Source organism: Oxobacter pfennigii, from assembly GCF_001317355.1.
In the GTDB taxonomy this organism is placed as follows: Bacteria; Bacillota; Clostridia; order Clostridiales; family Oxobacteraceae; genus Oxobacter; species Oxobacter pfennigii.
In genome coordinates this window covers 230,685-288,355 of the sequence record NZ_LKET01000021.1, presented here as the reverse complement: position 1 = coordinate 288,355, position 57,671 = coordinate 230,685, and the positions used below count along the sequence as shown (strand labels likewise).

The window sequence follows — 57,671 nt, the reverse complement described above, 5'->3', positions numbered from 1 at the left end:
GGCATCAAATTCCTCCTGTGCACTGGCATAAAGTTCTTCAGCGTATTTCAGGTCGTTTTGAAGCTTTTGGATATCGGGATTGTCTCCCCCCATTTTATTAACTTTATCCTGAAGGCTCTGAAGCTCCATCTGTGACACTTTAAGCTCCTGCTCAATTTGGATAACTTGAAAATTATAATCTGTAAAATCAAGTGTAATTAAAACATCTTCTTTTTTTACCCTTTGGCCCTCTTCTACATTCACCTTCTCTACCGATGATGGAAAGTCAATTATAATGTTTTTTATATTCTTTGACTTGACAGTACCCGATGCATCTACAAATGCATTTTCCTTTTTTATATCTTCAGCCGGCGCATTTGTCTGCTTGGTCTCTTCTGCGCAGGAGCTCATCAGAGCAGCAGTTATCGCTAATATTATCAGAATCATTTTTTTCATTTATCCCACACCTTCCCATCCTTCACATAAATAATCCTCTGTCCGTATTGGGCCGCTTCACTTGAATGAGTAACCTGTACTATAGTTTTGGACTTTTCTTCATTTATTCTTTTTAAAAGCTTCATAACTTCTGTACCGGTATTTGAGTCAAGATTTCCTATAGGCTCATCTGCAAGGATAATATCCGGTTCATTTATCAAAGCCCTTGCTATAGCAACCCTTTGCTGCTGTCCCCCCGACAGTTCCCTTGGCGTATGATGGCTTCTGTCTGAAAGCTCAACTATGTCAAGGATCTCCTTAAGTCTGCTTTTATAGTCTTTAATTTTTTTCCCGTCAAGCAGCAGGGGCAGCATTACATTATCTTCTACATTAAGATTGGGGATAAGATTATAAAACTGAAATACAAACCCTATTTCTCTTCTTCTCATTATACTTTCCTCGCTGTCCTGCATAGCCGAAAGCTCCCTTCCCTTTACCCTGATGCTCCCTGATGTCGGTTTATCAAGGCCTCCTACAAGATAGAGAAGCGTACTCTTTCCGGAACCTGAAGGGCCCATAATTGAGACAAATTCTCCTTTTTTTATGTTCATATTGATATTTTTTAAGACATCCACGTCCAAACTTCCAAACCTGTAGGTTTTACATACATTTACCGCTTCAATAACTGCTTCCACTTTTTCACTCCTATTCATACTTGATGGACTCTATTATGTTTAATTTTGAAGATTTTACAGCCGGTCCTATGGATGCTATAAGCGTGATCACCATACCCGATAATAAGGAATATATAAATATACTTAAAGAGTAATGCATTGGGATGGGTGCCGCTACTTCCTTAATAACATGGGAATTAGGTACGAATAAAATCAAAAGAATGCCTGATCCTATGCCCGCTATTCCTCCTATAAGCCCTCCTGTAAGGGATTCTACAAATATCATCTTTATTATCTGCCTTCTGCTCATGCCTATGGAGCGGAGCATGGCCAGCCATCGCTTTCTTTCCATGAAGCTTATCAGAAAGTTGTTGAGTACCCCGAATATTCCTACCACCATTGTCATAAAGGAAAACCCCTTTAATACTGAAAATAACTGCTGGTTGCTTTCCTGATTTCTTCTTTCAGATTCTTTCACCGTCTGAATCCATAAAGACATTCCTTTAAACCGCTCTTTTATGGATTGTGCTACTGCATCAGGATCCTTATCGGTCTTTACAACGATTTGATTTAAATATCTCTCCCCTGTGTCCAATTTAAAATATCTCTCGGATATCAAGGCATAGCTTCCATTCATCATAAGGGAATCAAAAAATCCTGTTACTCTGTAGGTCTTCGTTCCCCCTCCAAGCTTCAAGGCAATTGTATCCCCTTCCTTAAGGTTATATTTATCCTTAAAAATATTTGTTGTTATAATATTTCTTCCCTGGTCCAAAGCTTCCAGCATTCTTTTTTTATCGCCTTCAAAAGTGAATGAATAAAATTCCGGAAATTCTCTGGCATCGGCTCCCTGAAGATACACGATCTGTTCTGACGTTCCGGCGATATTTACATTGTATATTCCAGACTCCCCATAAACATCCTCCACTCCGTCGATTGTCTCAATAATCCTTTCCGTATCCCTGTCTGCATTCTGAGTCCACATCTGTATTTCATATTGCCAGCCTCCATAGGCATTTAGTACCTCTATGGAAACGCTAAAAGACAATATATTAATCATCAGCAGGGTTGAAATGCCTATGGAAAGCAATGATATATTATTTACCATATTTTTATTGTCTTTCAAATTTTTTACTGCCAGGACACCCTCATTGCCAAAGATATAACTGTATACTTTTTCAAAAGCTTTTATAAACAGGCCGGTAATATAGGGTATTAAAATAACGGCTCCTGCCATCATGGCGGTTATACCTATGGCGTCTATTGCTACCCCGAACTTTTTTGCAGGAATAAAAGGGACAGGTATGGATATCAGCAGCAGGCCTATACCAAGTATGGGTAACCACACTGCCGGTTTGGAATGCTTTTCAACTTTGTTTAAGACGATATCTTTTACAGGAATAGATGATGTCCTGATAATAGGTATCAAAGAGCTTATAAAGGACAATATGACAGCCATAAGAAATGCCGCTACAAGCTGTGAGAGCGTATAGACAAGGGTTATCTCTTGACCTTTAAGCCATATGGGCGAAGAAAGATATGTGACAAGATACAAAATTCCAATTCCCAGGCCGCATCCCAATAAACCGCCTATTATTCCGTAAAAAACTCCCTCCAAAATAAGCATTAAACCTGTCATACCTTTAGTTGCCCCAATACTCCTGAATGTCCCTATGACAGGCAGCCTTTCCATTGTTATTACTTTAAAGGAAGTATAAATGATGAACATGCTCATTAAAAGCAGCGTCACCACCATTATCATAAATGATGAAGTAAGTCCTCCCGAACTGCTTTTTATATCCTGTTGAGTTAAAGTCTCCCTTACGACATATTGCTTGTACAATTTTGAAAGTTCATCTATCAAATTCATTTCCATTGAAGGGTCCTTAGGTTTTATATATACTGTAGTAACCGCACCCTTTGAATCATAAATACTGCTTAGAGTCTCTCTTGGAATAACCGCATTGATGTTTTGCCCCTGCTCTACAAAGTATCCTATAGTTTCCGATATTCCTGATATTAAGAATTTATGCTTTGACTCCCGAATTTCGATATCAATTGTATCCCCTGTCTTAAGGTTATATTTTTTAGCTGTTTCAATCCCTATGATGATCATTTTGCCTGTAAAAGGCTCATTTTTTAACTCTTCTCTGAGTACAACCGGATTCATAATCTGTAAATCCTCAAAGTTGATTCCCTTTAAGCTTAACCTGACTTCTTCATCTCTGTTCGGCCTGTAAATACCGATTGATTCCACTGTGCCTACGGCATAGTCCATATAGCCTGTTAATGCTTCCAGCCTGTTCATATAGAAAAATGATGAAGGTGATTTATCTCCCGGCTGAATAATAATGTCTGCCGTACCATATACGTTTTTCATCTGTTCCACAAACATTTTTTCAACGGTACCGGCGACGGCGCTGGAAGCAAAAAAAAGAGCTGAAGATATAATTATAGAAAATAAAATAAGAAAAGTCCTGAATTTTCTCTCTGCGATATTCTTAAGCATAAACTTCACGATGATGCCCACGTTATCCCTCCATTGAGGCCATTATATAGATATAACAGCAACCCCTATTCTACCATATTTACTATATTTATGTAACAGCCTGGATTACGGACGTACTTTACAAAACTCATTATAATTGACGTAATTTAATATATTTATATTCACACTATTAAGTTTGAGTTAAATTAAAGCCTGGACTTCAATAGGGAAGCCCAGGTCAGTAATCATATTTTATATTCATTATTTACTATTTAAAAAGTCCACCGCATACTGTGCATAAAGAGCAGTTCCGATTTCCAAGGCATCTTCATCCATGTTGAAATTTTCATGATGATGAGCATAACAGGTTCCTTTTTCTTCGTTCCTTATACCAACAAAAGCTATAATCCCGGGAGCCTTTTCCAAAAACAGTGAAAAATCCTCTCCTCCCGTGGTCTTTTCTGTTTCTGCCACGGCATCCCTGCTTAATATTTTTTCTACGCATGATGCTGCCAATTTTGAGCATTCAACATTATTTATGGTAGGCGCCGTACCCTCTACATACCTTAATTCTGCTTCTGCCCTGTAGCCTGCCGCAGTATTCTTAACCATACGTTCTAAAACATCTGGAATCTCTTGCCTTATTTTAGGATTGAAGCATCTTGCGGTACCTTCCAATAGCGCTTCGTTTGCAATTATATTATTCCTTGTTCCCGAATGAAAAGATCCTACACTGATGACAACAGACTCTAATGGGTTCATTTCCCTGCTGACAAGGGATTGCAGATTCATAACGCAGGCCGCTCCTGCAACTACAGCATCTATAGCCTGATGAGGCATGGATCCATGACCGCTTTTGCCTTTTATTATTATTTTAAAAAAGTCTGCAGCCGCCATTCTTGGCCCTGCTTCAACAGAGACCTTTCCCACATCAAGCCCGCTCCAGAGATGAATGGCAAATACACCGTCCACGCCGTTCAATGCCCCTTCATCAATCATCATTTTGGCACCTCTTGCTATTTCCTCTGCCGGCTGAAAAAAAAGCTTGACTGTACCTTTTATTTTATCCCTGCATTCATTCAATATTTTAGCAGTGCCCAAAAGCATTGCTATATGTCCGTCATGACCGCATGCATGCATGATGCCATCATTTTGGGATTTATATTCAACTTCATTTGCCTCGGTAATTTCAAGAGCATCCATATCCGCTCTCAACCCTATGGTTTTTCCCTCATGCATTCCCTCTATGGTTGCAATAATTCCCGTACCTGCACAGGAAACCCAGGGAATCCCCATAACATCAAGCTCACCTTTTATTCTTCCTGAAGTCCAGAATTCTTTTAAACTGGCTTCGGGATTTTTATGAAATTCTCTTCTCATATTTATTACATATTGTTTATATAGTCTTGCAAGTTCTTTAATTTCCATTTTGTTCACCCTCATCTGAAAAAATAATATTACATTAATTTTAACACAGTGTTGCCAATATTTTCTCTTATTTTAATGAAAAACCTCCCAGAAAAGGAGGCTTAACTTTACATCTGTGCCCTGAATCCACCATGGCTGCCAAAAAAATATTTCACATATAATCTATTAATGGCAAAAATTCATCAACATACCACACCTGAATATGCTAAAACTATCTAGTGAAAATCGGTTTAATTGATTTTCTTTATTGTCACATTGGTCTTAATGCCTTGAAATATTATACACCGTTTTACCGGCATTTACCCTGGATTAAGTCAATTGTTTAATAAAAACGATAGGCTGAATGGGGGATTAAAATGAAAAATAAAACGGCAGATGTTTCAGGAAATTGCGATCCGCCTTTAGGTCTTGAAAGAATAAAAATATCCGCAGCGATAATAATCCTTTTACTCCAATTACTGCTTAATTTACCCGGAACTGCATATGCAAAAAATATAGGCACAATAATCAAAGCACCTGTTTTAAACCAATTTCCTGAGCTTCCGACAGGATGTGAAGCGACATCATTGACGATGCTATTAAATTGGGCGGGGGTAAATGTAAGCAAGGAGGAAGTAGCCGGGTCACTTCCAATAGGGTGCATACCAACAGCAAAGGAAAACAGACTGTATGGAGATAACCCTCACAAAGCCTTTGTGGGCAATCCATTTACCGTAAACGGATATGGAGTATACCACGAACCCATCGCGGATATATTAAACAAGTACCTTCCGGACAGTGCTTTGGATTTGACAGGTGCATCCTTTGAGGAAATTTTAAAAGCAATAGATTCCGGAAAGCCGGTTATCGTATGGTGTACAATCGGCAATGTCTATCCTAAAATCTCGAAAACCTGGCAGGATGAACAGGGTAATATAATTATATGGAAAGTCCCGGAACATGCAGTATTGCTTGTAGGCTACGACGAATCTCATGTAATAGTTAACGACCCTTATATGGGTCAAAGGTGCAGATATCCATTATGTTCCTTTGAAGAGCACTGGGAGATGATGGGAAAACAGGCAGTGACAATAAATTAGCAATGGATGGGGCTGTTGCTTTTAAACACTGCATTGCTATGTTCGAGTTCTGCAAGTTCTAAGGCCCCCTGCCTTGAAAATACAAAAATGTTGATAACTCGCTACGCTCAAACAATCTAAAATTCTAAGTATTTTCTGCGGTAGTGTCACCAAGAACTTGTACAGAACTCTCACAATGCTTGTTACGTTGTTTAAAAGCAACAGCCCCATCTTAAATTCCTCGATACAGCGATATGAAAAATTGTCATTAAATTACAAGAATTAATATATTATCTGTTATATATTAGATTATAAGTTGCATATTATGCTGCGATTAAAACGTTAATTTAAATCCTGATTTTTATATGTAAGGAGTATTTTATGAAGATAGGAATAGGAATAGACACCGGTGGTACATATACAGACAGCGTCGTATATGATTTTGAAGAAAAGAACGTTTTATTTTCTTCAAAGGCCCTTACTACAAAAGAAGATCTATCTTTAGGCATAGGAAATGCTTTGGACGGTCTTCCCTCCGACATGCTTAAAAAAGCAGAGCTTGTATCATTGTCCACCACTTTAGCTACCAATGCCTGCGTTGAAGAAAAAGGAGGCAGGGGAAAGCTTATATTCATAGGCGGATATAAGGATGTGGTATTTCAAACAGGACAAGCATATGGCTTGCCTGATCCTAAGGAAATACTTTTTATCGATGGAGAGATAAATTTAAGCGGAAGTTTGGTAAAGGAACCCGATTGGGACGCATTTGTAAATGATTGCAGTGAATGGATTAAGGATGCCGATGCCGTCGCTATAGTCCAGCATCTTGGGGTCAGAAATTCCGAGAGCGAAAGAAAAGCTAAGAAAATTTTGACAGAGCTTTATGATATCAATACTATATGCGGCCATGAGCTCTTTTCCGATTATAACTATATTAAAAGGGGCGCCAGCGCCCTTTTAAATGCACGGCTTATTCCAGTCATTGAAGACTTTCTTAAAGCTATAAAATCCTCTCTTGAAAAAAGAAGCATAAAAGCACCTGTTGTTATTGTGCGAAGTGACGGAAGCTTAATGTCTGAAAAATTCACAACGGTTAGGCCGGTAGAAACCCTTTTATGCGGACCTGCCGCCAGCGTAATGGGAGGTATCGAGCTTACCGGAGAAAAGGATTGCCTGATAATAGACATGGGCGGTACCACAACGGATATTGCAATTGTCAAAAACGGTGTTCCTGTAAAAGCCACAGAGGGTGTAAACGTAGGAAAGTGGAGAACCTTTGTAAAGGCTGTATACATAGATACCTTTGGATTAGGAGGAGATAGCCTCATAGAATACGGAAGGAACCGCTTTATGGATTTAAAACCGGCACGTGCTGTGCCTTTATGCATAGCAGCAGACAGGTGGCCTCAGGTAACAGATAAGCTTAACGAGCTTATAAATTCAGGAAAAGTATCTGCATTTCCCTTTAATGAATTTTTCTTTTTGGTAAAGGACCTGCCCGATGAAAGTTTTTATTCTGAAACTGAAATTACCCTTTGCAATGTGCTGAAAAATGGCCCTCTTATTTTTTCCGAAGCAGCAGAAGCTGCAGGCAAAAAGCCCCACAGCCTGGATACCGAACGCCTTGAAAAAGAAGGAATCATCATGCGCTGCGGTTTGACTCCTACGGATATAATGCATATAAAAGGAGACTTTTTAAGATTTGACCGGGAAGCATCCCTTTTAGGCGCCAAATATGCAGCAGCCGTAATGGAAGTTAAGGTAGAAACCCTTTGCGATATGGTATATACAAGAGTTAAGGAAAAGCTATTTTTTAATATTGCAAGGATGCTTCTCGAGGATAACTATCCTAAGTTCAAGGAAACGGGACTTTCAGAGGATGTTAAAAACATAGTCCTTGACAGCTTCAAGGAAGCCCGGTCAGGCAAATCCACAAGCTTCTTAAATATAGGCTTCAACATCCCGGCGACCTTAATAGGCGTAGGTGCACCCATACACATATTTTTGCCCGATGTAGCCAAAGCTTTTGGCACAAAGTATATAATACCTGAAAATGCAGGCGTGGCAAATGCATTAGGAGCAATTGTAGGAAATATATCCGTCACTGCAGAAATTGAGGTAAAGCCCGAATACTCTTCAAGCGGTATTAAAGGATACATGATATTCGGAAAACACAAAAACACCTTTGTGGTAACTATAGAAGAAGCAGCACGAATAGCAGAAGAAGAGGCCAAAAAAGCCGCTTATGATGAAGCAACACTTCGCGGCGCCTCCGGAGATATCGCCGTTTCTGCCGATTTGCAAAATATAATATCCCCTGAAGACGGGCAGCCAAAGCTCATTTTAGGCACAAAAATATCCGCCACTGCTATTGGAAGGGTAATATTATAAGAAGATATGCCCGATAAAAATATGCTCCCCCTTATGGTTAGCAGCTTTATTATTTAAACTGTATGATATAAGGGGGAGCATGTTAAAATTGTTATACTTTAAATTACAAGTAATAATTATTCCTTCTGAACTTTTAATTGAAAGAATTAAATTATATTGCTCTGATAATTCATTATTGTTTAAATCATCCTCAATATCAGTTATAAGCACGATAGGGTTATTGAAGTCTTTTTCATTTTGCGGCTCATTTATATCCTTCATTACATTTGCTTTAAAATTTGTTCTTTCTGATGCAGCTTCACTTATAGTAAATTTACTTTTATTTACCACCCGAGCTTGTATTTTATCGGTTGGTTTAGCCATATTATTGTACCTTAATGCAAATGAAATTGCTAAAATACCGATGGCTAACATAGATAATACTATTTTTGTACTTTTCATAAATGTATCTACCTTCAAACTTAATTTAATGGTTATTCTGTTAAAATAATAATTTAATACTTCTATATTTATAAAGACCAGCTTATCCCAAAAAAAGTTTCACATTTTTTTAAAAATTTTTTATAAAAATATAATCTTTAGCGGGCTTTAAAATATCTTGCTCCCATCCTGTGTATTGCCTTAGTGGCAGTCATTCTTGCCATTATTCAGCTCTTTGTTTCTAACAGCCAATTTGGTATAATATGGTGGAACTGTTTGTAACAGCAAAACTAATTTCAAAAAACCATCGGATACAATTTACGGTATTTTCTGAAAGGAAATATTTATTATGATTTACAAAAAAACTGCCATATACTTATTGTTTTTAATTATGCTGTGCTTTTTATGTGGCTGCCTGCCACAGAATGGCAAAAATTTTTCATCTGCTCCGCTAAATGCTCAAAGCGGACAGGAATCACCTACACCTACACCTACACCTACACCTACACCTACACCTACACCTACACCTACAGAAAATTATATCGAAGAAGAGGCTGATGCATCAACTTTACCCCAAGAAAATAATATTATAGACCCATCCCAACTCAAACTTGATAACAGTACATTTGAAACTATCGATAATTATTTAAACAATGAAAAATTTCAGTATAGCTGGTCTGGCAATAAGTACTTTGCCATATTTACCTTTGAAGGCCCGCCCGGAACTGTCATATATTTATGGGAGGCAGGCAAAAATACGCCTGTTCCGGTAAAGGGAGCTGTTGCCTGGCCGCCGTTCTTCTGCCGTTTTTTTTGGTCTCCGGATGACAGTTATGTTATATATGACACTGGTACATCTCCTAACAGATCAGGTGATATATGCTTTATAAAAACTCCGGAAAAAATAACCTCTATATCATATGTAGGAAAACCTGTGTGGTTCTTGAATTCTAAATGGCTCGCCTTTGGAAACTGGCATTCCATGCAAACTGTTGTTGATACTTCCCTTGAAGGCACAACAGATATCGTAATCTATAATGTTGAAACAAAGGAAAGAAAGACAATTGTAAAAGGCAGCCCTGAGTTTTACTTGCTCCCTGTGAAGTGGGAAGAGGACGGCACTTTTACGTATAGCAAAAACTATTTCGGAACAAACAAAGATGAAACCCTTACCATTAAAATAATTCTTGAAAACTCTTCTATCACCTTGAATGATCAGCAGGAATGTAAACAGGTAATACACTCATATTTTAAGGCTCTGGAAAATAAGGATTATACTTCCGCTTCAAAGTTATTGACCTATGATCAGGAAGCGTATTTTAAAAGTCATCTTAAACCTGAATATTACTGGACCTTTGAATCTGCAAAATTATTGTCACTGGAAAGCTACCTTCCCCCAAATCTATCAACTGAAAACAGTAAAGATAATACTATCCCCACTGTTTACTTCAGAGCCAAAGTTGAAATAACTCCAAAAACAGGCTTGTATTCCGGTTGGGAAGAAGGTATATATTACTTTGATGTAAATATGGTAAAGGATAATGGACTATGGAAAGTAGAATGTATTTCTGACCTTCCTCAGAATAAACTTAAGGATCAGAAGATTTACTTAAAAAATGGCCTGGAATTCAAAGATTCATATGATAAAAACACATTTGCTGCCGGTGACAAGAATACCCTCAAATTTATTGATAAGGGCGGGCAGGTCCTGAAGGAGTATACCACCGATGACTTGTGTATTGTTTATAATGATGACCTCTTTATCGATATGTTCCAGTGGTCAATGGACAATAAAAACTTCTTCGGCCAAATGTTCAGCCCCTCTATGGGAGCATATTCTCTATTTAAAATCAATACAGATACATGGGACGTAGTAAAATATGATGTATCAAATCTCCCCGGCGGTTTTAACGACAGGGCTTTAAATATAGATCGTCAGCTTTATACTTACAGCAATTATCCAATGATGAACGATGCAGATTTGCTGAAGGAATTTGAAAATAAAAATATACCTGTTACATTATTTATTTACGATCTGGCTTCGAATCAGAGCAGGGAAATTGCATCATCTGTCTCAAAAGCCTTCAACCCGGTATGGATTGATGATTACACTCTTGAATATAATGATCCCGTTAGTATGGGAAGAGTATGGAATACAATAAAATAAATTTAACAGGAGGTAATGACCATTCATCACCTCCTGTTTATTAACATGGAATTCTTTAAAATGACTTCCCTTATATTGCTTTTAATAGTTCCGTAGTTCTGGCATATTTATGCCTGTCCCCCCAAATAATTTACGGCACATGCTTTATCCCAAATATGCTTCTTTTACCATTTCGTTTTGTAAAAGTTCCGCTCCAGTTCCTGTAAGGACTATGCTGCCTGTTTGCAGCACATAGCCTCTGTGGGCTATCTTTAAAGCTTTGTGGGCATTTTGCTCAACTAAAAGTATGGTTATTCCTTCGCTGTTAAGCCTTTTTATGGATTCGAATATAAGCTCAACCAAAAGAGGCGCCAGGCCCATGGAGGGTTCATCCAGCAAAAGCAAGGTAGGCTCGCTCATAAGGGCACGGCCCATAGCCAGCATCTGCTGTTCGCCTCCTGATAAGGTACCGCCTTTTTGTTTTTTCCTCTCCAGAAGTCTTGGAAACAATTCAAAAACATAATCCATGTTTTTCTTTATCTTGTTATTATCATTAAAACGGAATGCACCCATCTCAAGATTTTCTTCCACCGTCATTTTAGGAAATATCTTTCTTCCTTCTGGCACGTGGGCAATTCCGCCCTTTGCAACTATGTGGGGAGCAATACGGCTTATGGTCTGTCCGTTAAACACTATTTCTCCCTTTGCAGGCTTCAATATGGAGGAAATGGTATTAAGAGTGGTAGTTTTACCTGCTCCGTTGCTGCCTATAAGGGTGACAATTTCAGCCTCATTTACTTCAAAAGAAACATCCTTAAGAGCGTGTATTTTACCGTAAAAGGTATCCACGTTTTTTATTCCCAGTATCGGTTTACCCAAATTATTCTTCCTCCCTTCTTATGCTACTTCATCGGAATCGGCATCAGAGCCTAAATATGCCTTTATAACTTCCGGATTGTTCTTTATCTCCTCCGGAGTTCCGTCTGCAATTTTGACTCCGTAATTGATAACGGTAATTTTATCCGACAGTCCCATAACAAGCTTCATATCATGCTCGATTAATAGAATGGCATGGCCTAACTCATCTCTTAACCTTATGATGAATTGCTTCATTTCCTCTGTCTCTTTAGGATTAAGTCCGGCAGCCGGCTCATCAAGCAGCAAAAGCTTAGGCCTAACCGCAAGAGCTCGGGCAATTTCAAGGCGCCTTTGCTCACCGTAGGATAGGTTTTTGGCAAGCTCATTGTCCTTTCCTTCCAAGCCTACGTATTTTAAAAGCTCCATGGCCTTGTCATAGGCTTCCTTTTCTTCTCTTCTCATACGTTTTGTTTTAAAGGCTATATCAAAAAGATTTGACTTCATATGAAGATGCATGCCTACCAGTATATTTTCCACCGTCAGCATATCCTGAAAAAGCCTTATATTCTGGAAGGTTCGGGCAATCCCATAGGATGCCACCTTTTCAGGTGTCAAATCCTTAAGACTCTGATTATCAAAGGTGATGGTACCGCCATGGTCGTGATAATATCCGCTTATTACATTAAAAAATGTAGTCTTGCCGGCACCATTAGGGCCGATTACACTTACTATCTGTTTGTTTTCCATGGAAAAGTCTACATTATTGACAGCAGTCAGCCCGCCGAAAGTTTTAGTCAATCCCTTTACATCCAAAAATGTCATTACACATCCCCCCTATTCTACGGATAAATCCTTCTTATCGGTTTTATCTAAATTTTTAGCATACTTTTTTATGAATTCCATAGTCCTTTTAGCCGGCAGGAAGCCCTGAGGCCTGAATATACACATAACAATCAAAATCAAACCAAAGACCATTCTCTCGTATTTTGCAGGGTCTAACTGTGAAGGTACATTTAAAATACCTGCCACCGTCAAATCCCTTAAGAAGCTTGAAAGCTCCTTGAGTACGTGAAGCTGCAGCACAACTACAGCGAGAGCGCCTATAATGACACCTGAAATATTTCCCATACCTCCCATGATGACCATGGCAAGAATTCCTATGGATTCCATAAAGCCGAAACTTGAAGGGTCAATGAAGGTTTGCCTGGCAGCGAACAAAACTCCCATCATGCCTGCAAAGGCAGCTCCTATGGAAAAAGCCAGAAGCTTCATTTTAACTATAGGTATGCCCATTGTCCTTGCGGCCAGTTCATCTTCCCTTATAGCCGTCCATGCCCTTCCGATACGGGAATTATTAAGCCTATTAACAACTATAACTGTGAGTATAAACAATATTAATATAATGAAGTAAAAATGTATCGGCTTGCTCAGTGTTATATTGAATATGGCCGGAGGCTTTATGGGCGTTAAACCTTTAGGGCCGTTGGTGATATTAATGGGCTTATCCAGGTTATTAAAAATAATCCTTATTATTTCCGCAAACCCTAATGTAACTATGGCAAGATAGTCGCCTCTTAACCTTAAAACCGGCAAACCAATTAAAAATCCCACAATTCCCGATACAATCATGCCGATTATCAAAAACAGCCAGAACCAGTTTCCCGATACGGGAAATTTGAAAACAGATTCCGGAATGAAATTATTTGCCTGAGCTGTGGCAAAAATTGCATATGCATAAGCCCCTACAGCGTAAAATCCAACGTAACCAAGGTTTAACAAGCCTGCAAAGCCGACAACTATATTAAGTCCTATGGCCAATACGGCATAAATCCCAATCTGAGTCACTACGTCCAGATAATAGCTGTTGGTAACACCCACTAAAGGCATTATTACAATTAAATCCACTGCGACTATGATCATCTTAATCTTAATATTCAGCTTCTTAGACTGATGGAGTAAAAACAAGGATGCTAAGAATAATATGAAGATAATACCATTGCTGTTGAATAAATATAACAGCACCGGAGATAAGAAGATGACGGCTAGCTGCAGCAATTCTTTTTTCAAGAGTTCCTGAATTGTATTTATGATTTTTGCCATTTCCTACACCTTCTCTCCCACTGTTTTTCCCAGCAAACCGCTGGGTTTAAAAATCAATATTATAATAAGTATTGCAAATGCGAAAACATCTTTATATTCGGCTCCGATAGCCCCGTTGGTAAGTATCCCTAAGAAACCTGCACCGAAAACTTCCAAAAGCCCTAATAAAATACCACCCAGCATAGCACCTGGCAAACTTCCTATGCCTCCGAAAACCGCTGCCGTAAAGGCCTTCATTCCCAAAACAAAGCCAACATAGGGGTGTACCAGTGCATACTGCACTGAAAATAGCGTACCTGCTGCTCCCCCTAAACCTGCTCCAATCAGGAATGTAAGTGAAATTATCATATCAGTATTAATTGACATCAAAGAAGCTGTGTTCCTGTCCTGGGCAACTGCCCTCATGGCTTTTCCCAGCTTGTGTTTATTTACAAAGAGTGTAAGCCCCACCATCATAAATACGGCAATGACCATTATATATATAACCTTCTCAGGTATTTCTAGCGTTCCCGTTATTTTTATGCTTCCGCTGAAAAGCTTTGGAGTTGACAGATAAAAGGCATTTTTCCATAAGCCTTCAATAAGCCTGACAGCGTCCTGAAGGAAAAAGGAAACACCTATTGCTGATATGAATGCCACCAGCTTAGGTGCACTGCGGACAGGCTTGTAAGCAATCCTTTCTATAAAAACTCCTAAGGTTCCACTCAATATCATTGCAACCAAAAGTGCAATCATAAGTGCCAAAGGCGCCGGTATATTGGTCAGATAACCTGCGCTTTGAAGGTATAAAAGCACTTCGGTGCCTACAAATGCACCTACCATGAATATTTCACTGTGAGCAAAATTGATAAACTCCAGAATTCCGTATACCATCGTATAACCCAATGCAACTATGGCATATACGAAACCCAGGGTCAGTCCGTCTATAAACAACTGTGGTATCATCCCAGTCATTTGTTCCATAAGCAAACAACCTTTCCGTATTTGAAATTAAAATGAGCCAAGTTTAAAATCAAAATCCTTTAATTTATCACTTGGCAGATAACTCATTGAAAATCTTTCTATTAAAAGAATTGGTTTAGTTTCATATTTAAATATTTATCAGCACGTCTATTTATTTTGTGGAGAGAAGAAATATTGAATTTCTTCTCTCCGTTTTTTTATATTAATCTTTCAGGAAACCTGCTGCAGGTATCTGTTTTGCAACGGTAGGAGGATATTTAGCTTCTACAAAGTTATATACATAAATGCTGGCCTCTGTATTATCGCCCCTCTTGTTGAAAGTAACGTTAGTAGCTACACCTTTGAAACCGCTTGTTGCACGTGCAGCCGCTACAACCTGTTCCCTGGTTGGCTTCTGGCCGCCGTTTCCTTTTGCAGCTTCCACAATAGCATTCAATGTAACATTCATAGCGTCATATCCATAAGATGAATAGGCTTCAGGAGCTTTGCTGAATTTTTGTGTGTATTTTTCGATGAACGCTTTACCTTCAGTTGTGCCTGAAATATCTGCTGCCAATGAAGTATAAACACTTCCTATTGCCGAATCACCTGCAATTTTTATTACTTCTGATGAGTCCATTCCGTCAGGTCCTATGAACTTAACCTTGATTCCCTTTTCATCTAACTGTTTTATTAATAATGAGCCTTCAGGATATATTCCTCCGAAGTAAACTGCTTCAGCTTTAGTAGCTCTTACCTGTTCAAGAACGGCACTGAAATCTGATTCTCCGGCTGTAATACCTTCATAACCCAATACAGTTCCGCCTACTGCTTCAAACTGCTTTCTGAATTCATCCGCAACACCCTGGCCGTATGTGGTCTTGTCCTGGATGATGAAGATTGATTTGATGCCTAATTCAGTAAATGCGTAGTCTGCACCTGCAGGACCCTGGGCATCGTCTCTTGCGCAAATACGGTTAACGTTTGGGAGTTCCCTGTCTGTTACATCATTTGCAGTATTGGCAGGTGATACCATTGCTAAATTGCCGTTAGCATAAACTTCTGATGATGGTATGGCCACGCCCGAATTCCAGTGTCCTACAACCGCTAATAGGTCATTGTCAACTATAAGCTTCTGAGCTACTGAAACACCAACCTTGGGGTCTGCCTGGTCATCCTGGGGTGAAAATTGAAGATCAAAGCCTAAGCTTTTGAATTCTTCCACCCTCTCTTCAAGAGCCATCTGTGCACCGTTTTTAATCGATTCTCCTACGGCAGCCTGTGAGCCTGACAAAGGAGTAACGGATGCAACCTTGATTACTGCGCCGGCTGGTGCAGCGCCTGTCGGCGAATTTTCAGCAGGTTTTGAACCGCCTCCGCAGCCTGCTGCTGACAAAGTCAGCAGCAGCACTAAAAATAACACTCCTAATTTCTTCATTTTTTACACTCTCCCATCTTTTCTTTAAATTTATTTATATCAATTTAAATAAATCTCTTTATAAAAAAACAAAGGAGTCTTCTCACTACAAATTAATTTGTAATGAGAAGACTCCTTTGCCTTCTCATAAAACTTAGCATTAAAAATATATTATGGGCATCCGCATTTTTACACTCTTTAGCTTTGATTTCTACTTCATTTTTCCCATAATATAATATTTATTTTTATGTGTCAAGATATTTATTTTTTTCTTAATCTTTAAAATTATACGCATATTGACACAACTTAAGCTTTGACTGTATAATTTAGAAAAGTTATATTTCATGGCAATGAGGTCGTAAAATATCTTATGGATATTCTGCGGCCTTTTTTTATTTTACTATGTTAATAATTTTTCATAATAATTAATACTATAAATTAAAATCAAGGAGGGTAACCATTATGGAAACTATTAAGAATTACATTAACGGCAAATGGGTGGATGCTGAGTGTACAAGCTATAAAGAAAACTTCAACCCATCTACCGGAGTGATTTTAAGCAAAGTTCCTATTTCTACAAAGGATGAAACAAACAGGGCAATTGAAGCTGCATCAACTGCATACGAGAGGTGGAAAAACCTATCAGTTGCAACAAGATGCGAGTATCTGTTCAAGCTTCAGCATTTGATGTCAGAGAACTTCGAGGATCTGTCCCGGACTGTTTCTCTGGAACAAGGAAAAAATCTTGTAGATGCAAGAGCAGAGCTTAAAAGAACCATTCAAAATCTTGAAGTAGCCTGCGGTATGCCTATGCTCATGCAGGGTGAAAAATTAGAAGGCATTGCTTCTGAAATTGACGGAGAGGTAATAAGACAGCCTATGGGTGTATTTGGAGTAATCGTACCATTTAATTTCCCCGCAATGGTTCCATTTTGGTTCTTGCCCTATGCCATAGCAGCAGGAAACACCATAGTTTTAAAGCCATCAGAACAAGTTCCCTTAACAATGCAAAAGATTTTTAAAATAATTGATCAGATAGGCCTTCCTGATGGAGTAGTAAACATAGTAAACGGCAGCATAGATGTGGTCGATGCTATGATTGAAAGCCCCAAAATCAAAGGTATTTCCTTTGTCGGCTCATCTAAAATAGCAAGAAAAATAGCCGAGGAATGTTCAAAGAGAGGCAAAAGATATCAGGCATTAGGCTCTGCTAAAAATTACATTGTGGTCATGAAGGACGCTCAATTAGACAAAGTGGTTGATTCCCTTTTAACCTCCTGCTATGGCTGTGCCGGGGAGAGATGCATGGCGGCCAGTGTTGTAGCTGCAGTTCCCGAAGTTTATGACGAACTAAAAGCTCAATTTGTTGAGGCCGCTAAAAAGCTCATAGTAGGAGATGCCTTGAATCCGGATACAGAAATGGGTCCTGTAATATCCCAGGCGGCAAAGGACAGAATTCTAGGTGTTATTGAAACAGGAATAAAAGAAGGGGCCGAGCTCACACTTGACGGAAGAGATATAGTAGTTTCCGATGAATTAAAGAAGGGATACTTTATCGGGCCTACCATATTTTCAAATGTCACTCCCGATATGACGATAGCAAAGGAAGAAATATTCGGGCCGGTAGTATCCATGGTTAAAATAGACTCTTTAGATGATGCATTGGAACAGATAAAAAACCATAAATACGGCAATGGCGCTTCTATATTTACCCAGAACGGCTATTACGCCAGAAAATTTGAAATGGAGGCCAGTGCCGGCATGATAGGCATTAATATAGGAATACCGGCACCTGTTGCATATTTCCCTTTCGGCGGAATAAAGGAGTCTTTCTTCGGCGATACAAAAGCTCAGGGTAAAGATGTTATTAATTTCTTTACCGAAAGAAAGATTGTTACTGCAAGGTTCTTTAAAGAAGATTAATTATTTAATTAGAAGATAAAGGGGTGTTAATATGAGAGCTTATACATTGTCCGAGGAAGAGGTAAAATCCTACGGCAAAGATTATAATTTATATTCCTGGTCTGTCCAGGGCAAGGTAGATCCCATGGTGGTATCAAAGGCTGAAGGAATCTATATATATGATGCTAAGGGTGCTAAATATTATGATATGTCCTCCCAGCTTGTTAATGCCAATATAGGCCACGGAAACAAAAAAGTTATAGAAGCCATAAAGACCCAGGCTGAAAGGCTTGCCTATATTGCTCCAAGCTATGCTATAGATGTAAGGTCGGAGCTGGCAAGAAGGGTTGTTGAAATAGCGCCGGATAATATGGGAAGCGTATTCTTTACTTTAGGCGGTACCGATGCAAATGAAGGCGCCATAAGAATCGCCAAGCTTTATACAAAACGCAGCAAGATTTTTTCAAGATACCGCTCTTATCATGGTTCCACCTTCGGTTCAGGGAACTTAACAGGAGAACCAAGAAGGTATCCTTCAGAGCCCGGCATACCCGGATTTATAAAGTTCTTTGATCCTTATATATACAGAGCAGGAATTGATTTTAAAAGTGAAGAAGAAGCCTCAAAATATTATGTCGATAAATTCAGAGAACAGGTAATATATGAGGGAAGGGAAAGCGTTGCTGCCGTTTTTTTAGAAACGGTTACCGGAAGCAACGGAATAATTATCCCTCCTAAAGGTTATTTGCAGGGTATAAGAAATGTATGCGATGAATTTGGAATTTTGATGGTCTGCGATGAGGTTATGGCCGGCTTTGGCAGGACAGGAGAATATTTCGCTTGCAACAACTGGAATGTCAAACCCGATATCATAACCTTTGCAAAAGGAATAACCTGCGGCTATGTTCCTTTAGGCGGAATATTAATAGATAAGAAAATCACAGCATATTTTAAGGACAATGTATTGAATACCGGCTTGACCTACAGTGCTCACCCCATATCCTGTGCAGCAGGCTGCGCAACTCTGGATGTATATAAAGAAGAAAATCTCCTTGAAAACTCAAAAAATATGGGGAAAATTTTAGGTGAAATCCTGGAAAGCTTGAAGGATAAGCACAAGAGTGTGGGTGATGTTCGCTACATTGGCCTTTTCTCGGCAATAGAGCTTGTTAAGGATAAAGAAACAAGGGAGGCCTTGGTTCCCTACGGCATGGATCCTGAAAAAATCATGCCCCGTATATTAGGAATGTTAAGGCAAAAAGGGTTTTTAACCTACTCCCATGAAAATATGCTTATAGTTGCTCCCCCTCTCATTATAAAAGAGGATGAATTAAGGGCTGCAATGAAAATAATGGATGAAGTATTGGATGAAGTAGATAAAATGATCGAATAAATTCAAGAATAAAATTAATAAGAATGCAATATTACTTTCAAATATCCGTTTCATTTATACAACATATCCTACGATTAAAAGGCCCGGCATTCACACTGCCAAGCTTTTTTATACTTAAACCCTGTTAGTAAAAGGTCTTTCATTAAAGCAATTAAATACCGTTCAAAGAAATGGAGAAACTTGGTGGGCTTGGTGGGTGGCAAAAGATGTGTACGATGTATTTGAAGAAACCAATAGAAATCGGTGCAGTCTCTTGATGAAGACGAAAAGGGGTATACGCAAAATGACTACCCCCGGTGGGGTCCAAACTTCTAATACCTTGCCGCCGGGGCTGCATATCTTGCTTTTGCCGAACAAATGAAGCTCCCCCTCAATACCCACTCTGTTTACTCCTATTGTAAATACCGTATTTCTAGGGCTCTCTGGGGCAGGCTTAAATCCCACATATATTCATCCTCTACCCTCCAGGCTGCCGGTATAAAAACCAGCTCCGCCCCCTTAAGGCACAGGCTTCTGCATGCCTCAGGAAATCCTATGTCAACCGCCTTTGGTAAAAAATTTTGCCAAAGGCGGTTAATTTAAAATAAAACTCGGGCTTTATATCCAGCCCATTAAGGTCTTGAACATAAAATCTTCATATTGCTGTACCTGGTCATATACTATAGAATTTAAATCCTCTCTTGAATAAGAATGAGTCTTCATATAATCTTCCTTATGCACATAATACTTGGATTCAAATTTAGGGATATCCTTTAACACAGGTTTAATTGTGGACTCTTTAGGTACGTCGGTAACCTTTTGCCCTGCATTTTGATATGCACCGTTTTCATACACATATTCCAAAACCGCATAGAAATTTTCAAGGTTTATGCTGTCCAAGGTCAATGCGCTCTTATCAAAATTGAAATAATAATTTCCGCCCGGCGCCAGTATATCTATAAGCTCTTTTGCCTTGTCTATGCACTGCTGTTTTGTGGCTGTCTTTAAATATGTAAGTGGGTAAAATCCTGATATGATGTGTTTCTTGCCTAACTTGTCCTTAACAAGCTGGGGGTCGCCATATTCAAACAGCAATCTTGTGCCCTGGGGCAATTCATATAAATAATCCAGATACCTCATCCAGTTATCCTCACAGAAAACATAAAATGCCTGTCCTTTTTCAGCTAAAGCGTGGATAAGTTTTGAGAAGGATGGATAAAACAATTTTTCAAACTCGCTGGTTCTTAAGAATGTAGGCATATGGCCCGGCATAAAGGCAGAGCCTAAGTGGGATTTTACAGCAGGAGTCGCGTAATGAACTGCCATGGGAAGTATTGCTTCACAGGCTGCCGCTACTTTGTCAGGTATACGCTTTATATCCTGCATAATTCCTTTGAATCCCCTGGGGTAGTCGGCAATCAAATCAAGAGGGGCTGTTGACCTTGAACCGTATTGCGCCGGCACGCTGTAAAAACCATATTTTTCGCCTAATTTCGCCGATACTGCACCATGCCTTGCCCTTGCATCTGTTGCCGCCTTTACTGCCATGGATAATACTATTGCCCTTCTTATGGGGTTTGTATCCAGGTTGGGATAAAGCCTTGGAATTATTTTCTCCTGTATGCAGTCATAAGGGGTCTTAATAAAGTCATCATAATCCTCGGGTGTCATGGTAGTTACCTCTGGATGCTGGATAAAACCGCTGGCACTCATTCTTGTGGATACCGCCCCTAAAATTTCAAGATACAGGGGAAACCTTGCAGCATCGCCGGGATATAGGTCGGTCTTCATATACTTAATTACATCCTCAACGGCTTCTAAAAATCCTTCATGGGTCCACTGGGTTCTTCCTAAGTCAAGGCCGGCTTTTTGCAGGCATAGCTCTGTGGGCATGCCCACAGCTATAGGAATTCTCTTTGGTATAATTCCGCTGTATAAATCATCAAACAGCTTGGCCCTCTCTTGTTTAAGCTCCTGAACATTTTCCATAAAAAATCTCCCTTCTTTTTAAATAAATATACAGTACTGATTTCTTATGCCTGCCTTAATTGCTTTATGATGCTAACCTTTGTTTATGCCGTTATTTTGGAATATTACTTCTCAAATGAGTTACAAGGCTAATAACTTCATAGACTCATTCCAAGCAACATCAGAACCTGCTATCGCTCAAACATTGATGTCCTTCTCCTCAATTTCGCCGTGAAGTTCTAAACCCTTTCACTAATTTTTGCTCCGTAATATTCCAAAATGTTTATTATCCTGAGCTTATTCCTGTAATATACTATACTGCAAAAGTTATTTTTATATTACCATATACTCCCATTATATAATTACAGAAATAAAATATCTACGATACCTCCATATGAAGTTTCGTAGGCTCATTGCAAAAGGTCATTCATACCAAGTTACTCTGTTGTCCTTAATATGGGTATGAATGACCTTTTTAAAAATTTATTTTTTGCCGATGACCTTGTAATTTCCGTCCTTCACAAATTGCTTTTCCCAGGTATCTACATAGCTTCCCATTGCCCATTCAGCCATTACTACAGTTTCACTGTTCTTTAAATTGATCTTTCTAAGGGGCTTCCCGGATAGCCTTTTATCTTCTATAGGATATACAAGAATACTGCTGTTTGTTATTACAACAGCAATGTTTTTATTAGGAGAGGTACATACGTCTATTGCGTCCGGAACACTAAGTTTTACGCTGTTCCAGGAAATATACAGCTCATCGTGGCGTACAAGCTTAAATGGAGGAACAACATTAATATTAAAATCCAGAAATCTCATTTTTTCCTGGTCATATAGCCTGCCCTTCATCATCCATCTTCCATTTCTCCTTATTAAAGCAAAACTTTCCTCCTGAGGACTTAAATATTGAATATACTTATTTGGATCTAAAGATGCCAGTGCTTTATCAGCGCCTTGATGAAGGGCCTTTGCACCTGCCTCTCCTGCAATATCCGATATGGTAACAGGCAGGGCATTTTCTATATTATCTACCGGCAGCACCTGAAGTTGTTTTTTAATTTGACCTTCCCCGTCCGGTATGCCAAACTCCGTTGATATGTAGTCGTTTCCTGCGTAAAGTATTGTAACAGCCCTTGAAGGCAGAGGATAGGAGTTTGGTTCTTCCGTGCCAATAACTTCCTTTCCAGCCTGGTAAGCAAAGATTTCATCATTAAAATCCTTACCTTTGCCCGTTCTTTTTACCCCCACTTTCCAGAATCCGTTCTTCCTCGGCACAAACAAATCAGCAGTCTCGTAGACATTCCCTACCTCATTTTCTCTGAATGGAATCCATATGGTCCTGTAGCTTTCATTATCATCTTCCGACCGCAAGCCTAAAAGCAGTCCCGCCAACAGCTGGCCTCCCTTTTCTGTCTCTCCTGGCGCCTTATCCCCTGCTTCTTTTCTTAAATAATTTTCCTTTAAAGCTTGATTTATGCTGTAAGATATTCTTTTAAAATATAAAAAAGCCCCGCCGATGTTTGTTATTATCTCATCGTCCCCCATCCTTATAAACTCCGCAAAAAACTTGTTGTCGGATGTGACTGTCACAACCTGCAAACTTAAATTATCTGTACCAATATACTTAGGGTCCACCTTAAATTGATACAGTAAATATTCGTCTGCATTTACATTTCTCACCTTAAACATTGGATCTGTTGTAAAGTCCTCACCCAAAACAGCAATTTGCCCGTCAAAAGCGGCCGTCTTCCCTAACCACCTGGTCGCCTCTTCTTCCGGAATTTCTTCATCAGGCGCCGGCAGTATTTTATGAATTTCCCACATTCCCTTGATAATTATGTCTTTATTTTCCGGAGCAGATATCATCTCGGGCTTTCCCGCCGGACTGCAGGATGTACTGCATAAAGAAATAAATACTATAAGGATTATCCCCATAACTCTTCTAATCATTTGAATACCCCCCTGCCGGAAGTATTACCACAACCTCGGTGCCCATACCCTGCTCGCTTTTTATTTCCAGACTCCCTCCGTGAAGCTTTACAATCTCATCGCAAATAGACAGTCCCAGGCCATTTTTAGACTTGCTGCTCTTTCCCTTATGAAATCTCTCCTTTACATATGGCAGGTCCTCCTTTGATATGCCGGAGCCATTGTCTTTTATGCGTATAACAACATTCTCTCCTTCCTCCTTCGCAGTTAAGGCAACCATTCCTTTTGGGGAGGTGAACTTAAAGGCATTGTCGAGTATATTTATAAAAACCTGCCTTAGCCTGTTTTCATCCCCATAGACATAAGATGCGCCATCCGGACACCATACCGTAAAATCAATATTTTCCGCATTTGCCCTGGGAGAAAGCTGCTTATCTATGTTTTTTATTATCTTATATATATCAACATCTTCTTTGTTTAATGAAATCTTACCCGATACAAACCTTGAAAAATCCAGCAGCTCCTCTACCATATGAGTGAGCCTGTCGCTTTCCTGTTCAATAATGTTAAGCCCATCCTCCAGCAATTCCTTTTCACCCTCTTTGCTTGACTTTAAAGTAATTGCCCACCCTTTGATTGATGTAAGAGGAGTTCTAAGCTCATGAGATACTGAGGATATAAATTCATTTTTAAGCTGTTCCTTTTTTACAATTTCCTCTGCCATAAAGTTAAGGGTATCTGAAAGCTTTCCAATCTCATCGTTGTATTTTTTAATACTTCTTATCTTAAGATTCCCTGACGCCATCTTTTCAGCAACCAAAGTCACCTCTTTAACATGCCTGGTTATGGTGTTGGAAAGAAATATGCTTACCAGGCCGGAGATAAATACAACAGCTATGCCGGTCCATATAAAAATCATGGCTATGCTTCTTATTGCTTTATCTGTTTCTTTAAGGGAAGTTATAAACCTTAGCACCCCTATTATGTTTCCATCAGATTTTAACGGGTAGGATACAGCCATTACATTATAGGAATCATATTCTACATTTCCTACCCATCTTCCTTTTTCACCTTGAAGAGCTTTTTTCACATCGGATGTATCCAGGCTTTCTTTATGGTCTACACCTATGGAATCCATAAGTACATTTCCCGAAAGGTCAATTATCTGCACCTGAGCAGCTGTCTGCTGCCAGAATACATCGATATTATCAAGTATGTTATCTCCAAGGGAGGAGGATGGAAAATATCTTGAATAAAATTCTGATGAAAATACTATCTGATTTGACAGTATTTCTTCAACATTATTATAATAGTTGGTTTTTACTGCGCTTATCAGGAAAACCTCCAATATGGATACGGTTATGATTATTACCAGCATGAAATACCCTGCCAGCCTTGTCCTTATACTTTTCATGCTTTCCACCTATACCCAATTCCCCAAACCGTCTCGATAAATTGAGGCTTTGCCGGCCTGTCCTCAATCTTTGACCTCAATCGCCTGATATTTACATCTACTATTTTACCATCTCCTATAAACTCATAGCCCCATATCCTGTTTAGTATTTCATCCCTTTTAAATGCCTTTCCCGGGTTTTCAATAAATATTTTTATTATAGAAAACTCTGTAGGTGTAAGTTCTATCTCTACATCATATTTAAAAAGCTTCTGGGAATAAAGGTCTATACTGAAAGGTTCCCTTACCAGAGTATCCTCTTTTCCCCCAGAGATTTTCATCCTTCTTAACAGCGACTTAATTCTCAAAAGCAGCTCCAGGGGGTTGAAGGGTTTAATCATATAATCGTCGGTGCCGTATTCAAGCCCCATTATCTTATCAACATCCTGACTTTTGGCGGTAAGCATTATTATGCCTATTCCCGGGAACTCCTTCCTGAGTACCTGACAGACTTCAAGGCCGTCGATGCCCGGAAGCATTATATCCAGTATCACAACATCGATGCCGGTTGCTCTTGCTTTTTTCAAGGCTTCTTCACCGGAAGAAGCTTCAAAAACAATAAAATTATCCCGCTCCAGATTTATTTTTATAAGCTTTCTTATAGGATCTTCATCCTCAACTACCAGTATATTCCATCGGCTCCTGTTATCCATCAATATCTCCCCCGCATCAATGCTCTTCAACTAAAACAATTATATCACCCTGTCTGAAATAACTTAAGCCCAATAAACTGCTCTCTTTATTCTATTGTTTTAAACTCATACCCCTGGCTCTTTAAGTATTCTATAATTTGAGGAAGGGCCTGTACAGTTGTTTTCTTGCTTCCGGCATCATGCATAAGCACAACTATATCTTCCTTATTCTTACTTTCTTTGATTACTCTCTTTACCAGAATATCAGCGGGTATATTGTTTCCTTCGGCATCTCCGCTCAACGAGTTCCAGTCTATATATTTATAGCCCTCCTTCTCAAGGGCGTTCATGAACTTCTCCCTTTTATAAGATCCTCCGGGAAACCTGAATATTCTGGATTTATAGCTTTCTCCAAGGACTTTTCTCAATGCCTCATCACATCTTTTTACGTTCTGCAAAAAGTTTTCCACACTTTTATAGATATCCTTAAAGTTGTGATCATAACTATGATTTCCTATAGCATGTCCCTCTTCTTCCGCCCTTTTCAAAATTGCGCTGTTTTCTTCAGCAAGATAACCTATTATAAAGAATGTGGCTTTTATATCATATTTTTTTAATATATCCAGCACCTTAGGAGTTATATTTTTTGAGGGCCCGTCGTCAAATGTAAGATATGCTGTTTTTTTACCGTCCTTTACATACAGCTTTTGTATAAGGGAATCATGGAGAGTATTTTCTGCCTCAGCAGAAGCAGGCTCTTCACTGTTTGATATATTAGATTTTTCTGCTTTATGCAGTACTAGATTCTCATATTCTATTACTTGTTGTGCGGAAGCCCCGGGCACTTTATCATCTCGAGCTTCACTTATAATATGATCTTCCACTTCAAGAAGCCTTTCCTTTTCTTTATTAGAATTATTTACAGCCTCGGCCCCTATCCCCATACATGTAAAAATAACAATCAGTCCAAAAAACAGCATTCTTTTCATACATAACCACCCCAAAATTTACTTCATATACTATGTTTATGTATAGAATACTAAGAACCGACCTTTATATGGTTACAAAGGGATAAAAAAATGATTACAAAAAAGTTACAAATGCATTGGCTTCTCTAAAATAGCAGCAGAAAATAAATAAGACCGGGGAAGACTGATTTTCTTATTGTAAAGCATAAGAAAATCAGTCTTCCCCGGTTTAACTACCGGGTCAATGGAACCAATATATGGTATATTATTCTGCTGAAATATCATCAAATATTACAGGTATTTTTCCTTTAAATTCATTAAGTATTAAAAATGCCACCTCTCTCATTTGGGGATGGGAGGCTTTTGAAGCTCTCAACCTTAAAAAGTGTCTCCATTCTCTTAAATTCATAGTCATGACCAGTTCGGTCTTCAAGGAATTAGGAAGTATGGAACGGGCCTCCTGAGGTGTGGCACCCAAGTCAACAAGCTTCATATAATTTTTTTCAATAACAGAAAGAGTTTCTTCCCACAGCTTCATTTTCTCTTTATCGCCTTCATTTTCACTGCACCAAAAATTTGGTTTTATGTAGGTTATCTGATTATCAAATTTATCCCTTGAATAGTTGCAGTATCTGGTGCTTTCCTGGCTGTAGCTGGCTATCCTGTGCCTGACTATTTCATGGGTGACTCCCCTGTCACAAATAATCCTGACAGATATGGAATAATGTTCTATTACGGATTCGTGGCCTGATTTGATAATGTTTTTTACAAACCTGGCAGCAGAATCGGCTGTGATACTGTCTTCGCTTTTATAGCATACCCTTCCTATCTTTTCTATGTGTTTAAGTATTTCAATACCATTTATTTCATTTTCAACAAATATTTCGGGTTTTATAATATTCACAAAAACGCCTCCTTCCATTCAAATAATAGCATATTTTGACTTAAACCAAAACAGTTAATAATCTATATATGTTTTGGAAATACTCTACATTGACAAGAAAAATTTTTATAAATATAATTAACATGTAATCAATGAAAGGAAGGTAACCGCAGGTAAGATGAGGAAATAATTGAACTTTGGCTAAATTAAAAAAATATTTTTTTGCATAGCTGGAGCGGGTGTTTCCTCTGAATTAAATACCTTCTGTTTTTTATTGAAAAAAACCATAATTATTTAATATGATCACAGATAAGGCTTATTTTTTAGCTTAAGCTTTATTCTTTTATTTTTAATTATTTTGAAGGTTAATTTAAGAATTTTATCCTCTCCAGCCGTATGGAGGGGATTTTTATGCTTATAGCCCAGATAAAGGGAATAAAAAAATACTTTGGAGACAGGCTTATATTAAATATTGACAGCTTTAAAATATATGAAAATGACAGAATTGGTGTGGTAGGCATCAACGGCTCGGGTAAAACAACCTTTTTAAATATATTATCAGGAAAGATAATGCCTGATGAAGGATTTAAAGAGATAAAAGGCTCTTATTCCTACATCACCCAGCTTGATGAAGATAAAATTGATATAGGTGCTAACTTTGCCTGGAAGTTTAACGTACCTGATTTACCTTATGAAACGCTAAGCGGAGGTGAAGCCACCCGCCTCAAGATTGCAAACTCCTTAAACAAAAACAATGTGCTGATAATTGCCGATGAACCTACCAGCAATCTTGACGGCGACGGCATAATAAAGCTTCAAAAAGAATTTGAAGCTTTTAACGGGGCGTTGCTTATAGTATCTCACGACAGGGAGTTTCTTGATAATGTATGCACTTCCATACTGGAAATTGAAAATGGGAAAATTACACAATACGGCGGAAACTATTCAAAGTACAGGGAGCTGAAAGCAAAAGAAAGAGAAAGAGCGTCCTTTGAATATGAACAGTATACCGCCGAAAAGAAACGGCTCACTGCAGCAATGCATGAGGTAAAAAGCAAGGGAAGTTCTTTAAAGAAAACCCCTAAAAGAATGGGCAATTCAGAAGCCAGGCTTCATAAGATGGGACCTCAGAAAGCAAAGGCCTCCTTGGACAGGGCAGCCAAAAACCTTCAATCCAGAATTGAAAGCCTTGAGGTCAAAGAAAAGCCCCAAAAGGAACCTGAGCTCCTCATGGATATGGATAGAATTATTAAGCTTCACAGCAAGGTGATTATAAGCTCTGAAAATCTTAGCAAAAGCTTCGGAGATAGGGTGATTTTCAATAACGCCGGCTTTAAAATCCATAACGGCAGTAAAACTGCCCTTATAGGTCCTAACGGCTGCGGAAAAACTACGCTGATAAAAATGATTGTTGATAAAGATGATGCAATAAATTATGCCAAGGGAGTTAAAATAGGCTATTTCAGCCAGGATTTAAGCCTTATTGATGATGATAAAACACTGCTTGATAATGTTATGGATGAGAGCATATTAACAGAGACCTTTGTACGTACGCTGCTCTCCAGGCTTTTTTTCAAAAGAGAAGACCTTTTAAAGAAGGGAATGTTTTTAAGCGGAGGTGAAAAGGTCAAAGCATCACTGGCAAAAATAGTTGTGAGCGACTTCAATTTACTTATACTGGATGAACCGACAAATTATCTTGACCTTTACTCCATGGAAGCTATGGAAGAAGCTCTTTTAGAGTATGAAGGCACTCTGTTGTTTGTGTCCCACGACAGAAGATTTGTAAGGAATATCGCTGACTGCATATTATCCATAGAGGATATGCAAATTATAAGCTTTGACGGAACATTTGATGAGTTCCTTTCAAGAAAAGCCTCTTCGCCGCCTAAGGATACCGAAGCTTTGAGGATTATACTTGAAAACCGTTTGGCAGAGGTTTTAGGAAAACTCAGCCTGCCTTCAAAGACTGATGACATTGAAGTCCTTGACAGGGAATACAAAGAATTAATAAAAAAGCTTCGTCAAGTATAAATCTTATAAAATCAAGGCTTCTTAACAGTTGAATTATTAAAATAAATTATGCTATTAGGAACAGAGACAGTAATAAAGGATGGTGCGAAATTGCCGTACCATCCTTTATTAATTTAAAAAATTATGCTGTATAATCACCCTGATTGTCCAAAACCGAAGTACAGTTAGGGCATCTTACAGCCTCAATATGTATTTCACTTTGGCAATATTGACATGTTTTTGTTTTTTTAGGCGCCGGCTGTTCTTTCTTTTTTGTAAACCGGTTTATTTGTTTTATTATTATGAATATAGAAAAAGCGATAATTAAAAAATCTATGACATTGTTTAAAAACAATCCGTAGTTTAAGGTTGCAACGCCGGCCTGCTTAGCTGCTTCAATGGTCTTAAACTCCCCGCTTCCCAGAGTGATGAAAAGATTGGCAAAGTCTACCTGCCCAAGAAACAAGCCTATTACAGGCATGATAATATCGCTTACAAGAGAGGACACTATTTTACCAAATGCTCCGCCGATAATTACACCTACCGCTAAATCAATGACGTTTCCCTTCATGGAAAACTCCTTAAATTCTTTCCACATAAAAATCTCCTCATTATATAATAAACATATAAGAATAATTATAGCAAAACCCTTTAATATTACAAAGGATTAGTATAGCTTTTGTACAAAAAAGTTGCCAGGCAAATGCTGGTATTATAAAATAACATTAATATAATTTAATATGAAATACCATTCACATTAGATTATATAAAAGGAACAAAGGAGCTCTATTTATGAACAATCCAATTTAAAAATCCAAAATTTTTGCCTGAAATCCCGGTTTTTTTAGCATGCAAAAAAATGTTTGGAGGATTTAAATTGGATATCAGAAAAAAGAACATACACTTACTCTATGCCATTGCCTTCTTGCAGGGCATGGTTTTTTACGGTCCTATAGCTACGCTATACCGGCGCGCTCAAGGACTTTCGGTGTTTGATATTACATTGATTGAAAGCATATCTTTATTTTTCATTATTGCCTTTGAAGTGCCCTGGGGCTATATTGCAGATAAAATAGGCTACAAAAAAACCATTGTTATATGCAATACACTTTATTTCATATCAAAAATTGTATTCTGGAAGGCAGACAGCTTTTTGTCATTTCTTTCGGAAAGACTTATTTTATCCCTGGTCATATCTGGTCTTTCGGGCTGTGATTCGGCATTTTTATATCTATGTGCCGGTGAAAAGGAAAGCCAGAGGACCTTTGGCATATATGAAGCCATGACAACTGCAGGGCTTATTTTTGCTTCAACGATTTTTTCAGCAGTTATAAAAAGTGATTATAAAATGTCCGCCCTTCTTACTGTAATTTCCTATGCTACAGCCATGATATTTTCCCTTTTTCTCGCCGATGTCAAGCCGCAGACATCCGGAACTGTGCAGCTAAATATAAATATAAAATTTATTATATCTTCTTTCATACAAAACAAAAGCTTTATTATGTTACTGCTTGCTGCTTCACTGCTTGCAGAAAGCAACCAGACCATCACCGTATTTCTAAGCCAGCTCCAGTATGTCCGCTCGGGAATTTCTCCGTCATTTATGGGATATATCCATATACTTGTTACCCTGTCCGGACTGGTATCGGCTTTTTCCTTCAGGCTTACAGGCTTAATTGGAGAAGTATTGACATCGAAAATTCTGTTTTGCACGTCAGGAATTGCCTGTATACTTATGGCATTGTTTCCATCTCCAGTTATCTCGGTATTCTCTGTAATAGTGCTAAGACTCACCTCCTCTATGTTTGTTCCTATCCGCATGGATATTCAAAACCGCCAGATTAATATATCCGGCCGCGCCACCATGCTGTCAGTATATTCTATCATCATGAATATGACGGCAGTAGTTACCAATCTCATTTTTGGTAAAATTACCGATATTGGAGTGGAGTATGCCATGGCAGCCGGCGGGGTATTTTGCCTGGCCGGCCTGGGCATTTACAGTACCTGGCAGTCACACCAGAGTATCAAGCATTATAGCTCCTTATAACAAGGGCTATAATGCTTTGTTTTCTTTTAAACTTTGATAAACTATGCTACAATCATATATATTTGTTCTGACAATTGTTTTATTTATTTTTGCAAATAAAGCACTAAAAATTTTAAGGGAGGGAATAGTAAAAAGTGTCTGTTTTGGAATGATGCTTTCACCACATAATAAGTAGCAATCCTTAAATTCCATGTAACATTTAAAACTTTATTGCAAATCTTGAGCAGCTAAAATTGTCATTACTACAAGTGCAGCACGGCTGCTGAAGAAAATTTTATAAATTATGCTGCATAAAAACTATACTGGAGGATTTTATGTTACGACAAAGTGAAAAATTAGGGACCGAGAAGATAAGTACGCTTTTATATCAGCTGTCCCTTCCGGGTATTATCGCAATGCTGGTAAACAGCCTTTATAATATTGTTGATACAGTGTTCGTCGGCCATGGAGTTGGTCCAATGGCAATAGGAGGTTTGGCAATAGCCTTTCCCATACAAATGCTCTCTATGGGATTTTCCCAGCTTATCGGAATGGGAGCCGCATCCTCAGTATCCAGGTACTTAGGTGCAAAAAACACTGAAAAGGCCGATATTGTAGCCGGAAACGCCTATACGGCAATAGTTATTATAAGTGCCCTTTTTGCTGCAGTAGGTCTTTTATTTACCGACCCGATGCTCAGGCTCTTTGGTGCCACTGAAAGCCTTATACCTTATGCCAGAGGTTATACAAAGATAATTTTTTATGGCAGCATATTCTTCAGCTTCACTATGACCGCAAATGGCATGATACAATCTGAAGGAAATGCCAAAGTACCCATGTTTTCCACAATAATCGGCGGAGTATTGAATATGGCTCTGGACCCTATATTTATATTTGTATTTGATATGGGTATAGACGGTGCTGCATGGGCTACAATTATTTCTCAGTTTATATCTTTCCTTTTTGTATTTCACTATTTATTGAGCGGTAAAAGCTCACTTAAAGTAAAGCTTCACCACTTAAAATTAAGGTGGGATATACTCCGTGAAATATTGACCATAGGTTCTTCAGCATTTACCAGAACAATAACAGGCACAATATTTTCAATTGTTATCAACAACTCACTTAAATTTTATGGCGGAGATGCGGCAATCACCGTCTTTGGAATCATTAACAGAATAATAGGTGTGCTCTTCCTCCCTGTAATAGGAATTGTGCAGGGAATGCAGCCTATTGCCGGCTACAATTACGGTGCCGGTAACATTGACAGGGTAAAGGAGACAGTGAGGATAGCAACCATAGTATCCACCATTATGTCTGTAATAGGATGGATTATAGGAGAAACCATCCCCCACATTATAATAAGAGCCTTTACATCAGACGAATATATTGTAACCACTGCTTCCAATGTGCTGCGTATAATGATTTCATTGATTCCCGTTATGGGTATCCAGTTTGTTGGAGCCACTCTTTTTCAGTCTCTTGGAAAGGCGGGCCCTGCAATTATATTGTCCTTGTTGAGGCAGTTTATAATACTGACACCCCTTATATTGATTCTCCCAAGAATTTTTAATCTGGAGCTTATGGGTGTATGGCTGTCATTCCCTCTTTCGGACTTGATTGCCGTAGGAATAACCGTAGCTCTTATAAAGAGCGAGCTTAGAAAGCTTACAATGGAGCTTGGCCTGTCTCAAGCTTAATAAGAACCCTGCCTGCTATAGCAGTCAAAGATTGCTAGCGGAACCGGGAACCTATGTTTTTGCAATAATAAGAAAAACCCGTATTTCAACGAGTTTTATACTCATCGGAATATGGGTTTCTTTATTTCATTAAAACTTTATGGCCTTTGGCGGCTTGTTACCATTGCATAAATGGTTGCTTGAGCAACCTCAACACTTCTTCTAATTTATTGATTACCCATATTATATTATGCTACTATAAATTTACAAATACATTATAATATAATAGTAAGTATCAATTACATACTAAAGGAGAGTATTTATGGATGACAACCTTTCCCTGTTTGGAAAATGCCCTGTGACTACGGCACAAAAAGTTATAAGCGGCAAGTGGGCTATAGTAATTTTTTATAATTTGTACTCCGGAACAAAAAGATTTGGCGAGCTTCAAAAGCTCATCCCCGGCATAACCCAGGCCATGCTCACCAGCCAATTAAGAAGCCTTGAAGGATACGGTCTCATAAATCGTGTAGTATATCCCGAGGTACCGCCCAAAGTAGAATATTCCTTAACGGAAATAGGCAATAAATTCATTCCGGTTTTAAAGTCATTGGAAAATTGGGGCAGCGAATATATAAGCTACATTAAATCAGAAAAAAAATAAATTTTTTTCCTTTTCCATCACTGAAAATCTGTTAAAACCACAGAAATACGTAACACTCCATTTGTCAGCTTCTATTATTAAGCTACATTGACACAATATATAGTATATGTTAATATATAAATATCAACATGTGGGAATTATTTCTTTGCTTGCATTTATAATGCAGTTTAAAAGGAAGCAAAGACTATTCTGCTTATTTTAAGCGGATAAATCTTTACAACCTCTTGGCATTAAGCCTTGGGGTTTTAATTATCTAAAAAGGAGTGGCCCTTATTATGATTACAAAAATTAAAAAACGCGATGGAAGAGAAGTTCCATTTAATATTGAGAAAATAGCTAATGCCATATTTAAGGCTGCCAGCGTCACAGGTGGAAGAGATTATGACACCTCAATGGCACTGGCCGTGAAAGTCGTTGAATACCTGGAATTTAAACTTGATAAGAAGGTTCCCAGCGTGGAGGAAATCCAGGACGCTGTTGAAAAAGTTCTTATTGAAACAGGCCATGCTAGAACTGCCAAAGAATTTATACTATATAGGTCAGAGCGAACCCGTATCCGCGAAATGAATACCCGCTTAATGAAAATATTTGAGGACTTAACCTTTAAAGAGGCAAAAGATAATGATTTGAAACGTGAAAACGCTAATATAGATGGTGATACCGCTATGGGCACCATGTTAAAATATGGTTCCGAGGGTGCCAAGCAGTTTTATGAGATGTTCGTGTTAAATCCGGCTCACAGCGAGGCTCACAAAGCAGGAGATATTCATATTCATGACCTTGACTTTCTTACTTTGACTACCACCTGCTGCCAGATTGATATAGTAAAGCTTTTTAAAGATGGCTTCAGCACCGGTCATGGCTTTTTAAGGGAGCCTAATGATATACAGAGTTATTCCGCCTTGGCTTGTATTGCCATACAGTCCAACCAGAATGACCAGCACGGCGGCCAGAGTATACCTAATTTTGATTATGGTATGGCTTTGGGTGTGGCTAAAACCTATACAAAATTATACAGGCAAAACCTTATAAAAGCCTTATCCCTCCTTTCAAGCATCGAGGACTGGGAAGAAAAAGTAAGATCCATCATTGATACCATAAAAGAAAAGCATAATATTACACCTTCAATGAAGAATTTAAAAAGGTATCAGAGCTATGAAGCCCCTTTGCTTCTGGCAATTGAAAAGGATGAGGCCATAGTAAAAAAAGCTCAAGTATTTGCAGCTGAAAGAGCCGAAGCTGAAACTGACAGGACCACTTATCAGGCAATGGAGGCTTTTGTTCATAACTTAAACACAATGCACAGCAGGGCGGGAGCGCAGATACCCTTCAGTTCAATAAATTACGGAATGGATACCTCACCTGAAGGCAGGCTGGTAATGAAAAATTTGCTGCTTGCAACGGAAGCAGGCCTTGGAAACGGTGAGACAGCTATATTCCCAATACACATTTTCAGGGTTAAGGAAGGTGTTAATTACAACCCCGGCGATCCAAACTATGATTTATTTAAATTGGCTTGCAGGGTAAGCGCCAAAAGGCTTTTCCCAAACTTCTCCTTCCAGGATGCGCCTTTTAATTTAAGATATTATAAGCCCGGCAATCCTGAAACTGAAATATCCTATATGGGCTGCCGTACACGCGTAATCGGAAATGTCCATGATCCGGAACGGGAAATCACTTACGGAAGAGGCAATTTAAGCTTTACTACTGTCAACCTTCCTAAAATTGCATTGAGAAGCAATAAAAACATCGCTATATTTTTTGATGAACTGGACAGAAAAATAGAGCTTGTTACAAATCAGCTTATAGAAAGATTTGAAATTCAGGCGAGGAAGAAGGTCAAGAACTTCCCCTTCCTTATGGGACAGGGTGTGTGGCTGGATTCCGATAAGCTTAATTGGGATGAGGAGGTAAGGGAAGTCCTTAAGCACGGTACATTGACAATGGGCTTTATAGGCCTTGCCGAATGCCTTAAGGCATTGACAGGAAAGCATCACGGCGAATCCCAGGAGGCTCAGAATCTGGGACTTGAAATAATAGGCTTTATGAGAAGAAGGATGGATGAGGCATCTGAAAAATATAAATTGAATTTTACCCTCATTGCCACTCCTGCCGAAGGTACTGCCGGACGTTTTGTTGCAATGGACAGAAAGACCTTCGGAAATATAGAAGGCGTTACAGACAGGGAGTATTACACCAATAGCTTCCATATACCTGTTTATTACGAAATAAGCGCCTTTGACAAAATACGTTTGGAGGCCCCATACCATAACTTTACAAATGCCGGCCACATAACCTACGTGGAGCTTGACGGAGATCCTACAAACAATCTTGAAGCTTTCGAAAAGGTTATTCGTGCAATGAAGGAAGCTGGTGTAGGATACGGTTCAGTCAATCATCCCGTTGACAGAGATCCGGTTTGCGGTTATACGGGGATAATCGGTGATACCTGCCCTTCCTGCAAAAGAGAAGAAGGCGATATTAAATTTGAAAGAATACGCAGGATAACAGGCTACCTGGTAGGAACACTGGAGCGCTTTAATAACGCCAAACAGGCTGAAGTAAGAGACAGGGTGAAGCATCTTTAAGCTTTTAAATACGGCAGCATAAAGGAGGGTGTAAATGGGTGAACAATTAAGAATAGCAGGCATAGTGAAAGAATCCATCGTTGATGGCCCAGGCATCAGACTGGTTGTCTTTGCCCAGGGGTGCGAGCATAATTGCAAAGGATGTCACAATCCCCATACCCATTCCTTTGATGGCGGCACCTTGATTGATATAGATGATATAATAGAGCAGGTTAAAAAAAATCCCCTCCTTGACGGGGTGACCCTAAGCGGGGGCGAACCCTTTGAACAGGCACAGGCTCTTAGTGAATTAGCCGAAAAAGTGAAAAAACTGAATTTAAATGTAATTACCTATACCGGATATACAATGGAATATATACTTGAAAATAAAGAAGAACATCCGGGATGGGAAGAATTACTGAACTTAACGGACCTGCTTGTAGACGGGAAATTTGAGCTTGATAAAAAAAACATTCTTTTAAAGTTCAGAGGCTCGGAAAATCAAAGGATAATAGATGTTAAGGAGTCCTTAAAAACAGGCAATATAACAGAGGCCGTTCTTTAAATCAAAGAGTCTGCGGCGGCAGACTCTAATTTATATGCTTTCTTCCTTGCAGGATATATTCTTTTTAAGCTCTGCCAATTCTTTAGGTGTAAGCTGGCGCCACTTCCCTTTTTCCAGGCCGTTTAAATGTATGTTCATAATCCTTATACGCACAAGCTTTAAAACCTCATAGCCTAAGGCAAGGCACATCCTTCTTATTTGGCGGTTCAAGCCCTGGGTTAAAATTATTTTAAAGGTTCTGTCACTTACGGACCATACTTTGCAGGGCTTTGTTTTTGTCCCTAAAATCCTCACACCCTGTGACATGCTTTGTATAAAAAAATCGGTGATGGGCTTATTAACGGTTACAACATATTCTTTTTCATGATTATATTCGGCACGTAAAATTTTATTTACGATATCTCCATCATTGGTGAGAAGAATCAATCCTTCGGAATCCTTATCCAGGCGTCCTATGGGGAATATCCTTTCAGGATAATTCACAAAGCCTACAATATTTCCCTTTATATGCCTTTCAGTTGTTGATGTAATGCCTGCAGGTTTATTTAAGGCAATGTATACAGGCTTTGTTTTGCTTGCTATTATTTTTCCGTCCACCTTTACGATACTGCCCGGTACAACCGTGCTTCCCAGCTCTGCAGTAATGTCGTCAATAGTCACACGCTTAGCTTCAATATATTTGTCAGCTTCCCGCCTTGAACACAAGCCCGTTTCGCTGATAAACTTATTTATCCTCATTTGTAAAATCTCCTAAGTCCTCTAAAAAGAAGTCATATACAATATATTATTATCAAATTTATAAAAGGTAAATCTTTATTTTTTAGATTGTGTCCATGCTGGCGCACAAAAAGAGGCTGAAGCCTTTTTATAGCTACAGCCCCAGCCAACCTTTAAAGCTTTATTCTTATGCTAAAAGCTTTTTGCAGATATTTATTCCCGATACGGCTTCGTTTGCCCAATAATCCGCTCCTGTAAATTCCCTTACGGCCTCGTTGCATATGGTTCCGCCTATTATTATCTTTACCTGCTCCCTTAAGCCGGCCTGTGCAATAGCATCCACTACGTTCTTCATCTCAGGGTATGTGGAATTTAATAATGCGCTTAAGCCTAATACCTTAGTTCCCGTTTCGCGAACGGCTTCAACGAATTTTTCTGCCGGAACGTCAACACCAAGGTCAACTACCTTTATTCCATGGCTCTTTAAAAGGCCTACTACTATATTCTTTCCTATATCGTGAATATCTCCCTTTACAGTTCCGATAACCACCGTAGGAATTTGTGCATCAGCAGCCGAAGACTGTTCGGTAACCATTAAAGGCTCCAACTTTTCCATAACTCCCTGCATGATTTCTGCCGAAAACATTAATTCGGTAAGATAATATTCATTGGCTGCAAAAAGGTCTCCTACTGCCACTAATCCTTCATTGCATTCATTTACTATCTGAACGGGAGATACTCCCTCGCTTAACATACTGTCAACCAGCTCATAAACCGCTGTTTCGTTTAAATCTTTCAACGCTTCTGATAACTTTGTCATATTCTTTCTCCTCCTTCTTATGACCGGGTCATAACCCAGCTATATGCCATTCTATCAAGCCTTTCCCACCAATGCTTGATGAGCTCTTCATCACCGGGGATTATCCAATCGTTTTCAGCCTTTATGACATCCCATGGCGTAACTATTCCGGGTGCCGGGAATTCAACGCCGTTTGTTCCTGGAGTTCCCACCTTAGGCTCGGGTGCAGGGCCATCTGAATATTTTCCGTATTCAATGACTGCATCAATTAATGCCCTGAAGTTTTCGGGTTTTGTATCCTGAGGTATATGTCCGCCGCCCTGAGGTATCCAACCGCCGTCCTTGCCTACTGTCTCACAGAGAAGCTTAACCCTTGCCTTTATTTCTTCAGGAGTTCCTAAAATCAGCATATGGGTTGGAATTCCTCCGGTTATGCACTGCTTGTGACCGAAAGTTTCCTTAGCTTTGAATATATCAGCTTCATTGTCTACATCGCAAAGCACTGTGCCTTTGGGGAACTCGGCCATATGATGCCAATGAGGCTCCCAGTTGCCTTCGAGGAATATTCTGAACTTCCATCCTGCTTCTATTAAGGTCATTACGCCTTTGTAGAAGGTTGGCCAGTAGAATTTATCAAACTGTTTTGGAGACATAAAGCATGGCTTATGGGTTGCTATGAATATGGGCAGCTGCTTTTTAGGGTCAGCCGATGATACGGCTCTTGCAAGCTGGTCCTTTAAAATAGCTTCGCAGGCTTCAAGTACATCGTCAGGCTGCCTGAACATATCCCTCATTATTCCGTTAAGCCCGCGGAAATTATCCGAAAGAACGTCAAAGGGTGCGGTAAAGCCTCCTCTTACTGGCACCGGCATACCAACCTCATTTTGAAGCCTTCCTTCTCTTTCGCGAGTCAATCCAGCTGCAATTCCCTGGAGGAATCCTGATTTAAGGAAAGCCATGTAAGAGCGGGTGGAGCCCCTGTCCTTATACTCTCCTAAAACTCTGGGGAAATAACGATCCATTCTAAAGCCAATGGGGTCATCAATAAACATTCTGTATTCATCAGCCTTCATATACTCGCCTTCAACAAACTGCTGCAGTGAATTGGGATCTATATCACGTCCCGGCACCTTGTATAGCTTTGTGTTTACTACGTCATAGTTAGGTGAAAACTGAATGTTTGTCCTTACTGTATCCAGCTCAGGATGTTTTTTTGCAAAATCCACTTCAAGCTGTGCCCATATCTGCGGGTCATACATAATCTGCTGGTATGTATAGCCTGAATCCTTTTCCGCAAAATAATTGCTGTTAAATGCAAGGGGTACTCTGTCTGTAGGTTCCAAGGCTATAGCCGCAGTATAACGGCCTAATCTTTCATTGTATAATTTCTTAACATCTTCAGACATTTATAATCCTCCTATATTTTAATCTTTTAAGCTGTAACCGATTTAGGTTGAGCAACTTCTGCCTTTTTCTCCGTCATGAAGGAAATGAGAATACCGCATAAGAGATAAGTTGCAGCAATTGTCATCCAGACGATAAAGTAATTATTGCCGGTCAAATCCAGTACAATTCCCAAACCCAAGGGGAATATTACCGAACCTAGCTGTGCAACCCCGTTATAGAAGCCCATGGCAGTTCCCGCATGAGGTCCGGCTGCTGATTCTGCCTGCAGGGTGTTCAGGTTGTTACCCATAAAAGAACCTATAAGTCCCCTAAAAAGCATGACTCCCCAAAGTATACCTGTATCACTGAAAACAGCCAGTGATATCATAACAGCAGCTATTCCCACCGAACCTATATAGCAAACAGGTTTACGGCGCTTTAAGAAGTCGGAAACAATTCCCGATAAAGTAGGGCCTGCCATCTGAACCACCTGAGATGCTGCAACTATGCTTCCTGCAGCCACCAGGTCGAATCCGCGTCCTTGGCTTAAATAAACTAAAATCCACGTTGTAAATCCCTGTCCGGCACCTATTGATAAAAAGCATGCGATGGTACCTATAAGGAAGGAACGATTTAATATAACGTCTTTTGCAGCAGAGAGACCTTGTTTTTTAGGTGCGGGAGCATCGCTGGTAGATGCTGCCGGTTTTTTAGTTACAAGAGCTGCTCCTCTTTCCTTTGCAAATAAGAAGGTAAGAACAGCAACAACGAGACATATAATACCACCGTAGGTAAAAGCTGTCTGCCAGCCTGCAGTACGGATTACCGGTGCTAATATGCCGCTGGCAAAAGCACCGCCTACGCTAGGTCCTGTCATAACAAGTCCCATGGCTGTGGCTCTTGCCTTTTTAGGAAACCATGCAAGCTGGAATTTTACACCGCCTGCAAATAAAGGCCCGCTCCCTATTCCTGCCCCTATACGCAGTAAAAATATCATTGCGTAATTTGGAAACAAAGGAATTAAAAGAGTAAACAATCCTGTAACCAATGATGCTGCTGCCAGCACTTTTCTGGGTCCGAACTTGTCTATAAATGGGCCGGTTACAAAATTGGATACAACGTAACCGATATAAAAGGCTGTCATAAGCCCTCCTGCTGCCGTCATGCTTAAGCCTAATGAAGGTGCCGCAACAGGCAGTGCCGTTGACCATACATTTCTTGAAACAAAGGAAACGGCATAGGATAAAAGACACAGGACAGCTACTACCCAACTGTACCAACTGATTGGCAGTTCCTCTGTACTTGCATTTGCAGGTTTTACATCCGGAGATGCCATATTTTTATTCCTCCTTTTAGAATAAACTTATCAATACATCGCAAAGTACATCTTTTTAACCTTTTATCTTATGTATATTCTCGTGTTCATGAAAGAAGAATTTCATTTGTATAGGTAATCCAGCACGCCAAAAGGCATGTACATATAAAATGTGTCTATACACCTCCTTTCAAAGGAATAATTATAAAGGCCGGCATAATAATGCCGTCATTGCCATCCAATATGAAATTTTTATTAATCCTTTGTGTTTTAGCGTGACGATATGCTGTTGATGTGAGTTCAATAGTTTGTAATCTTTTGCATGAATGTTTGATATGTAATATTGTATTTTAATAAACTAAGTTTCTTTTGTTACTAATATACTAAATAGTACAAATAATGTCAATAAATTAATAATAAATTATATTAATGCTATTAATTGTTATAAATTAAGCCTCAAGGCAATAAAAACAAGTACGGATAGCTTTTAAAGGAGCTATCCGCACTTGTTTTTATTTGAGGTAATTGTAATGGTGACTCTTAAATATATACGAAAAAAACTGAATTGTACATTTTAGTTCAATCTTTATAATAAAAATATTTCAATTTATTGTAAGTATATCCCCATAGGTAAATATTGTCAATATTATTATAATAAATTTAATATAATTTATTATTTGACAGTATTTAGAAAGTGTTGATATTATTTATATAATAAGCATTTGCAGTCATTAATAAAACTTTATTGTAAGGAATGTGGAATACTATGAAAAATAAAGAGTATGCCAATTATTCATCAAGCAGCTGCAATACAAAGGAAATTATACTTTCTGCTGCGAAACAACAGTTTAGTGAACAGGGCTATCTTAAAACCACCATAGCCAGCATTTTTGAATTGATAGATGTTCCTATGGGTGTTTTTACTTATCATTTTAAAACCAAGGATAATTTAGTAAGGGAAATACATGTCCAGTTCTACAAGCAGATTAATGACCTTGTTGAAAGCAATCTTAATGTACCGCAGGATAATTACTTTTTAAGGCACCTTCTGAATTCCAGGATTTTTTATAAAGTAATTTTAGAAAATGAAAAAAACTCCAGGTTTTACTACGAAGTCCTTTATGAAAAATCAAATTACAGATTCAACAGCGGTATAGTCATCCCGAAGCTCAGAAAATACCTGGAGGAATTCAATGTGCTGATAACTGAAGAGGAATTTCAAAGCATAGTACTTTTAAATGCAGGAGCACGCAGAGAATTCTTCTTGAATTATTTTGAAAAAAAAATTATACTCCCTGTGGATGATGTGGTCAATTTACTGGAAGGGTTTATTCCCAGAATGTTTAAAATTGATCAGAATCTCATTGACAGTATTATTTTAAAATCCATGAACCTTACAAGTTCTTTGGATTACAGCTCAATAAAATTTTTAGTGTAAATTAAAATTTACAAAGGAGGATTTTAAAATTGTACAGTTTCAGAAATGACTACAGCGAAGGAGCTCATCCGAGAATTCTGGAGGCTTTGGTAAATACTAACCTAATTCAGACGGAAGGATATGGAGAAGATATTTATACACTTGAAGCCATAGAAAATATTAAAAATCACATTGGCTCAGATGATGTTCAAATACATCTTATTTCCGGCGGAACCCAAGTAAATTTGATTGCCATTTCAGCTTTTTTAAGGCCTCATGAGGCGGCCATAACAGCTTCTAGCGGCCATATTGCCGTCCATGAAACAGGGGCTATAGAAGCTACGGGACACAAAGTGATAACCGTTGATGTAAGTGATGGAAAATTAAACCCCTCACATATAAAAAGTGTCTTAGATGTACATACAGATGAACATATGGTTAAGCCCAAATTGGTTTATATATCAAATTCAACAGAGGTCGGAACAATCTATAGCAAGAAAGAGCTTTACGAATTAAGCACTTTTTGCAGAGATCACAACCTGATATTATTTATGGATGGCGCACGTTTAGGCTCTGCATTATGCTCCTATGAAAATGATCTTAAATTAAACGACATTAAAGCTTTAGTGGATGCCTTTTACATAGGCGGTACCAAAAACGGGGCTCTTTTAGGAGAAGTGTTGGTCATTGTAAACTCTGACCTAAAGGAGGATTTCAGATACCACATAAAGCAAAAGGGTGCCCTTCTTGCCAAGGGAAGATTGCTTGGAATACAGTTTAAGGAGCTTTTCAAGGACGATTTATTTTTCTCCCTCGCCAAACATGCAAATTCAATGGCTGACATATTGAGGGGCGGTATAGAAAAAGCAGGCTTTACTTTCCTTACCTGCTCTCCTTCAAATCAGCTTTTTCCAGTTCTGCCTGATTGTTTAATTAAAGAACTGGAGAAAAAATATGCTTTTAATACATGGGCTAAGATTGATGATAATACCACCGCAATACGCCTTGTTACATCCTGGGCTACTGAGGAAAAGGCAGTTCTGTCTTTCATTGACGATCTAAAAAACTTAATGTCTCGATAAAAAATCCTATACAATATGTTTTCTTTATTAAAAGACCATGCCATATCAACCTCAATTTTAAACATGGGAGGAATTAAAAATGAAAGTTATTAAAAGAGATGGGCGCCTTCAGGAATTTGACATAAATAAGATAAAACTTACGGTGCAGAAGGCATCGGACGAGATAGGACAGCCCTTAACAGGAGCCGATATCAATAATTTATCAAAGGCTATAGATGAATGTATACGTAAAGAGAACAGAAAAGAACTTCCCACCAAAGACATATTGGAAATTGTACTTGATAAGCTTATTGAGTTTGGCTTTACTGCTGTTGCCACTAATTATAAAGAACACGAAACAAATTTTTATAAAGATAAATAATTTTCAAAAAGGCTGCGTATTGATTAATATAGTCATACACAGCTTTTTAACATAAGGGCATTGACATGAATTTGTAAAAAACAATACGTCATTTTATTACAATTTTTTTTACAAATTAACAATGCATTAATATATTTCTTTTAATATGATATATAATAAGAATAGTATTACAAGCTATTAACCTTTACAAAAATTCAAAAATACCGAAAAAATATACAGAGCCACACTAAATTGTATAATGTACAATTTAAGATTCACCTGCTCTTAAAAAAGTTACAAAACGTATCATAAACAATTGTTTCTACTTATTGTTAATAACTCGGTAAGGGCATAACATTAAAAGAAAAGAGGGGTTTGCATGCGTAGTATAACTTATGGCGATGTATCATTTGAAAAGATGTGCCACATCATTAAAGACTATGTCTCCAAAGAAAAATGGCACCAGTACAAAATAGCCGTGGGCACCGATTCTCAAAATTTCGATATCACTAAGGTCGTTATAGTTGTTGCTGTCTGGAAAATCGGCGGCGGCGGGATATTCTTTTACGATATAAAACGAGTCAAAAAGATTTCAAATATGCGCCAGAAAATATTCTACGAAACCAGCCTCAGCCTGGAAATGGCCGAAAAGCTATCTGGAAGTCTGGAGAAGGAAGACCTGGAATGCGATATAAGCATCCATGTTGACGCCGGTGACGATGGGCCTACCTCAAAGCTTATACCGGAAATTGTAGGATGGATTACTTCCTGCGGATTCAAATGCAACACAAAGCCTCACTCTTATGCTGCCTCTTCAATTGCCAACAGATATTCAAAATGATATTCAATATTTATATTTCTGCTGCCGTATAGTCTCTGTCTACGGTTATAATGATATCGTACTTAGGGTGGATTTTATTAACTTCATGGGCTATTTCATCCTTTAAACTGTTTTCTATATTTTTTGGCTCTTTTTTATTAAAAGGTATTACTATATCAAATATCAGGCTTTTAAATTCCCCGTCTCCAACTACTCTAAAATCGTGAAAGGAGCTTACATCTGGAATTTTTCTTATAATGCCTGCAACTTCTTCCATTGCTTTTATGGTGGTTTCACAATCCATACAAATGGGATCCATATGTATAACCACAAAGATATTGAGCTTCTCTGAAATTTCCTTTTCCGCCCTGTCTATATCTTCATGAAGGGCCATAATATCCACATTGTTCGGGACCTCCGCGTGAAATGATGCCATGGACCTTCCCGGTCCGTAATTATGTACTATGATATCATGAACCCCCTTTATATTTTCGTAGGACAAGGCCAATCTTTTAAGCTCTTGGACAAGTGCTGCATCCGGCGGCTGGCCTAAAATAGGCCCTAAGGTCTCTTTCATTATGGAAATGCCCGCCCATATAATCAATAAGGCTACAGCCATACCCACATATCCGTCAATATTTATATTAAAAAAATTAGACATAATAAGAGAAAAGATAATACAGGCTAAAATAAGCATATCGTTGAATGAATCAGCACCTGCGGCCAATAGAGCCTTAGAATCAATTTTTCTGCCAATGGATTTATTAAAATTGCTCAGCCAAAATTTAAGAGGTATGGCTGCAATTATTATGATGAATGAAACAAAATCAAACTCCATGGGCATGGGATTTATAATTCTTGAAAATGAGCTTTTTATAAACTCAAATCCCATCATGAGGATGAGTGCCGCAACTATTAATGCAGAAAGGTATTCAATACGCCCATATCCGAAGGGATGCTCCCTGTCTGCAACCCTGTTTGAGAGCTTGAACCCAGCTAAGATAATTATGGATGAAGTGGCATCTGATAAGCTGTTAAAGGAATTTGCAATAACTGCAATACTGTTTATGGAAAGGCCTATAATAAAACCTATTAGAAAAAGTATAAAATTAACTGCCATACCCGTGACACTGCTTACAACACCAAAAGCTTCCCTTACTTTTTTATCCTGGGTATTCTCATGATCATTTACAAATTTTTTAATAATCATTTGTGTCAGCATGCTGATATTTCCTCTTTAAATAATAATTTATCATTTCTATATAACATTTAATTCTCAATTTTCTTTGACGGTAATGGAGGTATGTCTATAGCCAGAGGACCTGCTTGGGAAAGTGGGAGATTAAATATAGGGAAACCGGCAGCATATGGTGCTATGGCATATAGCTGGTAATAAAATGTTATTCCATCTCCTGTAAGTATAAAATCATCTTCCGAATAATATTTATATATATCTTCTTTATAATTTTCAAAATAAAAAAACTCCTCTGTTCCCTTTGCCTTTTCAATTTTTGAAAGCACTGTCTCGTAAACTTTTTCAAGAGCTTCTTCTTTGCTGACCCCGAAAATATCGGACAGCGACAGCTTTTTACCGGTTTTCAAATCAAATGTAGCAGAATGCCATATGGACATGGGGTGGGCACCGCCGGTATACCGGTACTCCTTGCTTAATACCGAAAGCAAATTATTGCCGTTATAGCAAATTTCAATATTTATACCATAGGAATAAGGCCGATAAGTATACCCATTGACCCTGGCAGATTCCCTATCCGACTTGGCAATTTCTAATTCCTCAGTAATAATGCTGTTGATAAAATCATCAGTTTGCTTTTTATAGTACTTATTTATAGCCATGATATTGTCGTCATTATCAGGATTGCTTATTTCAGGGCGGATTATTTTATATTCCAGTAACAGGCTTTCGTCTATTTCATCTTTGATGGACTGCGTATAAGTCTTATAGGATATTTTTACAGGAGCTGAAACCGTTCCTTTGCTTATCTGTGACTGTTCATCCTTCACATTGTATATTGCTTTTTGCTGTACATCCTGATTCATCACGTCCTTGGCATTTTGGGACATGTTGATATACCCTATATTATTGCATCCGGTCAGCATAAAAACCGCAGCTATTGAAGCAATCAACATGTTTTTAATATTTTTTTTACTTTTCATTTGTTTCCCTCCAAAGTCGAATTTTCCATAAGAAAGACGTACATGCATAAACCTATGTTCCGAAGCCTTTTTTCTATTTAAAAATACTCTATTTCAATTATACCAGTTAAATTTTACTTTTTCGCAACCCCTATTATTATGTATTTCCATTTATCCGGTACTATTTTATTAAGAAAAATCCTGTCCAATGTGCTTAAAATCCCTCTCTGTCCTTCGCTTCTGCCTAAGGCCGCCAAAAAACCCGTAGTCAGATATTTGGAATGAGAAAATCCTCCTAAAAACTCCTTGATTTCATCAATGGATACATATCTCCAGGTAGAGCCCCACCTGACGAATTTATCTCTTAGCACTTTATGAAAGGGTGAAGCTGTTAAATTCTCTGCAAAAAATAACTCGCCTCCTGGTTTTAAAACCCTGTATATCTCCTTTACAGCTTTTATTTGCGCTTCTTTATTATCGTTGTAGCCGATGCCTCCCAAAACCGATTTAAATACTATAATATCAAAATAATCATCTTCATAGGGTATGCTGGTGGCATCAATATTGGAGTACTCTATTAAGTCATTGAGCCTGTATTTTGCATGAAGCTCCCTTGCTTTTTCAGTAGGGCCGTTTACATCGCTGCATACAACACGGCAGCCCTGTTTTGCAAGCCATAAGGACAGGCCTCCGTTTCTGCTGCCTATTTCTAAGGCATTGGCACATGAAAAATCCCTGGAGCTCTCCTTTGTCCAGAAATCCAATGAGGGGCTCCAGCTTTTTATATCCCACTCAATAATATCTGCAATTTCCGTATCATATTTTGTATACATGCTTTTCCTGCTCCCTAAAAATAATACTTTCCTCTGAGTATTATTTTCCAAAGCTTCCACTGCTTATACATCAGCATGTACACCCATCAAAAAAGCATCAATGTATTTTAAAACATTGATGCTTTTCTGCCTCCTGCTATTTTCAATATGATTCATTTCACTCCCCATGACTTAGAATCTGTAAACTCAATTCTTTAAGGTTTGGGGAGGCTCTCTTTGTTAAGGAATGTCCTCAATTTATCACCATAACTCGCTTACGCTTAAACAATGGTGAAGCTTTCCAAAGTCCCGTTAACAGCTTTTACAGTAATTTTGCAATGTTCCCCTCATCATATTGAAATAGCATATACGCTTCATTTGCTATGCAAAATGTACCAGTTGGTAATTTAACGCATCTATTATCCTAATTTAGCTATGACCAGGTCTCCCATTTCCTTGGTGCCCACAAGCTTTTTGCCCGTCTCCATTATATCTCCGGTACGATAGCCGTCTTCTAATACACCGCGGACGGCATCTTCTATAAGCTGTGCTTCCTTTTCAAGGTTGAAGCTGTAGCGAAGCATCATTGCTGTTGATAAAATGGAAGCCAAAGGATTGGCTTTATTTTGTCCTGCAATATCAGGAGCTGTACCGTGTATGGGCTCGTAAAGTCCTAATGTGCTGCTTCCTAAGGATGCGGAAGGCAGCATTCCTAAGGACCCTGTCAGCATGGATGCCTCGTCGCTCAATATGTCTCCGAACATGTTGGATGTCACTATTACATCAAACTGCCTTGGATACCTTATAAGCTGCATTGCACAATTGTCCACATACATGTGTGAAAGCTCAACTTCCGGATATTCTTTGGCAACTTCTATAACAACCTTTCTCCATAGCCTGGAGCTTTCAAGTATATTGGCCTTATCTACAGAGCATAATCTTTTATTTCTCTTCATAGCCGCATTAAATGCAACGCGGGCTATGCGTTTTATCTCACCGGTATTGTAAACTTCTGTGTCCGTCGCCTCATATCCGCCTGGAACCTCCTTTAAGGTTTTAGGCCCGAAATATATTCCTCCCGTAAGTTCCCTTACTACGAGTATGTCAATACCATCGCCTATTATTTCTTCTTTCAGCGCAGATGCTCCCTTAAGCTGGGAAAACAATACCGCCGGGCGAAGGTTTGCAAATACACCCAATCCCTTTCTCAAGCCTAAAAGAGCCTGCTCCGGCCTTAGCTCACCGGGGAGGTCATCCCATTTGGGACCGCCTACGGCGCCTAACAGCACCGCGTCACTTTTTTTACACTCATCAAGAGATTCTTGGGGCAATGGATGTCCGAAAGAATCTATGGCATTACCGCCTGCCGGAACCTCCGTAAAGGAAAAGCTATGGCCGAATTTTTCACCTATGGCATTTAATACTCTCCTGGATTCATATGTGACCTCAGGACCGATTCCGTCGCCGGGTATCAACGCTATTTTCATCAGCCCTGCACCCCTTCTTTAATATAATTTATAAGTCCGTCTTTAGCTATAATCTCCTGTATGAAAGGAGGGAATGGAGCTATGCTGTATTCCTTGTTCTGGGTCAAATTTTTTATTACACCCTTCAAAACATCGATTTCAAGTTGGTCCCCTTCATTTATTTCAGAAATTGCCTCGGGACATTCTATTATACCCAAGCCTGTGTTTATGGCATTGCGGTAAAAAATCCTGGCGAAGGAAGCAGCAACAACAAAGTCTATTCCTGCAGCCTTAAGGGCAATAGGCGCATGCTCTCTTGAAGAGCCGCATCCAAAATTCTTGCCTCCTACCATTATGTCTCCTTTTTTAACCCTTTTAACAAAGCTTGTATCAATGTCTTCCATGCAGTGGCTTGCAAGGAAGGCAGGGTCGGAAGAATTAAGATAACGTGCAGGTATAATTACGTCTGTATCTATATTATCTCCGTATTTAATAACGTTTCCTTTTATCATTTAAAGTACCTCCTCCGGTGAAGAAATTTTTCCCGTAATGGCTGAAGCAGCAGCAACTACAGGACTTGCAAGGTATACTTCGCTTTCAGGATGCCCCATTCTTCCTACGAAATTACGGTTTGTTGTAGCAACGGCCCTCTCCCCTTTGGCAAGTATGCCCATGTGTCCTCCAAGGCAGGGTCCGCAGGTAGGAGTGCTTACCGCCGCGCCGGCCTCTATGAATATTTCAACTAGGCCTTCTTTTATAGCCTGCATATAAATCTTCTGTGTAGCAGGGAAAATTATAACCCTTACATCAGGGGATACCTTCCTGCCCTTTAATATGGAAGCTGCTGCTCTTAAATCGCTAATTCTTCCGTTAGTACATGAACCTATAACAACCTGGTCTATTTTCACATCACCGACCTTATCGATGGTCCTGGTGTTTTCAGGTAGGTGAGGGAAGGAAACTACCGGCTTTAATGACGACAAATCTATTTCAATGACCTGTGAATAGGAAGCATCCTCATCGGCTTTGAAGATCTTATACGGCTTTTTAGAGTGTTCTTTCACATATTCAAGGGTTAGTTCATCTACCTCAAATATTCCGTTTTTGGCTCCTGCTTCAATTGCCATGTTGGCAACTGTAAAACGGTCATCCATATTTAGATAACCTACTCCGTCACCGGTAAATTCCATAGACTTGTAAAGAGCTCCGTCCACGCCAATCATACCTATTATATGAAGTATTATATCTTTTCCGCTTACAAATCTGGCCGGCTTATTCTTAAGGACAAATTTTATGGCTTCGGGCACTTTAAACCAGGCCTCTCCTGTTGCCATACCTGCTGCCATATCTGTACTGCCTATTCCTGTTGAAAATGCACCTAAAGCCCCGTATGTGCAGGTATGGGAATCGGCTCCTATTACCACATCTCCCGGAACTACTAGGCCTTTTTCAGGAAGAAGAGCATGCTCTATACCCATCTGGCCTACTTCAAAATAATTTACAATACCCATGGAACGGGCAAAATTTCTCATGATCTTATTTTGCTCGGCAGATTGTATATCCTTATTAGGTGTAAAATGGTCCGGCACCAGGGCTATTTTTTCCTTATTAAATACATCCTTTACCCCTATTTTTTCAAATTCTTTGATTGCAACGGGTGATGTAACATCATTCCCTAAAACCAGATCCAATTTTACTTTGATAAGCTGTCCGGCTTCTACGCTGTTAAGCCCTGCGTGGTCAGCCAGTATTTTTTGAGTCATTGTCATCGGCATTTTTATATATCCTCCTTATTAAAATTTAATTTTGTTAATCCATATATTTTATAAGCATATATTCTATTGAATCAACAAGGGCTATCCAGCTGGCTTCCAGTATATTAGTGGATACTCCCACAGTCCCCCATGACCTTTCACCGTCTGTTGATTCAATATGAACACGCACTTTTGCCGCGGTGGCAGTCGTTGTGTCCAAAACCCTTACCTTGTAATCCACAAGCCTCATTTTATTAAGCTGAGGATAAAATACCGTAAGGGCTTTTCTTAGTGCAATATCCAGTGCATTTACCGGACCATCGCCTTCTGATGCAGTTAACTCTTGTACCCCGTTAACCCATATTTTTATTATTGCAGTAGCACTGTTTCCGTTTGACCAGGGTTCGTCTGATATAACCTTGAAATCGCTGACCTCGAACAGCTTTTTATATCTGCCTAAAGCCCGGCGTATAACAAGCTCAAAGGAACTTTCCGCCCCTTCAAACTGATAACCTTCATGCTCCAGTCTTTTTAACTCTGCTATTATGTTGTAAGTTTCTTCTGAATCCTTGGTAATTGCAGGATCCACTTTTTGTATACTGGTCAACACAGTACTTCTCCCGGACACCTCCGACATCAAAAATCTCCTGCTGTTTCCCACCAGTTCTGGAGGAATATGCTCAAAGGAATGGGGGTTTTTAGATACTCCGTCTATATGCATGCCCCCTTTATGGGCGAAAGCGCTGTGTCCTACAAAAGGCGCTCCCGAATAGTGGGTCATATTGGCAAGCTCGCTTATAAAACGGGATGCGGCTGTCAATTCCTTTAAAGCCCCTTCAGGCAGGCATCTGTACTTTAGCTTGATTTCAAGGTTAGGTATTATGGTGCATAAATCCGCATTCCCGCAGCGCTCCCCATAACCGTTCATCGTTCCCTGAACCTGAGTTACACCCCCTATTACCGCCATAATGGAATTAGCAACGGCCATACCACCGTCGTTGTGGCAGTGTATACCTATAGGTGCATTGATTTCACCTATGACTTTTTTTACTATATCTCTGATTTCATTAGGCAAAGTCCCGCCGTTGGTATCGCAAAGCGTGATCCAATCGGCTCCCGATTGAAGGGCCGCCTCTAGAGTATCTATGGCATAGGAAGGGTTTGCTTTATAGCCGTCAAAGAAATGCTCGGCATCATAAATTACTTCCTTATCCTTATGCTTCATATATCTTACGGTATCTCTTATCATACAAAGATTTTCTTCTAATGTTGTCCTTATAATATCTGTCACATGAAAATCCCAGCTCTTCCCGAATATAGCAACGGAAGGTGTCTCGGCTGATAAAAGGGACATTATATTAGCATCCTTATCAACTTCGACGTTTGCCCTTCTGGTACTCCCAAAGGCAGTAAGCTTAGCGTTTTTAAGCTTTAATTCCTTCAATCTCTGGAAAAATTCAATATCCTTTGGATTTGAACCCGGATTTCCGGCTTCAATATAATCTACTCCCAGCCCATCTAACTTTGCTGTTATTTTAAGTTTATCTGCCACAGTGAAGGAGATGCCTTCGCCCTGAGCTCCATCTCTCAGTGTTGAATCATAAATACAGATTTTCTTTACCATTTTGTAATCCCCATGAAGAACCACTCCCTAAAAATAAATTTTTCTTTGTACTCATTTGTAAGGCATTCCGCAATATTTTACTGCCTTACAATAAACACATCATAGAATTATTATAAAGATATAAAAAATCTCTATATACTTCCGTATATAGAGACGCTTGTTTAACGTGGTACCACTCTATTTCATCACTTGAAAAAGTGACCTTATTGATAGGTTCTAACAAACCCCGGCATATTAACGTATGCCAGCCGCAAAGGCTTACTGGATAAATTCAGCCCTTATGCTCGGGATTGATCATTGCTATCCAGTCAGTACCGGTTTTCAGCAGCCACCGGCTCTCTGTAACTGATATCAGATAGTTTTGTATCCGTCATAACATTTAAACGTTATAATGATTAAATTATCAGCAGTCCTTTAAATGACTTAGTGCAATCTTTGCAATAAGCATCATTTGTTATTGGTTATGATATCACTCGTGAAGATTATTGTCAACTTTTAAAACTATTCAAACAATTCACTCATTTCAATGCCTAAGCAGCTCTTAATGGAAACATGTTTACATTTATATTAAATAATAATATAGTGAAATCAGACAACTTAACCAGTTATTTTGAAAGGTTCTTTATTCTTGATATTATAATGGAGAGCAGCAATGATTGGCACGGATTCACTTAAAAAATCACAGGATAATACTTATAAAAATTTACAAATAAAAAGGATGTCCTATTTTTATATAATTATTGCCGCAATATTGTGGGGCACCGTTGGCATATTGGGCAAAAAGCTTGGTGAATCAGGCTTTGATAATTTACAGATAGTTTTTATCAGGGCTATGGGGGCTTGTGTTGCTTTAAGCTTGTTTCTGCTCATAAAAGATAAAAATCTTTTCAAAATCAAGCCCCGCCATTTTATTTATTTCATAGGTACGGGAATATTAAGCTTTGTATTTTTCAACTGGTGCTATTTTATAGCCGTAAATAAAACTTCCATAGCAGCTGCAGCCATACTTTTATATACCGCACCAACTATAATAATGGTTCTCTCTTCAATTTTATTCAAAGAGAAGATGACTCAGAATAAGATACTGTCTTTGGTTTTGACTTTCATAGGATGTTTATTAGTTACAGTCTTTGTACAGGGAACAGGTCAGCAATTTACCATTACAGGTATCCTTGCCGGATTAGGTGCAGGCTTTGGATACGCACTTTACAGCATATTCGGAAGGTATGCCCTTGAAAAATATCATTCACTTACTGTCACTTGTTATACCTTTATATTTGCATCCATAGGCTTGGTCCCCATAACTGACATCAAAGAAATGTTCATTCTGTTTTCAGACATAAATGCCATAATTTATGCAATCTTATTGAGCATGGCCGGTACGGTAATGCCTTTCTTATTATATACAAAAGGCTTATCTAATTTAGAAACAGGAAATGCTTCAATAATTGCGACCTTAGAGCCTGTAGTTGCCGCTCTTCTTGGCATTATTCTTTATAATGAGCCTGTTACTGTTTTTAAAATTGCCGGAATATCCTTAGTCATATTTGCTCTGTATATAATCAGAGAAAAAAAGCACCAGCAATAAAAAGGCCTCCTAAAGGCACGCTTCAATAAGGAAACTTGGCCATACACCAAACCGATACGGAAAAGCAAAAAAGAGGCGTCCCGCAAGGGATGACGCTTCTTTTCACACATAAATCAACTTCAGGATGATTATGCATATATCATAAAAATAACAGTAATTCCTTCTATCAGCTCCTTTAAATTATTAGGTGAAAACAACTGTAATGAAGTTCCGTAAATTGCTGCCCGGTAAATTCAATCACTCCACGTTACAATTAGAGGATCCTTGTTTACTGGTATGCAGGCAGGTACGTTATCCGCAAAACTTTTGTCAAGGCTATGCTCATAATTTCCAACGTAAGTCAGGCCTGTACGATCATAAATGGCAAGGTAGAAGCTGTTATTCTTCCGGGATGCATTCCACCCGTCCTGAAATGCTGAGACTGCTAGCTCTTCCCCGTTATAATCCATACTGACTTCGTTGGAGAAAATGTAACCAAGTTCCTCATATTCGTTAAATTGCGCCGTGAACCGAACTTCGTAATTGCCTGACCCATCTGGCGCAAGCAGCGCAAATCTGCCGTCGTTAACGGCTGGAACGATAAAATCATCATAAATATAGAGGTTTCTAAACACTGAGCCTTCAACGGCCTTCAATATTTCAAGCTTTTGAAGCTGCTTCATTGTTTCTGCGTCAATTACCGTCAGCATATAAGCTCCGTTTTCAATTGTAACAAGAAGAAGCCTGTTTTTTTGCGCGTTTGTTTGGAGGGATACGACTTCGGCCCGCTCTGAATCTATCCGAAACACCATTTGAAGCTCATCCGCCGTCAGGATTCCATCATTACCGTCCTCATTGTGCAGCGGGAAATAGTAGATCCCGTAACCGCCCGGGATGTGGCTGGTATCCAGCAGCTTCCCGTCTTCTGTTCGGAAGGAGAGAGTAAAAAAGCAGCTGTCATCGGTTACAACGCCTTCAGCTTTAAGGTCAACACTGCCGTCCTTAATAGTTGACGTGCCAATGCTGAAGATCTTGCCGGCGCTGTCTTTTTCAATGCTTATTTCTACTCTATGCTCCGGGTGGACAGGGATACGGAAATAGTCCGCGAAAATCGCCAGCGTCTCCTCGTTGACGGCAAAACCAATAAACGGTGTATCAAAGTTTACTATTATCGGATAAAAATCAAAATAATCCTTGATATATACCCTCTCTGTACGTTCCTCACCGGGCTCGGTACGGCTGGCCACATCCTTAGCCAGTGCGGATTGGTCCGCCATGTCAATGCTGCCTGTAGTGCTGAGGCCGTAGTCACCAAACGTACTGTCAAAATAAATACCGTGGTATGAAATAGTGCGGCTTGTATAAATCTTTGTTTGTGAGAAAGTAAAATCAGTGCTGATCTCTGGATTTTCACCGACGGTATAGCGGGTGTCCCAGAACAGCCGATAGTCGCAGTGGGTACGGATATCGGCCGTAATCCCATCCGCTACTGATTTGTCACCATACAAAACCGTTTCCTCGATGGTAGCTTTGTCCTTTCTCTCATCCACCAAGTCGTGTGCATAGTATAGGGAACCGGCAGCGAGAACCAGCAGCAGAATGGTTACTATTAAGCTCTTACGCATGGCGCACCCCTTTCATTCTTCGTCCGTCAGGTCAGACAGTGCCTTGCTGACCCGATCGGCCTTGTAGTGATAGGTTTCCTTGACATAGTCCATCAGTCTCCTGCCCGATTCCTCAAGCTCCAGCATGGACACGTCCCCGACGATTTTGCCCCGGCGGATGAGTACCGCCCGGCCGATGAAGCTCTCCACTTCTTCTATAAGGTGAGTGGACAGGAATATGGTTTCCGTAGGCCCCAGAATTCCCAGCAGCACCTTATAAAAGTCCTCACGGTTGAATACGTCGTTTCCGGCGAAAGGCTCATCCATCAGTATATACTCCGCACCCTGGCACAAGGACAAAATAACCTCCAACTGGTTCTTTTGACCGGTAGAAAATTGCCGCAGCGCCTTGTATTTTGGCAAATCAAAAAACTCCAGCAGACCGTTAAAGCGCTTTTCACTGAACCTAGGGAAGTGCAGCCCATAAAACTCTTTGTGCGCCGTGGCGGTAAGGTTTGGAAAGAAGGAATGTTCACTGGTGGCAAAGGAGAGCCTTGAAATATTCTTGCGGGTGACAGCCGCTCCGTCCAGCGTAATCTCACCGGAAAAGCGCAGGAAACCAAGGATGCATTTCATCAGTGTGGTCTTTCCAGCGCCGTTTTCGCCGAACAGCCCAACGATTTGACCTTGTGGCAAAGTCAGGCTCACATTATCCAGCGCCCGCTTGCCGCCGTAGGATTTGCTCACATTTTTTATCTCCATCATATCGCTACCCCCAATAAAACACTCCATATTTTTTGCCACTGATGCGGCGTCAGGCAGGCCTTCGGCGTAAAAGCCATGTAGATTGCAAAGTAAATAAGCAGCAGCATTAACGCCGCGCACAGGCTGGCTGTCACAGCCAGCACAGGCAGGGTAACACATCGCCTATGCAGTTCAAAGCGGCTGGGCAGCCGCTTCATCAGGTAAATGCTTTTACTGCCCTGATAGTGATAGGCATAATGATAAATAATGACCGCCGACATACACAGTTCCAGAATCAGAAAGCCAATGAGACTGCTGCCAAGTACTTCTATAAAATCCGGCATTGTTGCGGAGATATCGAGCACCCGTAATGAGCCATCCCATAAGAACAGCGAACTATAATCATTTAAATAACGGATTAGGAATCCGAAGCTGTACAAAAGGCTCACAGCACCGCCCCAGGCGAACCATTTAAGTTCCTGACGGACGTTGGCACCCGGCGGCACATAGCGTTCAAACTTACGCTCAAGATCCATTCTCACCGCCACGCTCCTTCCAAATCCCGGCTACCGCACCTGCCGCAATACATAAGGCCACAAGGGAAAGAAAAATATCGCTTCCGAAACTGCCCATTGCATTTGGAAAGCTCACGGCAACGATTACTGCCAGTACAACCACAGCGCTTCCCCTCTCGCCGCGCCTTTGCCGAAATGAAAAGCAGGATGCACAGACACCGAGGGTCAGGATTAGAATGCCGTTGCGCACATACCTGCTAATCTCCTCCAGTGGCAGCAGACTGTGCAAAAAGTTGCTGCGGTAAAATGCTAGAAAAATTGTCTGGCCGCTCACATACGCCGTATCCATTTGTGTTACATAGAGACGGCACAGCACCAGGACTATTACAAGCTGAACTGCCCAAAAGAGAAAGAAGCAGACGGCGTTATAGCCTGCCCACAAAAAGACGACGGCTTCCTCCCGGACAGACAGTCTTTGCACGGTATATCTCAGCTTACCTCCGCCAAACTCACTGCCGGTCATGCTTAGAAGCGCACACAGCAGGAGAAAGCATATGCCGCATACGAGCGCGATCCGGCTTTGGCGTAGCAG

Annotated in this window: 48 protein-coding genes and 1 other annotated feature (1 of these 49 only partly in view); of the genes, 16 read left to right on the top strand and 32 right to left on the bottom strand. The window is 39.4% G+C overall.

Annotated features, from left to right (window positions below; translation table 11 throughout):
* From OXPF_RS04470 to OXPF_RS04455, 4 genes are all read right to left on the bottom strand, one after another.
* On the bottom strand, positions 1–435 hold the 5' portion of the coding sequence (locus tag OXPF_RS04470; protein ID WP_054874006.1) for an HlyD family secretion protein. 582 nt of this gene lie to the left of the window's left edge; 435 of the gene's 1,017 nt are visible here — the first part of the coding sequence; the start codon lies at positions 433–435; its stop codon lies off the left edge, out of view.
* Positions 432–1,109, bottom strand: a complete 678-nt coding sequence (locus OXPF_RS04465) for an ABC transporter ATP-binding protein (RefSeq protein ID WP_242854315.1) — start codon at positions 1,107–1,109, stop codon at positions 432–434. The genes OXPF_RS04470 and OXPF_RS04465 overlap by 4 nt, the downstream gene beginning before the upstream one ends.
* 10 nt (positions 1,110–1,119) lie before the next feature.
* On the bottom strand, positions 1,120–3,618 hold the full coding sequence (locus OXPF_RS04460; protein ID WP_054874004.1) for an ABC transporter permease: 2,499 nt from the start codon (positions 3,616–3,618) through the stop codon (positions 1,120–1,122).
* Between the two features lie 219 nt (positions 3,619–3,837).
* Positions 3,838–5,004, bottom strand: coding sequence for a M20 family metallopeptidase (locus tag OXPF_RS04455; protein WP_054874003.1), 1,167 nt, complete (start codon positions 5,002–5,004; stop codon positions 3,838–3,840).
* Positions 5,005–5,360: 356 nt separating this feature from the next.
* Here OXPF_RS04455 and OXPF_RS04450 point away from each other — a divergent pair, with 356 nt between their 5' ends.
* Both OXPF_RS04450 and OXPF_RS04445 read left to right on the top strand, forming a co-directional pair.
* Positions 5,361–6,083, top strand: a complete 723-nt coding sequence (locus OXPF_RS04450) for a C39 family peptidase (RefSeq protein WP_054874002.1) — start codon at positions 5,361–5,363, stop codon at positions 6,081–6,083.
* Between the two features lie 360 nt (positions 6,084–6,443).
* Positions 6,444–8,453, top strand: coding sequence for a hydantoinase/oxoprolinase family protein (locus OXPF_RS04445; protein ID WP_054874001.1), 2,010 nt, complete (start codon positions 6,444–6,446; stop codon positions 8,451–8,453).
* On the opposite strand, the gene OXPF_RS04440 is transcribed toward OXPF_RS04445, so the two are convergent.
* Positions 8,448–8,894 (bottom strand): hypothetical protein, encoded by a 447-nt coding sequence (locus OXPF_RS04440; RefSeq protein ID WP_054874000.1) that lies wholly within the window; start codon positions 8,892–8,894, stop codon positions 8,448–8,450. The genes OXPF_RS04445 and OXPF_RS04440 overlap by 6 nt on opposite strands.
* 328 nt (positions 8,895–9,222) lie before the next feature.
* On the opposite strand from OXPF_RS04440, the gene OXPF_RS04435 reads away from it, so the two are divergent.
* Positions 9,223–11,040, top strand: a complete 1,818-nt coding sequence (locus OXPF_RS04435; protein ID WP_054873999.1) for a DUF4829 domain-containing protein — start codon at positions 9,223–9,225, stop codon at positions 11,038–11,040.
* 144 nt (positions 11,041–11,184) lie between these two features.
* On the opposite strand, the gene OXPF_RS04430 is transcribed toward OXPF_RS04435, so the two are convergent.
* The 5 genes from OXPF_RS04430 to OXPF_RS04410 form a co-directional block, all read right to left on the bottom strand.
* Complete coding sequence (locus OXPF_RS04430) at positions 11,185–11,886, bottom strand: ABC transporter ATP-binding protein (RefSeq protein WP_083479701.1); 702 nt, start codon at positions 11,884–11,886, stop codon at positions 11,185–11,187.
* A 30-nt stretch (positions 11,887–11,916) separates the two neighbouring features.
* Positions 11,917–12,699, bottom strand: coding sequence for an ABC transporter ATP-binding protein (locus tag OXPF_RS04425; RefSeq protein WP_054873997.1), 783 nt, complete (start codon positions 12,697–12,699; stop codon positions 11,917–11,919).
* 12 nt (positions 12,700–12,711) lie between these two features.
* Positions 12,712–13,977, bottom strand: coding sequence for a branched-chain amino acid ABC transporter permease (locus OXPF_RS04420; protein ID WP_054873996.1), 1,266 nt, complete (start codon positions 13,975–13,977; stop codon positions 12,712–12,714).
* 3 nt (positions 13,978–13,980) lie between these two features.
* On the bottom strand, positions 13,981–14,940 hold the full coding sequence (locus OXPF_RS04415) for a branched-chain amino acid ABC transporter permease (protein WP_242854314.1): 960 nt from the start codon (positions 14,938–14,940) through the stop codon (positions 13,981–13,983).
* A gap of 202 nt (positions 14,941–15,142) precedes the next feature.
* Complete coding sequence (locus OXPF_RS04410) at positions 15,143–16,357, bottom strand: branched-chain amino acid ABC transporter substrate-binding protein (protein WP_054873995.1); 1,215 nt, start codon at positions 16,355–16,357, stop codon at positions 15,143–15,145.
* Between the two features lie 441 nt (positions 16,358–16,798).
* Here OXPF_RS04410 and OXPF_RS04405 point away from each other — a divergent pair, with 441 nt between their 5' ends.
* The gene (locus tag OXPF_RS04405; protein WP_054873994.1) at positions 16,799–18,259 is read left to right on the top strand and encodes a CoA-acylating methylmalonate-semialdehyde dehydrogenase; all 1,461 of its coding nucleotides are present in this window, start codon (positions 16,799–16,801) and stop codon (positions 18,257–18,259) included.
* Positions 18,260–18,290: 31 nt separating this feature from the next.
* Complete coding sequence (locus OXPF_RS04400; protein WP_054873993.1) at positions 18,291–19,631, top strand: aminotransferase class III-fold pyridoxal phosphate-dependent enzyme; 1,341 nt, start codon at positions 18,291–18,293, stop codon at positions 19,629–19,631.
* Positions 19,632–20,228: 597 nt separating this feature from the next.
* Here the strand turns inward: OXPF_RS04400 and OXPF_RS04390 are convergent.
* The 6 genes from OXPF_RS04390 to thyX all read right to left on the bottom strand — a co-directional run bounded on the left by OXPF_RS04390 (position 20,229) and on the right by thyX (position 27,467).
* Positions 20,229–21,599 (bottom strand): uroporphyrinogen decarboxylase family protein, encoded by a 1,371-nt coding sequence (locus OXPF_RS04390; RefSeq protein WP_054873991.1) that lies wholly within the window; start codon positions 21,597–21,599, stop codon positions 20,229–20,231.
* 462 nt (positions 21,600–22,061) lie between these two features.
* Entirely contained in the window at positions 22,062–23,531 is a 1,470-nt protein-coding gene (locus OXPF_RS04385) for a hypothetical protein (protein ID WP_054873990.1), read from the bottom strand.
* On the bottom strand, positions 23,524–24,924 hold the full coding sequence (locus OXPF_RS04380; RefSeq protein WP_054873989.1) for a sensor histidine kinase: 1,401 nt from the start codon (positions 24,922–24,924) through the stop codon (positions 23,524–23,526). Before OXPF_RS04380 ends, OXPF_RS04385 begins: the two co-directional genes overlap by 8 nt.
* Complete coding sequence (locus OXPF_RS04375) at positions 24,921–25,616, bottom strand: response regulator transcription factor (RefSeq protein WP_054873988.1); 696 nt, start codon at positions 25,614–25,616, stop codon at positions 24,921–24,923. Before OXPF_RS04375 ends, OXPF_RS04380 begins: the two co-directional genes overlap by 4 nt.
* A gap of 86 nt (positions 25,617–25,702) precedes the next feature.
* Positions 25,703–26,584 (bottom strand): polysaccharide deacetylase family protein, encoded by an 882-nt coding sequence (locus OXPF_RS04370; RefSeq protein WP_054873987.1) that lies wholly within the window; start codon positions 26,582–26,584, stop codon positions 25,703–25,705.
* Between the two features lie 244 nt (positions 26,585–26,828).
* Positions 26,829–27,467 (bottom strand): FAD-dependent thymidylate synthase, encoded by a 639-nt coding sequence (thyX, locus tag OXPF_RS04365; protein WP_054873986.1) that lies wholly within the window; start codon positions 27,465–27,467, stop codon positions 26,829–26,831.
* Between the two features lie 390 nt (positions 27,468–27,857).
* Here thyX and abc-f point away from each other — a divergent pair, with 390 nt between their 5' ends.
* Entirely contained in the window at positions 27,858–29,480 is a 1,623-nt protein-coding gene (gene abc-f / locus OXPF_RS04360; RefSeq protein WP_054873985.1) for a ribosomal protection-like ABC-F family protein, read from the top strand.
* Positions 29,481–29,601: 121 nt separating this feature from the next.
* Here abc-f and mscL read toward each other — a convergent pair whose 3' ends face one another.
* Positions 29,602–30,057, bottom strand: coding sequence for a large conductance mechanosensitive channel protein MscL (mscL, locus tag OXPF_RS04355; protein ID WP_054873984.1), 456 nt, complete (start codon positions 30,055–30,057; stop codon positions 29,602–29,604).
* A 279-nt stretch (positions 30,058–30,336) separates the two neighbouring features.
* Here mscL and OXPF_RS04350 point away from each other — a divergent pair, with 279 nt between their 5' ends.
* From OXPF_RS04350 to nrdG, 5 genes are all read left to right on the top strand, one after another.
* Positions 30,337–31,509, top strand: a complete 1,173-nt coding sequence (locus OXPF_RS04350) for an MFS transporter (RefSeq protein WP_054873983.1) — start codon at positions 30,337–30,339, stop codon at positions 31,507–31,509.
* Positions 31,510–31,823: 314 nt separating this feature from the next.
* Entirely contained in the window at positions 31,824–33,188 is a 1,365-nt protein-coding gene (locus tag OXPF_RS04345; protein WP_054873982.1) for an MATE family efflux transporter, read from the top strand.
* Between the two features lie 301 nt (positions 33,189–33,489).
* Positions 33,490–33,831 (top strand): winged helix-turn-helix transcriptional regulator, encoded by a 342-nt coding sequence (locus tag OXPF_RS04340; RefSeq protein ID WP_054873981.1) that lies wholly within the window; start codon positions 33,490–33,492, stop codon positions 33,829–33,831.
* Between the two features lie 275 nt (positions 33,832–34,106).
* The gene (locus tag OXPF_RS04335; protein ID WP_054873980.1) at positions 34,107–36,419 is read left to right on the top strand and encodes an anaerobic ribonucleoside triphosphate reductase; all 2,313 of its coding nucleotides are present in this window, start codon (positions 34,107–34,109) and stop codon (positions 36,417–36,419) included.
* 34 nt (positions 36,420–36,453) lie between these two features.
* Positions 36,454–36,963 carry an anaerobic ribonucleoside-triphosphate reductase activating protein gene (gene nrdG, locus OXPF_RS04330; protein ID WP_054873979.1) on the top strand — a complete coding sequence of 170 codons (510 nt, stop codon included), beginning with the start codon at positions 36,454–36,456 and terminating at the stop codon, positions 36,961–36,963.
* A gap of 30 nt (positions 36,964–36,993) precedes the next feature.
* On the opposite strand, the gene rluF is transcribed toward nrdG, so the two are convergent.
* The 4 genes from rluF to OXPF_RS04310 form a co-directional block, all read right to left on the bottom strand.
* Entirely contained in the window at positions 36,994–37,701 is a 708-nt protein-coding gene (rluF, locus tag OXPF_RS04325; RefSeq protein ID WP_054873978.1) for a 23S rRNA pseudouridine(2604) synthase RluF, read from the bottom strand.
* 166 nt (positions 37,702–37,867) lie between these two features.
* Positions 37,868–38,500 carry a cobalamin B12-binding domain-containing protein gene (locus OXPF_RS04320; RefSeq protein ID WP_054873977.1) on the bottom strand — a complete coding sequence of 211 codons (633 nt, stop codon included), beginning with the start codon at positions 38,498–38,500 and terminating at the stop codon, positions 37,868–37,870.
* Positions 38,501–38,517: 17 nt separating this feature from the next.
* Positions 38,518–39,885: a uroporphyrinogen decarboxylase family protein gene (locus OXPF_RS04315; protein WP_054873976.1), complete on the bottom strand. Its 1,368-nt coding sequence runs from the start codon at positions 39,883–39,885 to the stop codon at positions 38,518–38,520.
* A 26-nt stretch (positions 39,886–39,911) separates the two neighbouring features.
* The gene (locus tag OXPF_RS04310) at positions 39,912–41,201 is read right to left on the bottom strand and encodes an MFS transporter (RefSeq protein ID WP_054873975.1); all 1,290 of its coding nucleotides are present in this window, start codon (positions 41,199–41,201) and stop codon (positions 39,912–39,914) included.
* Between the two features lie 745 nt (positions 41,202–41,946).
* Here OXPF_RS04310 and OXPF_RS04305 point away from each other — a divergent pair.
* From OXPF_RS04305 to OXPF_RS04290, 4 genes are all read left to right on the top strand, one after another.
* Positions 41,947–42,618, top strand: a complete 672-nt coding sequence (locus OXPF_RS04305) for a TetR/AcrR family transcriptional regulator (protein ID WP_054873974.1) — start codon at positions 41,947–41,949, stop codon at positions 42,616–42,618.
* 29 nt (positions 42,619–42,647) lie between these two features.
* Positions 42,648–43,679: a threonine aldolase family protein gene (locus tag OXPF_RS04300; protein ID WP_054873973.1), complete on the top strand. Its 1,032-nt coding sequence runs from the start codon at positions 42,648–42,650 to the stop codon at positions 43,677–43,679.
* A 79-nt stretch (positions 43,680–43,758) separates the two neighbouring features.
* Positions 43,759–44,040 carry an ATP cone domain-containing protein gene (locus OXPF_RS04295; RefSeq protein ID WP_054873972.1) on the top strand — a complete coding sequence of 94 codons (282 nt, stop codon included), beginning with the start codon at positions 43,759–43,761 and terminating at the stop codon, positions 44,038–44,040.
* 358 nt (positions 44,041–44,398) lie between these two features.
* On the top strand, positions 44,399–44,860 hold the full coding sequence (locus OXPF_RS04290; protein WP_054873971.1) for a ribonuclease H-like YkuK family protein: 462 nt from the start codon (positions 44,399–44,401) through the stop codon (positions 44,858–44,860).
* 10 nt (positions 44,861–44,870) lie between these two features.
* On the opposite strand, the gene OXPF_RS04285 is transcribed toward OXPF_RS04290, so the two are convergent.
* From OXPF_RS04285 to cimA, 7 genes are all read right to left on the bottom strand, one after another.
* Complete coding sequence (locus OXPF_RS04285; protein WP_341441952.1) at positions 44,871–46,049, bottom strand: cation diffusion facilitator family transporter; 1,179 nt, start codon at positions 46,047–46,049, stop codon at positions 44,871–44,873.
* Positions 46,050–46,108: 59 nt separating this feature from the next.
* Positions 46,109–47,014: a DUF3298 and DUF4163 domain-containing protein gene (locus OXPF_RS04280; protein WP_054873969.1), complete on the bottom strand. Its 906-nt coding sequence runs from the start codon at positions 47,012–47,014 to the stop codon at positions 46,109–46,111.
* A 113-nt stretch (positions 47,015–47,127) separates the two neighbouring features.
* Positions 47,128–47,877 (bottom strand): class I SAM-dependent methyltransferase, encoded by a 750-nt coding sequence (locus tag OXPF_RS04275; protein ID WP_201779666.1) that lies wholly within the window; start codon positions 47,875–47,877, stop codon positions 47,128–47,130.
* A gap of 347 nt (positions 47,878–48,224) precedes the next feature.
* Positions 48,225–49,292: a 3-isopropylmalate dehydrogenase gene (leuB, locus tag OXPF_RS04270; RefSeq protein WP_054873967.1), complete on the bottom strand. Its 1,068-nt coding sequence runs from the start codon at positions 49,290–49,292 to the stop codon at positions 48,225–48,227.
* Positions 49,292–49,783 (bottom strand): 3-isopropylmalate dehydratase small subunit, encoded by a 492-nt coding sequence (gene leuD / locus OXPF_RS04265; RefSeq protein ID WP_054873966.1) that lies wholly within the window; start codon positions 49,781–49,783, stop codon positions 49,292–49,294. Before leuD ends, leuB begins: the two co-directional genes overlap by 1 nt.
* Positions 49,784–51,052, bottom strand: a complete 1,269-nt coding sequence (gene leuC / locus OXPF_RS04260) for a 3-isopropylmalate dehydratase large subunit (protein ID WP_479724481.1) — start codon at positions 51,050–51,052, stop codon at positions 49,784–49,786. It abuts the gene before it with no gap.
* 28 nt (positions 51,053–51,080) lie between these two features.
* On the bottom strand, positions 51,081–52,649 hold the full coding sequence (gene cimA, locus OXPF_RS04255) for a citramalate synthase (protein WP_054873964.1): 1,569 nt from the start codon (positions 52,647–52,649) through the stop codon (positions 51,081–51,083).
* A 146-nt stretch (positions 52,650–52,795) separates the two neighbouring features.
* Positions 52,796–53,032 (bottom strand) — a binding site (T-box leader).
* Positions 53,033–53,301: 269 nt separating this feature from the next.
* Here cimA and OXPF_RS04250 point away from each other — a divergent pair.
* On the top strand, positions 53,302–54,237 hold the full coding sequence (locus OXPF_RS04250; protein WP_083479688.1) for a DMT family transporter: 936 nt from the start codon (positions 53,302–53,304) through the stop codon (positions 54,235–54,237).
* Positions 54,238–54,470: 233 nt separating this feature from the next.
* Here the strand turns inward: OXPF_RS04250 and OXPF_RS04245 are convergent, their stop codons facing one another.
* From OXPF_RS04245 to OXPF_RS04230, 4 genes are read right to left on the bottom strand one after another with little or no spacing between them, the layout of a single operon-like run.
* Positions 54,471–55,841, bottom strand: a complete 1,371-nt coding sequence (locus OXPF_RS04245; RefSeq protein ID WP_054873963.1) for a hypothetical protein — start codon at positions 55,839–55,841, stop codon at positions 54,471–54,473.
* Between the two features lie 12 nt (positions 55,842–55,853).
* Positions 55,854–56,585 carry an ABC transporter ATP-binding protein gene (locus OXPF_RS04240; RefSeq protein WP_054873962.1) on the bottom strand — a complete coding sequence of 244 codons (732 nt, stop codon included), beginning with the start codon at positions 56,583–56,585 and terminating at the stop codon, positions 55,854–55,856.
* Positions 56,582–57,100 carry a hypothetical protein gene (locus OXPF_RS04235; RefSeq protein ID WP_054873961.1) on the bottom strand — a complete coding sequence of 173 codons (519 nt, stop codon included), beginning with the start codon at positions 57,098–57,100 and terminating at the stop codon, positions 56,582–56,584. Before OXPF_RS04235 ends, OXPF_RS04240 begins: the two co-directional genes overlap by 4 nt.
* On the bottom strand, positions 57,090–57,602 hold the full coding sequence (locus tag OXPF_RS04230; RefSeq protein ID WP_152967692.1) for a hypothetical protein: 513 nt from the start codon (positions 57,600–57,602) through the stop codon (positions 57,090–57,092). Before OXPF_RS04230 ends, OXPF_RS04235 begins: the two co-directional genes overlap by 11 nt.
* Positions 57,603–57,671: the final 69 nt, after the last annotated feature.

Coding starts and splice junctions, on each gene's coding strand:
- OXPF_RS04455 (WP_054874003.1), bottom strand. CDS start 5,004: ATGGAAATTAAAGAACTTGCAAGACTATATAAACAATATGTAATAAAT.
- OXPF_RS04450 (WP_054874002.1), top strand. CDS start 5,361: ATGAAAAATAAAACGGCAGATGTTTCAGGAAATTGCGATCCGCCTTTA.
- OXPF_RS04445 (WP_054874001.1), top strand. CDS start 6,444: ATGAAGATAGGAATAGGAATAGACACCGGTGGTACATATACAGACAGC.
- OXPF_RS04440 (WP_054874000.1), bottom strand. CDS start 8,894: ATGAAAAGTACAAAAATAGTATTATCTATGTTAGCCATCGGTATTTTA.
- OXPF_RS04435 (WP_054873999.1), top strand. CDS start 9,223: ATGATTTACAAAAAAACTGCCATATACTTATTGTTTTTAATTATGCTG.
- OXPF_RS04425 (WP_054873997.1), bottom strand. CDS start 12,699: ATGACATTTTTGGATGTAAAGGGATTGACTAAAACTTTCGGCGGGCTG.
- OXPF_RS04420 (WP_054873996.1), bottom strand. CDS start 13,977: ATGGCAAAAATCATAAATACAATTCAGGAACTCTTGAAAAAAGAATTG.
- OXPF_RS04415 (WP_242854314.1), bottom strand. CDS start 14,940: ATGGAACAAATGACTGGGATGATACCACAGTTGTTTATAGACGGACTG.
- OXPF_RS04410 (WP_054873995.1), bottom strand. CDS start 16,357: ATGAAGAAATTAGGAGTGTTATTTTTAGTGCTGCTGCTGACTTTGTCA.
- OXPF_RS04405 (WP_054873994.1), top strand. CDS start 16,799: ATGGAAACTATTAAGAATTACATTAACGGCAAATGGGTGGATGCTGAG.
- OXPF_RS04400 (WP_054873993.1), top strand. CDS start 18,291: ATGAGAGCTTATACATTGTCCGAGGAAGAGGTAAAATCCTACGGCAAA.
- OXPF_RS04390 (WP_054873991.1), bottom strand. CDS start 21,599: ATGGAAAATGTTCAGGAGCTTAAACAAGAGAGGGCCAAGCTGTTTGAT.
- OXPF_RS04385 (WP_054873990.1), bottom strand. CDS start 23,531: ATGATTAGAAGAGTTATGGGGATAATCCTTATAGTATTTATTTCTTTA.
- OXPF_RS04380 (WP_054873989.1), bottom strand. CDS start 24,924: ATGAAAAGTATAAGGACAAGGCTGGCAGGGTATTTCATGCTGGTAATA.
- OXPF_RS04375 (WP_054873988.1), bottom strand. CDS start 25,616: ATGGATAACAGGAGCCGATGGAATATACTGGTAGTTGAGGATGAAGAT.
- OXPF_RS04370 (WP_054873987.1), bottom strand. CDS start 26,584: ATGAAAAGAATGCTGTTTTTTGGACTGATTGTTATTTTTACATGTATG.
- abc-f (WP_054873985.1), top strand. CDS start 27,858: ATGCTTATAGCCCAGATAAAGGGAATAAAAAAATACTTTGGAGACAGG.
- mscL (WP_054873984.1), bottom strand. CDS start 30,057: ATGTGGAAAGAATTTAAGGAGTTTTCCATGAAGGGAAACGTCATTGAT.
- OXPF_RS04345 (WP_054873982.1), top strand. CDS start 31,824: ATGTTACGACAAAGTGAAAAATTAGGGACCGAGAAGATAAGTACGCTT.
- OXPF_RS04340 (WP_054873981.1), top strand. CDS start 33,490: ATGGATGACAACCTTTCCCTGTTTGGAAAATGCCCTGTGACTACGGCA.
- OXPF_RS04335 (WP_054873980.1), top strand. CDS start 34,107: ATGATTACAAAAATTAAAAAACGCGATGGAAGAGAAGTTCCATTTAAT.
- nrdG (WP_054873979.1), top strand. CDS start 36,454: ATGGGTGAACAATTAAGAATAGCAGGCATAGTGAAAGAATCCATCGTT.
- rluF (WP_054873978.1), bottom strand. CDS start 37,701: ATGAGGATAAATAAGTTTATCAGCGAAACGGGCTTGTGTTCAAGGCGG.
- OXPF_RS04320 (WP_054873977.1), bottom strand. CDS start 38,500: ATGACAAAGTTATCAGAAGCGTTGAAAGATTTAAACGAAACAGCGGTT.
- OXPF_RS04315 (WP_054873976.1), bottom strand. CDS start 39,885: ATGTCTGAAGATGTTAAGAAATTATACAATGAAAGATTAGGCCGTTAT.
- OXPF_RS04310 (WP_054873975.1), bottom strand. CDS start 41,201: ATGGCATCTCCGGATGTAAAACCTGCAAATGCAAGTACAGAGGAACTG.
- OXPF_RS04305 (WP_054873974.1), top strand. CDS start 41,947: ATGAAAAATAAAGAGTATGCCAATTATTCATCAAGCAGCTGCAATACA.
- OXPF_RS04295 (WP_054873972.1), top strand. CDS start 43,759: ATGAAAGTTATTAAAAGAGATGGGCGCCTTCAGGAATTTGACATAAAT.
- OXPF_RS04290 (WP_054873971.1), top strand. CDS start 44,399: ATGCGTAGTATAACTTATGGCGATGTATCATTTGAAAAGATGTGCCAC.
- OXPF_RS04285 (WP_341441952.1), bottom strand. CDS start 46,049: ATGATTATTAAAAAATTTGTAAATGATCATGAGAATACCCAGGATAAA.
- OXPF_RS04280 (WP_054873969.1), bottom strand. CDS start 47,014: ATGAAAAGTAAAAAAAATATTAAAAACATGTTGATTGCTTCAATAGCT.
- leuB (WP_054873967.1), bottom strand. CDS start 49,292: ATGAAAATAGCGTTGATACCCGGCGACGGAATCGGTCCTGAGGTCACA.
- leuD (WP_054873966.1), bottom strand. CDS start 49,783: ATGATAAAAGGAAACGTTATTAAATACGGAGATAATATAGATACAGAC.
- cimA (WP_054873964.1), bottom strand. CDS start 52,649: ATGGTAAAGAAAATCTGTATTTATGATTCAACACTGAGAGATGGAGCT.
- OXPF_RS04250 (WP_083479688.1), top strand. CDS start 53,302: ATGATTGGCACGGATTCACTTAAAAAATCACAGGATAATACTTATAAA.
- OXPF_RS04245 (WP_054873963.1), bottom strand. CDS start 55,841: ATGCGTAAGAGCTTAATAGTAACCATTCTGCTGCTGGTTCTCGCTGCC.
- OXPF_RS04240 (WP_054873962.1), bottom strand. CDS start 56,585: ATGATGGAGATAAAAAATGTGAGCAAATCCTACGGCGGCAAGCGGGCG.
- OXPF_RS04235 (WP_054873961.1), bottom strand. CDS start 57,100: ATGGATCTTGAGCGTAAGTTTGAACGCTATGTGCCGCCGGGTGCCAAC.
- OXPF_RS04230 (WP_152967692.1), bottom strand. CDS start 57,602: ATGACCGGCAGTGAGTTTGGCGGAGGTAAGCTGAGATATACCGTGCAA.